Below are 44,062 nucleotides of genomic sequence, written 5' to 3' on the forward strand. Positions count from 1 at the left end.
GACTTGCCCCTCGAGTGCTCGGCAGTGGCGCCCGCGGCTCGTCGACACCCGCTGCAGTGCGGGACGCGTCGTCGCCGGCGCTGTTCGGTGTGCGATGTGCATGTGCGAGAGCGCTCCCACGCAACTCTCGGACGAGAGCATAGCCGCCCGAGTCGCGTGGCGGAACGGACGAAGCGATTCCTGCGCCGACCCCGGTCGGGCCCGCCCGAACGTGCAGGTCCGCAGGAACGAAACTTTTCGCAGACCGGCAAGCCCCTACGGTGCTCACCATCTGACACGTGGGGAGCTCGACGATGAGACGGACCCGGCTCGGCCTGACCCTGGCGACGGCACTGGCCGCCGTCCTGCTGCTCGCAGCCCCGGCGTCCGCGGGCGACGTCCACCGCGAGGAGTTCGGCCGGGCGCTGGGCCCCGGGTGGGAGGTCCTCGGGTTCAGCAGCGACCCCGTCGCGTCGACCCGCGGTGGCACGATCACCATCGGCGAGGAGACCCTCGTCATGCTGCGGGAGTACGCCGCCCCGTCGGAGTGGACCGGCGCGGCGGGCCGGCTGACCGGCTGGGACGTCGACTTCCGCATGCGGCTCGGCGCCGACTCGACGCGACCGTGCCTCGACGAGACCGGAACCGCGCCCGCGACGACGCTCTGGGTGGGCGACACCCTGGACCTCGTGCAGATCGGGTTCGGCCCCGGCGAGCTCTGCCTCGCCTACCCGTACGAGGACCGCGAGGTGATCGCACTCGACACCCACCGGTGGCACCGGTACCACCTCGAGGCCCGCGGGCAGCACCTGCGGCTGACCGTGGACGGTCGGACGGTGCTCGACCGGACCCTCACGGGACGCGGCGCCGGCACGATCGCGCTCGGCTTCGAGACGCACCAGGGCAGCTCGAGCTGGGACTACGTCCGCTACGACACCTCGCCGGGGCACGCCTGCACGATCCGGGGCACCGACGGCCCCGACGTCCTCGTCGGCACGCGTCGCGCCGACGTGATCTGCGCCGGGGCCGGCGACGACCGGGTCTCGGGACTCGGCGGTGACGACGTGCTCGTCGGCGGCGACGGCGACGACACCCTGCTCGGCGGGGACGGCCACGACCTGCTCCAGGGCGGCTGGGGCTCCGACGTGCTCGACGGCGGTGCCGGCAGCGGTCGTGCCGAGGGTGGCCAGGGGGCGGACCGGTTCGTCACCGGGGCGTCGCCGGACGGCGCCCACCAGCTCGTCGGGGGACCCGGGCACGACGTCGTCGACTACAGCGCGCGCACCGGCCCCGTGACCGTGACCCTCGACGGGATCGGTGGCGACGGGGAGCCCGGTGAGGGGGACTCGGTCGGGGTGCCCGCCCCGTGGAGCTCCTCGCCGGACATCGAGGAGGTCGTCGGCGGGCACGGGGACGACGTGCTCACCAGCATCAGGTGGCCGGTGACGCTCGAGGGCGGGCCGGGCGCCGACGTGCTGCGCGGCAGCGGCAGCCACGACACGCTGCGCGGCGCGGACGGGGTCGAGGGGAACGACCGTCTCGACGGTGGCGACGGCAGGGACACCTGCACGGCCGACCAGCTCGACACGATGATCTCGTGCAACGACCAGTTCCCGTGGCCACCGCTCCCGACGCCCACGCCGACGCCGAGCACGTCCGCCGGTGCGACCGCACCGTCGCGGGTGCTGCCGACGGTCGCGCCCGCGTCGTCCACCGGCGAGCGGTAGACGGACGCGGGCGCCGACCGGTCAGCGCACCGGGTCGGCGACCGTGGCCCGACGCGGGTCCAGGCCTGCCGCGACCGTCAGGCCGACGACCAGGTGCAGGGCGACCAGGGTGCCGACCGCGGCCGGCGACGTGCCGCCCAGGGCGCCGAGCAGCGAGACGGCCAGCACCACCCCGCAGGTGAGCCACCACGCGACCGGGGTGCGTCGGCGGAGCAGCGTGCGGACGCCCCACGCGGCCAGGGTGACGACGAGGGTCGTGACGACGACGGACACGGCTCCGACGGTCCGGGCGGGGGTGCCGGCCGCCAGGTCGACACCGGCGACCGGGACCGCGAGCACCCAGACGGCGAGGGCGAGGGCCGTCGCGGCGACGGCGACGAGCCAGACGGGGACGGGACGGGACATGAGGTTCTCCTGACGTCGAGGTGGACGACGTCGACACTGGTCGCGGTCGGTGTCCCTGGGCCCCGGCCGGAGGTCCGTCCCGCCCCCTCCTTTGGTCGGTGGTGGGTCTGTGAGAGGCGTTCCTACGCTCACCGCATGAACCCACGCCGCCACACCCCCGTCCTGCTCGGGCTGCTCGTCGGGATGCTCACGCTCACGGCCCTGGCTGCGTGGGCCGCGCGGGTGGACGGTGTCCCGCTCGCGGTCGACCTGGCGCTCGGCGTCGCGGCCGTCGCCGTCCTCCCGTTCCTGCGCAGCCGCCCGCTGCTCGGCGGAATGGTCCTGGGCGTCCTCGCCGCGCTCAGCCCGGCTGCGACCCCCGCGGCGACCGCCGGCACGTACGTCGTCGCACGCCGCGAGCGGCTGGGCATCGCGGTCCCCGTCGCGTGCGCGAGCATCGTCGGGCACGCGGTGCAGGCGCTGTGGCGCTCCGTCGGGCTGCCGCTCGGCTGGTGGCTGCTGTGCGACGTCGCGGTGCACGCCGCGCTGCTGGGCTGGGGGGCCTACGGCCGCACCCGGGACGCCCTGGTCGAGCAGTGGCGGGCGCGCGCCCGGGCCGCCGAACAGGACCAGGTGCGCAAGGTCGAGGAGGCGCGGTCGGCGGAACGCGCCCGGATCGCCCGCGAGATGCACGACACCCTCGCGCACCGGCTGACCCTCCTCGCGACGACCGCGGGAGCGCTGGAGTACCGCACCGACCTGTCGCCGGAGCAGGTCGCAGCAGCGGCCGGGGTGGTGCGAGCGAGCGCGGGCGAGGCGCTGGAGGACCTGCGGACGGTGATCGGGGTGCTGCGGGCCGGCCCCGACGAGCTGCGGCCCGCGCCGGGGCTGCCCGACCTCGCCGCGCTCGCCGACCAGGAGCGCGCCGCGGGGACCGTCGTGACCTGGGACGTCGCCGACCTCGTCCTGCCCTCGACCCTCGGGCTCGCCGTCTACCGGACCTGCCAGGAAGGGCTGACCAACGCGCGACGGCACGCCCCCGGTGCGACGGTCGAGGTGCGGGTGGAGGGGGGCGACGGGTTGCGTGTCCGCGTGGCGAACGGGCCGGGCGGCCGCGGGCTCGGGTCGGGGACCGGCACCGGGCTGGTCGGGCTGCGGGAGCGGGTCGAGCTGCTCGGCGGGACCCTGCGGGCCGGACCGGCGGACGGCGGGTACGTGCTCGACGCGTGGCTACCGTGGACGCCGTGAGCGTCCGGGTGATCGTCGTCGACGACGACGCGCTCGTGCGGTCCGGGCTGACGCTGCTGCTCGACGGCGCGCAGGGGATCAGCGTCGTCGCGCAGGTGTCCGACGGGTCCGCCGTCCCTGCCGCGCTCGACGCGCACCCCGTCGACGTGGTGCTCATGGACCTGCGGATGCCCGGCACCGACGGCATCGCGGCGACCCGGGCCGTCCGCGCCCGTCGGGACCCGCCCGCGGTGGTCGTGCTCACCACGTTCGACACCGCGGCCGAGGTCGAGGCCGCCCTGCACGCCGGTGCGAGCGGCTACCTGCTGAAGGACACGGAGCCGCGGCGGATCGTCGAGGCGGTCCTGGCGGCGGCCGCCGGGGAGCCGGTGCTGTCGCCGCGGGTGGCCCGTCGGCTCATGGACACGACCGCCCGTGCGGGCGGGAGCCGTGCGGCGGCGCGGGCGTCCCTCGCGCTGCTCACCGACCGGGAGCGGGACGTCGTCGTCGCCCTCGGGCGGGGCGCGAGCAACGCCGAGATCGGTGCCGAGCTCTACCTCACCCTGGCGACCGTCAAGGCGCACGTGTCCAGCGTCCTGCTCAAGCTCGGCCTGGAGAACAGGACGCAGGTGGCCCTCCTGGTCCACGAGGCGGACCTGCCCTGAGCCGACCGGCAACCGGACTACCGTGGCCCCGTGCTGCTCTCCGACCGTGACATCAGGGCCGAGCTCGAGTCGGGCCGCGTGGCCCTCGACCCCTATGAGCCCGCCATGCTCCAGCCGTCGAGCATCGACGTGCGGCTCGACCGGTACTTCCGGCTGTTCGACAACCACAAGTACCCGTTCATCGACCCCGCGGCCGACCAGCCCGACCTGACGCGGCTGGTCGAGGCGTCCCCGGGGGAGCCGTTCGTGCTGCACCCCGGCGAGTTCGTCCTCGGGTCCACGTACGAGGCCGTGACGCTGCCCGACGACATCGCCGCGCGGCTGGAGGGCAAGTCGTCGCTCGGGCGGCTCGGGCTCCTCACGCACTCCACGGCCGGGTTCATCGACCCCGGGTTCTCCGGGCACGTGACCCTCGAGCTGTCCAACGTCGCGACGCTGCCGATCCTGCTGTGGCCCGGCATGAAGATCGGGCAGATGTGCTTCTTCCGGCTGTCGTCCGCGTCCGAGCACCCGTACGGGTCCTCCGAGTACGGCTCGCGATACCAGGGGCAGCGCGGCCCGACCGCATCGCGCTCCTTCCAGAACTTCCACCGGACGGACGTCTGAGGCGATGGCGAAGCTCACCCGCCTCCCCGCCGACGACCCCGGTCTCCGCGACCGCCACATCCTCGCGCTCCCGCCGGACGTCGCGGCCGACGAGGTCGAGGTGCTCGCCATCAGCCGGTTCGCCAACGCCCGGTGGGAGGAGGCGCCCCAGGACACGCTGCAGCCGCGCGGGATCATCGGTCCGATGACCGCCGCGCTCGGCATCCGATCCGTCGGCTCCGCGACCATCCCGACCCGCACGCTCCGGCTCGCGCGCCTCTCGACGCTGAACGGCCCGTTCCGCATGGAGACCGGCGACGCCGTCAGCCTCGGGCTGCCGGCGGCGTCCACCCTCGCGTACGTGCTGGTCTGCCCGCGGGAGCGCGGCGAGAAGCCCTACCCGGGCGGTGACCGCGACGGGCTCAAGCGCGCGTTCCCCGACGGCATGCCGATCCGCGAGGAGGAGCGCGTCCTGCAGTGGATGGTCGCCGCCGCCCGCCGCCTCGGCGGCTCCGTGCGCACCGGCGAGAACGGCACCGTGCTCACGCCCGACGTCGACAGCGCCATCGACCTCACCGTCCTGTCCGACTCCTGGCTCGAACCGGCCGAGGCGCTCGCCGTCGTCCAGCAGGTGCAGCCCCGCGCGCGGCTCAGCGAGGCCACGAGCACCTGGACCGGACCCACCCCCGGCGTCGGCCGGGACGCCCGTGGCCGCCCCGGCTGGGTGGCCGAGGCGGGCGGGCGCGGGCTGTCCGCAGCCCTGGAGCGCCACGGGGTCGACGACGAGGCCGAGCGGCAGCGGCTCATGGACGAGGCGTCCGCGTACGACGAGCTCATGCTCGCGGTGCCGCCCGTCCCCGAGGCGTACGGCGTGCTCGTCGACCTCGGGCACGACGGGACCCTGTCCGTCGAGGCCGGCGTCGAGACCGCGCTGCCGCCCCTCATGCGCGACCTGCCATGGACCCAGGGCGGCGTCGTCGCCTACCGCGTGCACTGGGAGCCCCCGTTCATCGAGGAGCTCGAGGCCGAGCGGCCGTCGTTCGAGCACCGCGTCGCCCGGTCCCGCGCCGCGCCGCTGGTGCAGGCTGTCGCGCGCGTGGTGCACGCCGCGATCGGAGGCGAGATCGCCGACGAGGCGGACTTTCTGGTGGACCCCGAGGACGTCTGACGACGGTTAGGCCGGACAGGTGATCCCACCCCGCCCGGTTGCCGCGGTGAACAGGTCTTCATACGGTCGACGGAAGCGCAGAGCTATGGGGGCTCGACGATGACGTCGCTGAAGCAGGAGACCGCTGGAGCGGGAACGTGGCTCCTCCGCGGCCTGCTCGCGCTCGCGGCCCTCGTGCTGCTCGTCCTCGTGCAGGCCGTCCTCGCCGCCCCGCCCGCGCGTGCCGACGACTCGCCGCCGCGCACCGACGTCGTCGCCGAGCTGCTGTCGCCGGTGGTCGACGCGGTGGTCGCTCCGGTGGAGCCGGTCGTGTCCGGGGTGGTCGCGCCGGTGGAGCCCCTCGTGTCCGGCGTCGTCGCGCCGGTGGTGTTCGCGGTGCTCGCGCCCGTGACGCCGGTGGTGTCCGCGGTGGCTGCGCCGGTGGCTCCCGTCGTCGAGGCGGTCGCCGCACCCGTCGCGCCCGTGGTCGAAGGCGTCGTCGCGCCGGTGGTTCCCGTCGTCGCACCCGTCGTCGACCTCGCCTCCCCGGTGCTCGACAGCGCGGCCCCGGTCGTCTCCGCCGTCGCACCCGTCGTCGACGCGCTCGACCCCGTCGTCGCACCGCTCGGCCCCGTGCTGGCGCCCCTCGGCGGGGCGCTCGCTCCGGTGCTCGACGCGCTGGGACCGCTCGTCGGGGTGCTGCAGCCCGTGGTCGACGTCCTGGAGCCGGTCGTCGAGCCCGTCACCGGGATCCTCCTGCCCGTGCCTGGGACCAGCGACCCGCACCCGGCCCTGGACGTCGCGGACACGGTCGTGCCGGCGTCCGCCACGGCCGCCGTCCGCGTGCCGGACCTCGGCGCCGCCGTCGTGCGCCACGTGCCGCAGGCGGGCGTGCCGGCTGTCGACCACCGGGCGCCCGTCCCCGTCCCCGCCCCCTCCCAGCCTGCGCCGACCGACCCCGCGCCGGGCGTTCCCGCCGTTCCCGTACCCCCGGGCTCCGCCACCAACGGTGGCCGCACCGTCGTGGACGCGGCCGTCGTCGGCGGCCCCGCCCACGCCGCAGCACCCCTGGGCCGATGCCTGCTCGGTGTAGTCCCCGTGACGTCCGCCGCCCCGCCCGCCGCCGAGGTCCCCAGCTCCCCTGCCTGACCGGAGGCCGGTCGCACCCGTGCGACACGCGTCCAGGCCCGTCCGGGCCATCCGATCAGCAGGAGGAGCTCCGCCATGCACACCTACGTCCGGCGAGCGCTGCAGACAGCACTCGTGACAGGCGGCCTCGTCGCCGCCGGGGCCTCGATGGCCCACGCAGAAGAACCCGCTCACGACCACGCCGTCGTGGCCGTCGACCTCCGCCTCGGCAGCACCGAGGGCATCCTCGACCTGGCACCCGACCAGGTCGTGCACGCACCCGTCCACGTCCCGGTCGACGTGTCGGGGGTCGCGCTCGCGGTCGGCGGGGACAGCCTCGTCCGGTCCGCGCCCGCGGCCGATGCGGCTCCCGCGGCTCCGGCTCCGGCGGCTCCGGCCCCCGACCGCGCCGCTCTCGTGGAGGCGCCGATCAGCGTCCCCGTGACCGTGTCGGGGGTCGCCGTCGGCGTCCTCGGTGACGCGGCCGTGGTCGGGGGCGGTGGTGCCTCCGGCGGGACGGCGGCACCCGCGACGGCGGACGACGCGGTCGTGGCGGCGCCCGTCACGGTGCCGGTGGACGTGTCGGGGGTCGCCGTCGGCATCCTCGGTGACGCGGCCGTCGTTCGGCCGGCGTCCGGGGCGTCCGGTGGTGCGGCGGTGGGGAACAGCCTGGTGGCTGCTCCGGTCGTGGTGCCTGTGGACGTGTCCGGGGTCGCCCTCGGGGTGCTCGGGGACGCGGCTGTGGTCGGGTCGTCGGGGTCGTCGTCGTCCGGAGGAGCGTCCGTCGGGGATGCGCTGGTGGCGGCTCCCGTGACGGTTCCCGTGGACGTGTCCGGGGTCGCGCTGGGGGTGCTCGGGGACGCGATCGTCACCGGCGGATCCGGTTCGTCCGGGGGCTCGTCCGGGGGTGACGCGCCCGGTCGTTCCGACGGTGCGCTCGTCGCGGTGCCGGTGACCGCTCCGGTCACCGTCACGGACGTCGCCGTCGGCGTCGTCGGCGAGGCGGTCGTGACGCCGGTGAGGACGACGCCCGGCACGACGCCGGGCACGACGCCCGGCACGACGCCGGGCACCTCGCCCGGCTCGACGCCTGGTTCGTCGGTCGGTCGGACGCCGGGCGGGTCGCCTGGTACGGGGCCGGCGGTCGGGGTCGTCGGTGCCGGTGTCGTGGGTGCGTCGGTGGTGTCCGCCGACGGAACCGTGCTCGGCGCGGGCGCGACGACGGCGGCGGGCGGTGCGGGGCTCGCGGACACGGGCTGGACGCCGTGGGCCGCGTTCGCCGGGCTGTTCCTGGTCGCGCTGGGCGTGACGTTGCGCCGGACGGCGACCACGCGTCGGTCGACGACGAGCCCGTTCACGCACCCGGCGCTCCTGGACCGCGTGCCGACCCAGCGGGGGGAGACACAGGCCCGGTGACCGGTACGCCGCCGTCGGGTCCGTGGGGAGGTCGCGGGGGATCGCTCCGCGGGCCCGGGCGGCGGTGACCGGACTAGGGTCGCCTGCGTGACCCCCGCAGCGCGCAGGAGTGCCGGACTGCTGGTGTTCCGACGGTCGGCCGGGCTCGAGGTGCTGCTCGGGCACATGGGCGGTCCGTTCTGGGCGCGCAAGGACGCAGGCGCGTGGACGATCCCGAAGGGCGAGCCGTCGCCGGGCGAGGACCCGTACGCGACCGCGCTCCGGGAGTTCGCGGAGGAGATCGGGGTGCCCGCGCCGTCGTCGGACCCGATCCCGCTCGGTGACGTCCGGCAGAGCGGCGGCAAGGTCGTCACCGCGTGGGCGCTGGAGGGAGACCTCGACGCGTCCGCGATCGCCAGCAACCTCATCGAGATCGCCTGGCCGCCGCGGTCGGGGCGGACGCTGATGGTGCCCGAGCTCGACCGGGCCGGGTGGTTCGTGCCCGACGAGGCGCGACGGCTCGTCGTGACCGCGCAGGCGGCGTTCGTGGACCGGCTGGAGGACCTGCTCAGGTGAGGTGGTCGAAGTCGCCGTTCGCCCAGCCGATGTGCCGGTCGGCGGAGCGGCGGACGACCTCCTTCGCGTCGGCCGCGATGACGTTGGCGAAGTTGCCGTAGAGGCGGTCGAACTCCAGCCGGTCGACGTGGTCGGCGACGCGACGCGCGACCGCACCGGACAGCGGCAGGTGGTTCGGGTAGCTGCGCATGAAGGCGACGGACCGCCGGTCCGGGTTGGCGAAGATCGTGTCGCCGCTCAGCAGCACGCCCTTGCCCGCCGCCCCGGCCGTCCAGTGTGCGATCGCGCTGCCGGGGAAGTGGCCGCCCGGCTGGGACAGCGTGACGCCCGGCAGGACCTCCAGCTCACCGGACCACGTCCGGATGACCGGGTCGGGCCGGTTGATCCAGTGCGCGTCGGCCTCGGCGACGAGGACCGGCGGGTTGCCCAGCGCACGGCTCCACTCCACCTGCACGCCGTACATGTGGGGGTGGCTCGCGGTGATCGCCCGGACGGGACCGAGGGCTCGGACGCGCTCGACCACGTCGTCGTCGAGGAACCCGATCGGGTCCCACAGCAGGCTGCCCTCCGGGGTGACGAGCAGCTTCGACTGCTGGCCGATCCCGGCGCTCGGCGAGCTGGTGATCGCGAACAGGTCCGGCTCGAGCTCCTCCAGCTGCGCGCGGTACCCCTGCGCGGCGAGCTCCTCCAGGGTGGTCCAGCGCTGGCCCGACGCGGGCACCCACTGGCGTTCGTCGGCACAGATCGGGCAGACGTCGAGCTGCTCGGCACTCTCCACGGCGCACGTGGCGCAGATCCAGAAGGTCATGCCCGTCACGCTAGCCGGAGGTACAGGTCCCGGAGGAGGGCAATCTCGGCGCCGTGGTGGACGACCTCCTGGTTGACCCACCAGACGATGTCGAGGAACACGTCCTCCGCGTCGGAGCCGTCGGGGTAGGTGCTGTGGCCGACGGTGTCGAGGGCGTCGTCGTCGGCGCGCAGGAGGGTCGCGCGCCAGGCGGCGGATGCGGCGGTCAGCCCCGTGATCGCACCCGTCGCGGTGCCCTGCGGCTCGTCGGACTCGTCGGTCAGGGAGTGGGTGCCGTCGGTGTGGTCGGCGCGGCCCGCCAGCATCGTCGTCAGGTGGTTGATGCGCCACGCGATCGTCGTGACGGGCGGCGGCCACGGGTGCGGGCGGCCGCCGTCGCGGCCCCACTCGCCCGCACCGACGAGGACCGTCGCGCCGACCCCCGGCCCGTCCGCGTGCCGGCGGACCGACCAGCTGCCCGGCACCGGCTCCCACAGCAGCTCCGTGTCGGTCAGCGGCGGGACCTCCACCTGCTCGCCGTCGCCGCTGTCCATCGTCGGACCGGTGAGGCGGTGCAGGAGACGCTCGCACGCGAAGTCGTACTCGGCGAGGAGCGGGGCGAGGCGGGCGGGTACGGGCATCCCCCGACAGTCGTCCTGGGCGGCGCCGACCGCAACAGGATTCAGGACAGGCCGAGCGCCGCCAGCGTCTCCGGGCCGAGGGGGACCGGGTTGTCCGGGTGGGCGACCGCGTGGCCGTCGACGACCGTGTAGAAGCCCTGGTCGACGTTCACCGGGGTCGGCGGCCAGTCGCCCTCCAGGTCCGCGAGGTCGTCGAGCAGGATCACGTACGTACCCCCGGGGACGAGGTCGTCGCGCCCTTCGGCGCCCCCGCTCGAGTACGCGATCTCGAGCGTGGTCCCGGGTTGCACCGGCCCCTTCGCCGACGCGGTGACGTCGACCGACGCGATCGTGCGCCCGAAGCCCTCGGAGTCGTCGCGGGCCGTCGACGTGAACGTGCCGCGGACGATGAGGTCGGCTTCCCCCTCCAGCTCCGCCGTGGTCGCGTAGTAGGGGTAGTCGGCGCTGCCGCCGGACTGCGGCTCGGGCAGCAGCGGGGCGACGACCACCACGGCGACCACCGCGGCCGCGACCGCTCCGGCGATGCCGGCGACCCACCGCACCGTGCGGGTGCGGCGCGGCGCGAGCGGCACCGTGCGCGCCGTGCTCGGCACCAGCGCGCGCAGCTCGGCGCGGCCCCGTGGGCTCAGCCGCGCGGAGCGGTCCTCCGGGACCGGGTTGGCGTCGCGGAGCAGGGTGCGGGTGCTCGTCATGACCGGTCCTCCCGGTAGGCCGTACGGAACGCGCGGCGGGCGCGGTGGAGGCGGACCCAGACGGCCGACGTCGAGATGCCGAGCACGTGCGCGAGCTCCGCGCCGCTGAGCTCGTCCCAGTAGCGCAGCCTCAGCAGGTCCCGCGTGGCGTCGTCGAGGCGGTCGAGCGCGTCGAGGACGTCGTCGTCGGGAGGGTCCTGCACTGTCGCAGGCTGCGTCCGCCGCGCACGCATCTCCGACCGCACGTGGTTGCGCACGACGTTCTCGGCGGTGACGAACAGCCAGCCCGTGCCGACGTCGACGCCCTCGCAGGTGCGGGTCCACGCGATGCGGAACACCTCGGCGGCGACGTCCTCCGCGTCGTGAGGCCCGATGCGTCGCGCCGCGTACCGCACGATGCGGCCGTGCGTGGCCTCGTAGAGCGCAGCGAACTCCGCCTCGACGCGGGGGTCGTCGGTCTCGATGACGTTCACACCCCTAGATGTCCGCCGGAGCCCGGAACCTTACGCGGGCCTCACCACGCACCACTCGTTGCCCTCCGGGTCGAGCAGCACCTGGAACGAGCCGGCCGTGTCGACGTGGATCTCGCCGACCCTCGCCGCCCCCAGCGCCTCCGCCTGGACGGTGGCCTCGGCGATGTCGTCGACCACGACGTCGAGGTGGACACGGTTCTTCACCACCTTGCCCTCGGGCACCCGTTGGAACGCGACACGCGTCCAGCCCGGCGGGTCGACGTAGTGCCAGCCGTCGTTCCGGCCCACCGGGGTGCCGCCGAGCACGTCGGCCCAGAAGCGCACGAGCACCGCCGGCTCGGCACAGTCGAAGACGACCTCGTCGATGCGTCCGATCATGCGGCGACGGTAGCGCTGCCCGCTCCTTCTGCGAACTGCGTCCGGTAGAGCTCCGCGTACACGCCGCCGCGCGCGAGCAGCTGGGCGTGCGTGCCCTGGTCGACGACGCGCCCGTGGTCCAGCACGACGATCGAGTCGGCCTGGCGCACCGTGGAGAGCCGATGGGCGATGACGATGCTCGTGCGTCCCGTCAGTGCTTCGTCGAGCGCGGCCTGGACGGCGGCCTCGGACCCGGAGTCGAGGTGCGCGGTGGCCTCGTCGAGGATGACGACGTCGGGCGCCTTGAGCAGCATCCGCGCGATCGCGAGACGCTGGCGCTCGCCGCCGGACAGCCGGTAGCCGCGGTCGCCGACCACGGTCCGGATCCCGTCGGGCAGGGTCGCGACGAGGTCGGCGATGTGCGCCTGCTCGAGCGCCCGCTCGATGTCGGCGTCCGTCGCCTCCGGGCGGGCGTAGCGCAGGTTCTCCGCGATCGTGTCGTGGAACAGGTGGGCCTCCTGGCTGACCACGCCGACCGTCGCGCGCAGCGAGGCCTGCGTGACGTCCCGCAGGTCCGTCCCCGCGATCCGGACGGCGCCGGCCGTCGGGTCGTACATGCGGGTGACCAGCTGGGAGATCGTCGTCTTGCCGGCGCCCGAGTGGCCGACGAGCGCGACCATGTGCCCGGCCGGGACGGTGAACGACACGTCGCGCAGGGTGTCCTCGACGGGTTCTCGGCTCAGGGTAGCGACGGACTCCAGCGAGGCCAACGAGACCTCGTCGGCCCCCGGGTACCGGAACGTGACGGCATCGAGCTCGACCGTCGCGCCGTGCGTCGCCCTCTCGGTCCGCAGGTCGATCGCGTCGGGCTTCTCGGCGACCGTCGGCTCCAGGTCCAGCACCTCGAGCACGCGCTCGAAGCTGACCAGGGCGGTCATGACGTCGACCTGCACGTTCGACATCGCCGTCAGCGGGCCGTAGAGGCGGCCGAGGTAGGCGGTGAGCGCGACGACGACACCGACGGTCAGCTGGCCGCGGATCGCCATGACCCCGCCGAGGCCGTAGACGATGGCGACGGCGACGCTGGCCAGCGTCGTCAGACCCACGCGGAACCACGTGGAGTACAGGGCGCGCTTGACCCCGATGTCACGGACACGGTCCACCTGCTCGGCGTAGCCCGTCGACTCGCGCTGCGGGTCGCCGAAGATCTTCACCAGGTGCGCGCCCGCGACGTTGAAGCGCTCGTTCATGATCTGCGCGGCGTCCGCGTTCAGCGCGTAGCTCTCGCGGGTGATGGCGGCGATCTTCTTGCCGAACCAGCGGGCCGGGAAGATGAACGCGGGCAGCAGGACCAGGCTCAGCAGGGTCAGCTGCCAGGACATGCTGAGCATCGCCGCGAGCACGAACACGATGGTCAGCGAGTTGCTCACGACGTTCTGCAGCGTGGACGTGAACGCCTGCTGCGCGCCGAGCACGTCCCCGTTCAGCCGCTGCACCAGCGCGCCGGTCTTGGCGCGGCTGAAGAACGCGAGCGGCATGCGCTGCACGTGGTCGAAGACCTCCGTGCGCAGGTCGCGGATCAGGCCCTCGCCGACCTGGGAGGACACCCAGCGGTCGGCGACGGACAGGCCGGCCGTCACGATCGCGAGCACCGCGACGACGGCCGCCATGGTGAGGACCACCTGCGTGTCGCCGGCCGTGATGCCGTCGTCGATGAGCGTCTTGAACAGCAGGGGGGTGACCGCGCCGGCCGCGGCCTCGACGGCGATGAGCGCGACGAAGACCGCGAGCTTGCCCTTGTAGGGGCGCGCGAACTGCAGGATCCGCTTCAGGGTGTCGCGCGTGAGCTTGTGGTCCGCGACCGTGCGGTCCTTGGCGAAGCTGCGCATGTTGGGGCTGCCGGTCATCGACACGGGCGCCACCTCCTCGGTTCTGGTGCGTCCCGTCCCTTGGGGCGCGCGGCCTCGTGAGCCGATGCTGAGGTTAACTCACTATGTGCCTAGGTCACAAGTTGCGATAGTCTCGCCGCCGTGACCTCCTCCGACGGCTCGGGCGAGCTCCTCGAGCTCCTGTACGGCGTGCTCCGCGGCGTCCGTCGCGACGCCGCCGCCCGGCTCGAGCTCCAGGGCACCACACCCGGACAGCTGCGGCTGCTGCGCACCCTCGAACGGTGCGACGGGCCACGCCGGCTCGGCGAGCTCGCCGCCGCGCTCGACGTCGCGCCGCGTTCGGTCACCTCCAAGGTGGATCTTGCCGAGGAGGACGGGTTGGTCCGACGCCTGCCCGATCCGAGCGACCGGCGCGCGACCCTGCTGGAGCTGACGCCCGCCGGGCACAAGATGCTCGCGGCCATCTCCGCGCAGCGGCACGAGGGGGCGGCCGAGCGGCTGGGACGGCTGTCCGCCGACGAGCAGGCGGAGCTGCTGCGGCTGCTGCGGATCGTGGGCGACGGAGGCTGACGCTCGACGGTCGTCCGCCCGCAGCGCATTCGATCCAGCCGCACTGGGTACTCGCAGGGGTCGGTGGGGCGGTGCACGGGCCCCATCCGTCACACCCGTACCAGGTGCGGCTGGTTCTGACGCGCACGCGTCGTCCCGCCGACCGCCCGGGGCAGACCATCATGGGTGGGTGCCCACCGACCCGGATGACGACGAGCTCGAGCTGATCCGCCGGTCCGGCGTCGTGCTGCGGGTCGGACGGCTGAGCCTGTCGGCCGGGACCGGGTCGTACCGCGTCAAGGCGTCGATGGCGCGGATCGCGCACGCGCTGGGGATCGACAGGCACGAGGCGCACGTCACGCTCACCGAGATCACCACGACCTCGCACCGCGGACCGAGCTTCCGCACCGAGGTGACCGAGGTGCGCACGATCGGTGTGAACGTCGACCGGCTCACGGAGCTGGAGCACCTGGCGGGACGCGTCGACGACGCCGGTCGCGTGACACCCGACGAGGTCACCGCAGAGCTGGACCGCATCGCCGACAAGCCGCCGCTGTACCCGGTGCTGCTCAATGCGTTGTGGGCGGCGATCGCCTGTGCGGCGTTCTCGTTCCTGAACAGCGGGGGGATCGTCGAGATCGTCGGCGTCGTCGTGGGCGCGTTCCTCGGCCAGGCGCTGCGCCGCACCCTGCTGCACCGCGGGTTCAACCAGTTCGGCGTCACCATGCTGAGCGCCACGGTGGCGTGCCTGGGCTACCTCGGCTTCGTCTGGCTGCTCCAGGCCGCCGGTGTCGGCGGTGTCGGCCACGAGGCCGGGTACGTGTCCGCCGTGCTGTTCCTGGTGCCCGGGTTCCCCCTGGTCACCGGGTTCCTCGACCTGGCGAAGCTGGACTTCTCGGCCGGGATCGCTCGCCTCGTGCACGCGCTGATGATCCTGACCTCGGCGGCGCTCGCGCTGTGGGCCGTGTCGCTGGTCGTCGGGCTCAGCCCCGACCCACCCTCCGCGCCGGCGCTGGACCCCGGGCTGCTGCTCGTGCTGCGCCTCGTCGCCAGCTTCCTCGGCGTGCTCGGCTTCGCGCTGATGTTCAACAGTCCCTGGCGTATCGCGGTCGCGGCGGCTGGCGTCGGGATGGTGGCGAACGTGCTGCGCATCCAGCTGGTCGAGGGGTCCGTGCCGCCGCAGGCAGCCGCGGCGGTCGCGGCCCTGGTGGTCGGGCTGCTCGCCGCCGTCATCGCCCCGCGGCTCGACGTCCCGCGGATCACGGTCTACGTCCCGGCGGTGACGATCATGGTGCCGGGGGTGCTCGCTTACCGCGCGGTCTTCCACATCTCCAACGGCAACACGGTGGAGGCGCTCGCGTTCGGGGTCGAGGCTGCCCTCATCGTCGCGGCGCTCGCCATCGGTCTGGCGATCGCCCGGATGCTCACCGACCGCACGTGGGCCTACGAACGCTGAGCGGTCAGACCTGCTGGGCGCGCTGGAGACGGGCGTACCGGCCGTCGGCGGCGAGCAGGTCGTCGTGCGTGCCGACCTCGACCATGCGGGCGTCGTCGAGGACGACGATCCGGTCGGCGGAGCGGATGGTCGACAGCCGGTGCGCGACGACGAGCGTGGTGCGGCCCTTCATGAGTCGCGCCAGGGCCTCCTTGACGGCGGCCTCGGACTCGGGGTCCAGGGCGGAGGTCGCCTCGTCGAGCAGCAGGATGCGCGGGTCGCGGACGAGGGCGCGGGCGATGGCGATGCGTTGGCGCTGGCCGCCGGACAGGCGCGCGCCCCGTTCGCCGACGACGGTGTCCCACCCGTCGGGGAGGGCGTCGACGATCTCGGCGGCGTTCGCGTCGACGAGGGCCCGCCGGACGCGTTCGTCGGACACCTTCGGCAGTCCGTAGGCGACGTTGTCGCGGATCGATCCCTCGAAGAGGACGGACTCCTGGGGGACGACGGACACGTGCGTGCGGACGGAGCGCAGGTCGAGCAGGGCGGTGTCGACGTCGTCGAGCAGGAGCCGGCCGCCGGTGGGCCGCAGGAAGCCGAGCGCCAGGTTGAGGACGGTGGACTTGCCGGAGCCGGACGGGCCGACGAACGCGACGGTCTGCCCGGCCTCGATGGTCAGGTCGATGCCGTCGAGGGCGTCGCTGTCGGCGTCGGGGTAGCGGAAGTGCACGTTCTCGAGGGTCAGCCGGCCCTCGACGTGGTCGACGCGGCGCTTGCCGGCGTTGACCTCGAGGTCGGGTTCCTGCATGACCTCGGCGATGGACCGGACGGACTCGAGGCCCTTGGCGCCGATGGGCAGGAGCATGAGCAGGCCGGTGACGGACCCGGTGATGAGCGCGAAGTAGGAGCTCAGCAGCACGACCTGACCGGCGGTGATGGTGATGATCCCGGTGATCGACACCCAGGCGGCGAGGACGAGGCAGAGCACCCCGAGGAGCTGCAGGCTCACCCAGCTGAGCGACGCGAACCGACCGTTGAGGACGTCGAGCCGGTACCCGGCGGACCGCACTCCTTCGGCGCCGACGGCGACGCGCTCCTCCGCGGTCGCCTCCAGCCCGTGCGCGCGGGTGATCGGCATGAGGGTGGCCATCTCGCCGACGCGCGCGGAGAAGTGCTCGACCTCCTTGCGGAACGACTCGTTGCGCTCCCGGGACCGCCGGGCGAGGAGGAAGCGCAGCAGGACGGCGAGCGGGATGGTCAGCGCGTAGACGGGCAGGAACTCGGGGACGGCGATGGCGGTCATGACGATCGCGCCGATGACGACCATCGTCGCCGACAGCAGCGGGTGGGTGATCTGCTGGAGCATCACCTCGACGTTCTCGACGTCGCGGACGACCTTGGTCTGCACGATCGAGGCGCTGACGCGGGAGTGGAAGCCGATGGACAGGCTCTGCAGCCGGGCGGTCAGGCCGTTGCGCAGGTCGGCGCCGATCTGCCGGACGGCGCCCATGTAGAGCTTCGTGTACTGCACGTGGTTGGGGTAGTTCTGCACGAGCGCTGCGACGGCGATCGCGGCCCACAGCCAGAGCTCGCTCAGGGGGCCTCCGTCGACGACGACGTCGATCACCCGGGACGTGATCACCGGCATGAGCCAGAGGGGGATGTCCTTCAGCGTGAAGAACGCGACGGCCGACAGGACGCGGCGTCGGTGGGCGCCGAGGAGGCGGAGCACCGAGCGGACCGGGTGCTCCCCGTCGATGTCGACGACGGCGAGCTGGGGTCGGGAGTGGTCCGTCACGGGTTCAATCCTCACATCCGGGAGCGTCCACGGACAGCGCATACCCGGGTGAGGTCATATCGATTCGATGGCGGGCTCGCCAGGACGCCCGGTGTCACGTCCTCCGGTCGAGGTCTCGCGACCCGCAGCCCGGTTGACGCTGACTCGCGAGAATACGTTAGGGTCCACTTACTTAGGTTGCCCTCATCAGCGCGACCCGCGTGATCTCGTCAGGGAGACCCATGAGCAGCATCACCATCACGCACGCCCCGAGCGGACTGGTGCACGCGAGCGTCGCCCGCACGGAACGCGTCACCCCGCACATGGTCCGCGTGACCCTCACCGGTGAGGACCTGCGGCGGTTCGACTACCGCGGGTTCGACCAGTGGTTCCGGCTCGCGGTCCCGGTCGACGACCACGCGCGCTTCGACAACCTCCCGGACAAGTTCGACACCCGGGCGTACCTGCGGTACCTGGTGCTGCCGAAGTCGACGCGGCCGGTCATCCGCAACTACACGGTGCGGGCGTTCCGGCGCGACGAGCTGGAGCTCGACATCGACTTCGTGTGCCACGGCACGGCCGGGATCGCCGGTCCGTGGGCGGAGTCCGTCGAGCCGGGCACGGAGGTGGCGTTCATCGACCAGGGCTGCGGCTGGGCGCCCGTGCCTGCGGACTGGTCGCTGCTGGTCGCGGACGAGTCCGGGCTGCCGGCGGTCCTCGGGATCCTGCGGGACATGCCGCGCGACGCCGTCGGTCACGCGATCGTCGAGCTCATCGACGCCGAGGACGCCCAGGAGGTCGACGCGCCCGCGGGGATGACCCTGCACTGGGTCTCCCGCGCCGAGGGCGGCACCGCCCTGGACCGTCTCCGGTTGCTGGAGTGGCCCGCGGGCACCCCGTACGCGTTCGCCGTCGGCGAGTCGAAGATCGCCACGGGCGCTCGGCGGTATCTGGTCGGCGAACGCGACGTACCCAAGGGCAACGTCACGTTCTGCGGCTACTGGAAGGCCGGCAAGGCGTAGCGGTCCAGGTCCCGGGACTAGCGCCACTCCCCGTCGCGCATGACCCACCGGTCCGCCAGCTCCTCCTCCTCGCGCCAGACCTGGATCGTGCGCGGGGTGAGGCGGAAGTACAGGTAGGCGGTCGACAGGGTCCGCGGGTCGAACCCGGTCTTGAGCGCGAACGCGTCGCCGAGCTCGTCGGAGACCGCCGGGAGCACGTCGACCGTCGCCTGGACGAGGACGACGTCGCGGGTCAGCCCGACGCCGACCTGCACGGACGGGTTCGACGCGAGGTTGCGTCCCGTGGGGCCCGCTGCCGGTGTCGCGAACAGCAGCGCGTCGTCGTGCCACAGGAACGACAGGGGTGTCAGGCGGGGCGCGCCGGTGTCGGTGTCGGTCGTCGCCACCCAGGCGTCGACGTCGTGGCCGAGCCGGTAGAGGGCGTCCTGGCGGCGCTGGTCGGTGGTGCGGGAGCTGGTCATTCGCGCACCCGGTCGAGCAGCAGCAGGGCGATGTCGGTGACTTCAGGCACTCCCACAGTCTGCGACGCGGCCACCCCGTCCGACAGCATCACGGTGCAGAACGGGCAGGCGGTCGCGACGACGGACGCACCCGTGGCGATGGCCTCCTCCGCGCGCGCGGTGCCGATGCGGGTGCCGATCGTCTCCTCCATCCACACGCGTGCCCCGCCGCCACCGCAGCAGAACGACTGCTCGCGGTTGCGCGGCATCTCCGTCACCTCGACGCCAGGGATCGCGCCGAGCAGGTCGCGCGGCGGGGAGTAGACCTGGTTGTGCCGGCCCAGGTAGCAGGGGTCGTGGTAGGTCACCGTGCGCTCGTCGGTCGACGGCAGCAGGGTCAGCCGCCCGTCCGCGACGAGGGTGTTCAGCAGCTCGGTGTGGTGGACGACCTCGTACCGGCCGCCCAGCTGCGGGTACTCGCGGGCGATCGTGTTGAAGCAGTGCGCGCAGGTGACGACGATCCGCTGCGCGCCGACCTCGTTGAGCATCTCGACGTTGCCGCTCGCGAGCATCTGGAAGAGCAGCTCGTTGCCGGCCCGTCGGGCGGGGTCACCGGTGCAGGACTCGCCGTCGCCGAGGACCGCGAAGCTGACCCCGGCGGTGTGCAGCAGCTCCGCGACGGCCTTCGTCGTGCGGATCGCGCGGTCCTCGTAGGCGCCCGCGCAGCCGACCCAGAACAGGTAGTCGACCTCGGCGGCCGACTCCACGTCGACGCCGACGACCGGGACCTCGAAGTCCAGGCCCTTCGCCCAGTTCAGGCGGTTGCGCGCCGGAAGCCCCCACGGGTTGCCCTGCCGCTCCAGCTTGGTGAACGTGCCGCCCAGCTCCTTGGGGAACGCCGACTCCATGAGCACCTGGTAGCGGCGCATGTCCACGATCGCGTCGACGTGCTCGATGTCCACGGGGCACTGCTGCACGCACGCGCCGCAGCTGGTGCAGGCCCACAGGGCGTCGGGGTCGATGACGCCGGTGCCGAGCAGGTCGAGGCCGGAGTGGTCGGCCGAGCCCGCCTGCAGGTAGGGGGCCGTCGCCGCCGCGTGGTCGCGCAGCGCGAGCGTGACCAGCTTCGGCGAGAGCGGCTTGCCCGTCGCCCACGCCGGGCACTGGTCCTGGCAGCGACCGCACTCGGTGCACGTGGAGAAGTCGAGCAGGCCTTTCCACGTGAAGTCCTCGATGGCACCGACGCCGAGGCGGGCGTCGTCGGGAAGGTCCTCCAGCGCTGCGAGGTCGACGGGTGCTCCGCCGATCGTCAAGGGCTGGAGGGGACCGAGAGCGACCCCACCGCGCGGGTCGCGGCGTGCGTACACGTTGACGACGGCCAGGAACCGGTGCCACGCGACGCCCATCGTCGGTTGCAGTCCGACGACCACGAACCAGGACATCGAGACGACGATCTTCACGGTCGCGACGACGACGACCGCGTTCTCCAGCGTCGCCGGCGCCACCCCGACCCAGGACGCCCCGAACCAGGCGGTCAGCGGGAAGTGCCACGCGTCCCCGGAGTACAGCGCGTACTCCAGCCCGCGCAGGAGGATCACGCACAGCACGACGGCGAGCACGGTCGCCTCGACGAAGAACGCCTGCCCCATGTCGGAGCCGAAGAACCGGGAGCCCCGGTCCCGGGAGCCCAGCCGGACCCGCAGGGTGATCAGCGCCAGGATGCCGACCAGCGACAGCCACGCGATCGCCTCGATGGCCCACTCCAACGGCGGGAAGTGCCCGATCAGGGGGAGCGCGAACGCCGGGTCGACCACCTGCCCGTACCCCGTGACCAGGGTGAGGAACAGGAGCGCGAACGAGACCATCACGACCCAGTGCGCGACCTTGACCACCGGCCGGTGCTGGAACCGCCCGTGCCCGAGCACCTCCCGGGTCAGGGTCGCCAGCCGTGGCCCGACGGGCGTCCAGCGGCCACCGGTCGCCCGTCCGACCCGCACGGTCCGCACGATCTCGCGCGCACCGCGCGCGAACACCGCGACCCCCACGACGGTTGCGACGACCACGATCACCAGGCACACCACCTGCAGCGCATTCACGCCGCCACGCTAGCGGCGTCGGGCACCCACACCCGCCGAACGCGTCCCGGGCTGCCGAACTCGTCGCTCACCGCCGAACTCGTCGGTTGCAACAGACGAGCTGGGCCCGGAGTGACGAGTTCGGCGGCGAAGTGCCGTGGGTGGGCCGATCCCAGCCGGTCCGTGCGGCTCAGCGCATTCCCCATGGGGACGTGAGATGGCCGACGCCCGTCGACCGGCCCCGTGGGAAGAGGCGTGGGAATTCGGTTGGTACAGTCTTGACCAAATCTTCAGTGCATCGCGGGGGCGCCTCTCACGGCCCCCGACGCGTGCCCGCACCTGCGCCTCACCATCCAGAAACCTGACGACCACCCGACCGACCACCCGCCCTACAGGACGGAGCCGGACGTGCTGCTGCTGCTCGCCGTTCACCTGGCCGCAGCCGTCGTCGCGCCCGTGCTGGTCCGCTGGATGGGCCGCAAGGCGTTCTGGGTCCTGGCTCTCGCGCCCGCCGCCGCCGCCGCGTGGGCGCTGAGCTGGACCTCGCGCGTGCAGGCCGGGAACGGTCCGGTCGAGAGCGTCGAGTGGATCCCCGTGCTGGGGCTCGACCTCACGTTCCGGCTCGACACGCTGTCGTGGCTGATGACGCTCATCGTCGGCGGCGTCGGCGCCCTCGTGCTCATCTACTGCTCGGCGTACTTCAAGACGAGCGCGGCCGGTCTGGGCCGGTTCGGTGGCGTGTTCGTGGCGTTCAGCGGGGCGATGCTCGGTCTGGTCACCGCCGACGACCTGCTGCTGCTGTTCACGTTCTGGGAGCTGACGACGGTCACGTCGTACCTGCTCATCGGCCACTACGCCGAGCGCAAGGCGAGCCGCCGGGCGGCCATGCAGGCCATCGTCATCACCACGGCGGGCGGCCTGGCGATGCTCGTCGGGCTGGTGCTGCTGGGCGAGGCGGCGGGGACGTACCTGCTGTCGGAGGTCATCGCGGACCCGCCGCAGGGCACCACCGCGGTCACGGTCGCGATCGTCTGCCTGCTGGCCGGTGCGGTGACGAAGTCGGCCCTCATCCCGTTCCACTTCTGGCTGCCCGCGGCGATGGCGGCGCCGACGCCGGTGAGCGCGTACCTGCACGCCGCGGCGATGGTGAAGGCCGGTGTCTACCTGGTCGCCCGGTTCGCCCCCGCGTACTCGACGGACCCGACCTGGGTCTGGATCATCGTGGTGCTCGGCTGCGGGACCATGCTCCTGGGCGGCTACCGGGCGCTGCGGCAGCACGACCTCAAGCTCATCCTCGCGTTCGGCACGGTCAGTCAGCTGGGCCTCATCGTGCTGCTGGTCGGACTGGGCACGAAGGCGACCGCGCTCGCGGGGCTGGCGATGCTCGGTGCGCACGCGATGTTCAAGGCGGCGCTGTTCCTCGTCGTCGGCGTCGTCGACGCGGCCACCGGGACCCGTGACCTGCGGCGGCTGTCGGGCGTCGGTCGTGAGCTCAAGCTGACCGCGCTCGCGGGTGCGCTGGCGACGGCGTCGATGATCGGGCTGCCCCCGTTCGCCGGGTACGTGGCCAAGGAGGCGGGGCTCGAGGCGCTCGGGCACCTGGACGACACGACGGCCGGGATGATCGTGCTGGTGGCGGTGTCCGTCGGCTCCGTCCTGACGGTCGCGTACGGCCTGCGGCTGTGGTGGGGTGCGTTCTCGACCAAGCCCGCCGTGGTGCCGGAAGAGGTGAGCGACTCGACCGCGCCGGGCACGTCGATCCACGAGGCCTCGCACGACGAGGCGAAGCCCGCGCCGATCACGCACCCGTCGCTGCTGCTGGTGTGGCCGGCGATGATCCTCGCAGTCCTCGGCCTGGGGGTCGCGCTCCTGCCGCAGCTCGGCGAGCACCTGCTGGCGCCGTACGCCGACACGTACCCCGAGGGCGAGCCCGGGCACCTGGTCCTGTGGGCCGGGTTCACGCCGACGTTCGTCCTGACGCTCGCGATCCTGCTGGCCGGTGCGCTGCTGTTCGTGATCCGCGAGCGCGTCGAGCGCTGGCAGACCGCGGCGTACCACGGGCCTGAGGCGGACAAGGTGTACCGGCGGTTCATGCGGCGGCTCGACGACGTGGCAGCCGACGTCACCGCGGTCACGCAGCGCGGTTCGCTGCCGTTGTACCTCGGCCTGATCCTCGTCGTGTTCGTCGTGGCGGTGGGCGGGACCGCGCTGGCCAGCACGGTCTTCCCGACGCAGGTCCGGTGGTGGGACACCCCCGCGCAGCTCGTGTTCGCGGCCGGCACGATCGCGTCCGCGCTGCTGGTCACCCGCGCCCGACGCCGGCTCAAGGCCGTCATCCTGCTGGGCATCGGCGGCTACTCGGTGGCCGGCCTGTTCCTGCTGCACGGCGCACCGGACCTGGCCCTCACGCAGGTGCTGGTGGAGACCGTGACGCTGGTCGTCTTCGTGCTGGTCCTGCGCCGGCTGCCCCCGTACTTCTCCGACCGTCCTCTCGCCGCCAGCCGGTGGGTGCGCCTCGCGCTCGGGCTCGCCGTCGGGCTGACGGTCGCCGGGATCGCGCTGGTCGCACCCGGCGCGCGTGTGCACCTGCCGGTCTCGAAGGACTTCGCCGAGGAGGCGTACAGCTTCGGCGGCGGCAAGAACATCGTGAACGTGACGCTGGTCGACATCCGCGCGTGGGACACGATGGGCGAGATCTCGGTGCTGCTGGTGGCGGCGACGGGCGTCGCGTCGCTGGTCTTCCTCTCGCGCCGTGGGGGTGCGATCTACCGGGCCGACGAGGCCAGCACCGAGCGAGCCGTCTGGGGCGGGGTCGCGGACCCCATGGCGGCGCTCCGGCGGCCGGGTGGCGACCGAGCGGCCGTCGACGCCGGCGGGATGGTCGCCGACCGCGACGAGTCCTCGGTGCCGTCGAGCGCGTCGCGCGGCCGGGAGTGGTTGCAGGCCGGACGGACCCTGGCGCCGCAGCGGCGCTCGGTGATCTTCGAGGTCGTCGTCCGGCTGCTGTTCCACACGATGATCGTCTACTCGGTGTACCTGCTGTTCAGCGGGCACAACGCCCCCGGCGGGGGGTTCGCCGCGGGCCTCGTCACGGGGATCGCGCTCATCGTGCGGTACCTCGCGGGCGGCCGGTACGAGCTCGGTGAGGCGGCACCTGTGCAACCCGGTCTGCTGCTCGGCCTCGGGCTGTTCCTGTCCGCCGGCGTCGGCCTGCTCGCGCTGCTGGCCGGGGGCGAGGTGCTGCAGTCCTGGATCATCGACATCCACCTGCCGGTCATCGGGGACATCCACCTGGTGACGTCCCTCTTCTTCGACCTCGGGGTCTACCTGGTGGTCGTCGGCCTGGTGCTCGACATCCTGCGCAGCCTCGGCGCGGAGATCGACCGCCGCGCCGAGACGGGCGAGGACCCGGTCGGGGGCGACGCGGTGGGCGGTGACGCCGAGGGCGACGTACCCGCACAGGTCGGCGTCAACGCGAAGCCGGCCGGCTGGGACGGGAGCGTCCCGTGATCGACATGAGCCCGAACATCGTCCTCGTCGTCACCATCGGCGTGCTGTTCGCCGCGGGTGTCTACCTGCTGCTCGAGCGCAGCCTGTCGCGGGTGCTCATCGGCGTCATCCTCATCGGCAACGGCGCGAACCTGCTGTTCCTGGTGGCGGGCGGCGCGGCCGGACGCCCTCCGATCGTCGGGAACGAGCCCGAGGGTCAGATGAGCGACCCGCTGCCGCAGGCCATGGTCCTGACGGCGATCGTCATCACGCTCGGCATGACCGCGTTCCTGCTGGCCATGGCCTACCGGTCGTGGCAGCTGCACCGGCACGACGAGGTGCAGGACGACGTCGAGGACCGTCGTATCGCGCGCCTCGCGGCGGTCGACGAGCGCGCGTTCGCCGACCTGGACACCGAGGTCGCCGCCGGGACCCTGGACGAGGAAGCAGCCGAGGCCCGCGACGAGACCGACGAGGGCGCGCCAGCGCGAGAGAGTACGGCCGCACCGGCGACGGCACGGGAGGTGCAGCCGTGACCGACTACACCTGGCTCGTCCCGCTCCCCGTCGTCATCCCGCTGTCCGCCGCGGGCCTCGCGCTCGCGCTCTACCGTCGGCCGAACGTGCAGCGGTTCGTCACGGTGGTGGCCCTCGCACTCGTCCTCGTCGCCAGCCTGGCACTGCTCGTGCTCGCCGACGAGGGCCCGCTCGTCGTGGACGTCGGCGGCTGGGCGGCCCCTGTCGGCATCGACCTGGTGGCGGACCGGCTGTCGGCGCTCATGCTCACGATCTCCAGCGCGGTCACCCTCTGCGTCCTGCTGTACTCGCTGGCGCAGGGCAACGAGGACGACGAGGAGTCCGCGCCGGTCTCGATCTACCACCCGACGTACCTGGTGCTGACGGCGGGCGTGGCCAACGCGTTCCTGTCCGGGGACCTGTTCAACCTGTACGTCGGCTTCGAGATCCTGCTGGCCGCCAGCTACGTGCTCATCACCCTCGGCGGCACCGGCGAGCGCATCCGAGCGGGGACCATCTACATCGTCGTCGCGCTGCTGTCGTCGGTGCTGTTCCTCGTGGCGATCGCGATGATCTACGCCGCGACCGGCACCGTGAACCTGGCCCAGCTCGCCATCCGGCTGCCCGAGATCGACCCGGGCGTCAGCCTCGTCCTGCAGGTGCTGCTCCTGCTCGCGTTCTCCATCAAGGCGGCCGTCTTCCCGCTGTCCGCGTGGCTCCCGGACTCCTACCCGACCGCCCCCGCGCCCGTGACCGCGGTGTTCGCCGGCCTGCTCACCAAGGTGGGCGTGTACGCGATCATCCGCACGCAGACGCTGCTGTTCCCCGACGGCAGGCTGGACGACGCCCTCATGTGGGCTGCGCTGGCGACGATGGTCATCGGCATCCTCGGCGCCGTCGCGCAGGACGACATCAAGCGACTGCTCTCGTTCACCCTGGTCAGCCACATCGGCTTCATGGTGTTCGGCATCGCGATGGCCACCGACCTGGGCTACACCGCGGCCATCTACTACGTCGCCCACCACATCACCGTGCAGACGGCGCTGTTCCTGGTCGTGGGCCTCGTCGAGCGTGCGGGCGGGTCCACGTCCCTGACCAAGCTGGGTGGCCTGGCGAAGCTGACCCCGGTGCTCGCGATCCTCTTCTTCATCCCTGCGATGAACCTGGGCGGCATCCCTCCGTTGTCCGGGTTCCTGGGCAAGATCGGTCTCATCGAGGCCGGTGTCCAGCTGGGGACCCCGCTGGCGTACGTCCTCGTGGTCGGTTCCGTGCTGACCTCGTTGCTGACCCTCTACGCGCTGGTCAAGGCGTGGAACAAGGCGTTCTGGCAGACGCCCGAGGAGCCGCGCCCGCCGGTCCGCCTGCCCTTCGGGATGGTCGCCCCGACCGGCGCGCTCATCGTCGTCGGTCTCCTGCTCACGGTCGCGGCCGGCCCCCTGTACGCCTACACCGAGCGCGCCGCTGTCTCCCTGACCGAGCGCACCCCGTACGTCGAGGCCGTGCTGCCCGACGGGGAGCGCGGCCAGGGCGTCTCCGACGACGTGGCGGAGGACCAGCCATGAGCCTGCACCCGCGCCGGCACAGGTGGCGCACCCAGTGGGCGACCGTCGTCTGGCTGACCGTCGTGTGGGTGTTCCTCTGGGGCGACCTGTCCGTCGGCAACGTGCTGTCCGGCCTGGTCATCGCGCTCGCGGTGACCACCGGGCTGCGGATGGCGCCCATCGACTTCCACGGACGGTTCCGTCCGCTGGGCTTCCTGCGGCTGTCCGCACGCTTCGCCGTCGACCTGGTGAAAGCGTCGTTCGAGGTCAGCCTCATCGCGATCCGACCCCGGTACGTGCCGCGCGGTGCGGTCATCGGCGTCCAGCTGCGCAGCCACTCCGACCTCTACCTGACCCTGACCGCGGAGCTGTCGTCGCTGGTCCCCGGCTCGCTGGTGGTCGAGGCGCACCGCCTCACCGGCATGCTCTACCTGCACGTCCTCGACGTGCGGCAGAGCGGCGGGATCGAGGCGGCGCGGCAGGCGGTGCTGGACCAGGAGGAGCGGGTGCTGCGGGCGTTCGCGTCGGACGAGGAGCTGGTCGCGGCCGGTCTGGGGGTGCGCGCATGACCGCCGTCATCTGGGTCTGCGGGATCCTCATCACCGTCGGGGCGGTGCTCGCCGTCATCCGGGCGGAGAAGGGTCCGTCGATGCTCGACCGGACCGTCGCCCTCGACATCGTGGTGACGGCGATGATCGTGGCGGTCGCCCTGTACGGCGCGGTCGAGCGCCGCACGGACGTCGTCCCGGTCCTCGTGGTCCTCTCGCTCGTCGGCTTCGTCGGGTCCGTGACCATCGCGCGGTTCGCGTCCGTGGAGCCCGAGGGCGAGGGCCGCGTGCGCACCCGCGAGGAGATCGCCGCCCAGGAGGCCGAGCGGATGGACGCCGAGGACGAGGCCGAGGGGACGCGCCGGACAGACCGCCGTGAGGGGTTCGACGAGCACCACGGCGGCGGCGCCGAGGGGGAGGTCCGAGGATGACCCAGGACCAGTGGACGACCGTCGCCGACGTCGCCTCCGCGGTGTGCCTGCTCGGCGGGGCGTTCCTCGCGTTCGCCGCCGGCGTCGGCGTCCTGCGCTTCCCCGACCTGCTGGCGCGCATGCACGCGGGCACCAAGCCCCAGGTGCTCGGCCTCGCTCTCGTGCTCATCGGGCTCGCGCTGCGGCTGCGCTCCGGCGGGGCCGTGTGGGCGCTCGTGCTCGTGGCGGTGTTCCAGATGCTCACCGCCCCCGTCGCCGCGCACATGGTCGGTCGGGCCGGCTACCGGACGGGCAAGGTCCGCAGCGACCTGCTGGTGGTCGACGAGCTGACCAACGACCAGGAGCTCGCGCAGGTGCGCGACCAGGGTCGCCCCGACGACGACGACCCCCGAGACTGAGCTCCAGGAGGTACGTGATGACGCGACCGGACGTGGTGGTCGTCGGCTCGGGCCCCAACGGGCTCGCCGCCGCCGTCACCCTCGCGCGCTCGGGCCTGCGGGTCACGGTCCTGGAGTCGCAGTCGACGGTCGGCGGCGGCGCGCGGACCCTCGACCTCGGCCTGGCCGACGGGATCACGCACGACATCTGCTCCGCCGTCCACCCGATGGCGTGGGCCTCCCCGTTCTTCCAGGCGTTCGACCTGTCGCGACGCGGGGTCGAGCTCTTGGTGCCCGAGGTCTCCTACGCGCACCCGCTCCCCGACGGGCGCGCCGGGGTCGCGTACCGGGACCTGGACCGGACGGTCGAGGAGCTCGGCGTCGACGGGGCGGTGTGGCGGTCGCTGGTCGGCGGCGACCCGGCCGCCGTGGTGCGGCTGGGTCTGTTCGACAAGCGGTCGGTGCCCCTGGTCGACCCGCGGGCGGCGCTGCGGTTCGGGCTCGGTGTCCTGGAGCAGGGCACGCGCGCGTGGGACCGCCGGTTCGTCGGCGACGTCGCACCGGCGCTGCTGACCGGTATCGGGGCCCACGCGATCTCGCCGCTGCCGTCGATCGCGGCGGCGGGCACCGCGCTCCTGCTGGGCACCCTCGCGCACGCCGAGGGCGGCTGGCCCATCCCACGCGGCGGCTCCGGGGCGATCGTCGCCGCGCTGGTCGCGGACCTCGAGGCGCACGGCGGGACCATCCGGACCGACCACCGGGTCCGCAGCGACGCCGACCTGCCGATCGCGCACTGCTACGTGTTCGACACCACCCCACGCACCCTGGTCCAGGTGCTCGGCCACCGCCTGCCGCCGCGCGCGCGGGATGCGCTGGCCGCGTTCGAGTACGGCGACGCGGCGGCCAAGGTCGACTTCGTGCTCGACGGGCCGGTCCCGTGGACCGTGCCCGAGGTCGGGCGGGCAGGGACCGTCCACGTCGGCGGCACGCGCGCGGAGATGGCCCGCGCCGAGAACACGGTCGCGCGCGGCCAGCACGCGGACCTGCCGATGACGCTGGTCAGCGACCCGACCGTCGTCGACGACACCCGCCAGGTCCATGGCCGTCGGCCCCTGTGGACCTACACGCACGTGCCGGCGGGATCCGACGTGGACGTGACCGAGGCCATCACCCGGCACATCGAGCGGTACGCCCCCGGGTTCCGGGACGTCGTCGTCACGTCGCGGTGCGTGCCGGCCGCCCGCATGAGCGACCACAACGAGAACTACGTCGACGGCGACATCTCCGCGGGTCGCGCCAGCATCGGCCAGCTGTTCGCGCGCCCCACCCGCCGGTTCGACCCGTACTTCTCGGGTCGGGCGGGCGTCTACCTGTGCTCGGCGTCCACCCCGCCCGGACCCGGCGTGCACGGCCTCGGTGGCTGGTACGCGGCGAAGCGGGTGCTGCGCGAGTTCGGGATCATGGCGCCGCCGAGCCTGGCGCCGTAGGTCCGACCCCCTGCGACGGGGGCGACCAAGCCATGAGTGTCGCGGCGGGCAGGTTCCACGGCACCCATGGCTCGGTCGCCGCAGGTGCGGGTGGTCAGTCCAGCGGGTTCTTCGAGTCGACCCGCTTGACGAAGCGTGCGGTCGACTTCGTGGCCAGCACCCGCGACACCGCGACGAGCGCGCCGGTCAGTGCCGCAGCCGCGATCAGCTCGGCCGTGCCCGCGTCGCCCGGGTCCTCGGCCTTCGGCGGCTTGTGGCCCGTCTTGGCCTTCCACGCCTGGCTGAGGACCTGGTTCACGACGAATGCCGCGGCGAGCGCCACGCCCGCGCCGATGAGCTTGGCGACGATCGACTGCTTCTGCTGGTCGTCCGACATGGGGATCCTCCGGGAGTGCGGGACGGGGTCTGGGACGACCGTAGCCCGGCGAGCGCGTCCGCGCCGCTCAGCGCGGCGTAGGATCTGCGGCGAACGACAGGGGAGCGTCGGACCGCAGGGTCTGGACGCTGAGAGTGCGGACCACCGCAGACCCTCGAACCTGATCCGGTTGATACCGGCGTAGGGAGTCGGGCTTCTCAGTCCTTCCCATGTGGTCGCTGCGGCTGCATGGGAGGGTCCCCTCCTTTCCGACCGAGGAGGAGCATCACCCATGGCGAGGACCCACTCGCTTCTTGCCGGTCTCGGCATCCTGGCCCTGGCCGGGTGCTCGGCGATCGGCACCGGCGACGCCGCCCCCAGCGCGTCGGCCGGGACCGTCACCCTCGTCACGCACGACTCGTTCGGGCTGTCCGACGGCCTCCTCGAGTCGTTCGAGGAGGAGTCCGGTCTCACGGTCGAGGTCGTCCAGCCGGGCGACGGCGGCGCGCTGGTGAACCAGCTCGTGCTCACCAAGGACGCCCCGCTGGGGGACCTGGTGTTCGGCATCGACAACTCGTTCGCGTCGCGGGCGGTCGACGAGGGGGTCGTCGCGCCGACCGAGGCGCCCGACGCGTTCGAGGGTGCCCTGGTCCCCGTCGACTACGGGGACGTCTGCATCAACGTCGACCACACGTGGTTCGCGCAGCAGGGTCTGGCCGAGCCGGTCACCCTCGAGGACCTGACCGAGCCGGAGTACAAGGACCTGCTCGTCGTGCCCAACGCGGTGACGTCGTCGCCGGGGCTCTCGTTCCTGCTGGCGACCATCGGGGCGTTCGGCGAGGACGGCTGGCAGGACTACTGGTCGGCGCTGAAGGCCAACGGCGTCAAGGTGGCCGACGGCTGGTCCGACGCGTACTTCACGGACTTCTCCGGTGGAGGCGGCGGCGGCCCGCGCCCGATCGTCCTGTCCTACGCGTCGTCGCCCCCGTCCACGATCCCCGAGGGTGGCACGGAGCCGACGACCGGCGCCCTGCTGGACACCTGCTTCCGGCAGACGGAGTACGCGGGCGTGCTGGAGGGGGCGGCCAACCCCGAGGGTGCGCAGCAGCTGCTCGACTTCCTGCTGTCCGACGAGGTCCAGGAGGACATCCCGGGGTCCATGTACATGTACCCCGTGAGCACCACCGCCGCGCTCCCCGAGGAGTGGACCGCGTTCGCCCCCCTGGCGACCGACCCGTTCGAGGTCGCACCGCAGGACATCAGCGCGAACCGTGAGGCGTGGCTGGCCGTGTGGTCGGAGACGGTGATCGGCTGACCATGTCCGTCTCGACGCTCACCCGACCCGGCGCTGCCGCAGCGTCGGGTCGGGGACGTGTCGTCGCGTTCTGGTCGGTGGCGGTCGTGGTGCCGCTGCTCTTCCTCGGCATCTTCTTCGCGTGGCCCGTGGCCGTGATGATCGCGAAGGGGTTCGTCGTCGACGGGCAGCTGGACCTCGGCGGGTTCGCCGACGTGTTCTCGCGGCCCCGGACGTGGCGGATCGTCGGGCTGACGCTCGCGCAGGCGACCCTCGGGACGGTCCTGAGCGTGCTGCTCGGCATCCCCGGGGCGTACGTGCTGTACCGGCACGCCTTCCGAGGGCGGGCGTTCCTCCGGGCGTTCGTCACCGTGCCGTTCGTCCTGCCGACCGTCGTCGTCGGCGTCGCGTTCCGCTCGCTGCTCGTCGACGGGGGCCCGCTCGGGTTCCTGCACCTGGACGGGACGTTCGCGGCCATCGTCGCCGCGCTCGTGTTCTTCAACTACGCGGTCGTCGTCCGCGCGGTCGGGGGTCTCTGGGAGCGGCTCGACCCCCGCGCCGAGCAGGCCGCTCGGGCGCTCGGCGCGTCACCGTGGCGGGCGTTCGTCACGGTGACGCTGCCCGCGCTGACACCCGCGATCGCGTCGGCCGCGTCCCTCGCGTTCCTGTTCTGTGCGACCGCGTTCGGGACGGTCCTCGTCCTCGGAGGCCTGCAGTTCGGCACCATCGAGACCGAGATCTGGATCCAGACGACGCAGTTCCTCGACCTGCGCGCAGCCGCCGTCCTGTCGGTGGTGCAGCTCGTCGTCGTCGCGGGGACCCTCGTCGTCGCCGGGCGCGCACGCTCCCGCCGCGAGCGGGCGCTCGGGCTCACGCTCCCGTCGTCCTCCGTCCGTCCGCTGCTGCTGCGCCGGCCCGCAGGCATGCCGCCCGGCGACGGGCACGCGCTCACCCTCGCCGCCACGGCGGTCACCGCGCTCGTGGTCCTGCTGCTCGCCCTGCCCCTGGTCAACCTCGTCATGCGGTCGCTGCGGACCGACGACGGCTGGGGGCTCGACCACTACACGGCTCTCGGCACCACCGGCGGGTCGCTCACCGTCACGGTCTGGCAGGCCACCCTGAACTCCCTGCGGGTCGCGCTCGACGCCACGGTGATCGCGCTGGTCGTCGGCGGCCTCGTCGCGCTCGTCGTGTCCCGACGGCCGCGCCGCGCGGTCGGCCGCCGTGCCGTCGCCGGTCTCGACGCCCTCTTCATGCTCCCGCTCGGGGTGTCCGCCGTGACCGTCGGGTTCGGGTTCCTGCTGTCCATGCACCACCCGTTCGGCCTGCCCGTCGACCTGCGGACCAGCCCGCTGCTCCTGCCGATCGCGCAGGCGGTCGTCGCCGTACCCCTCGTCGTCCGGGTGGTGCTGCCGGTGCTGCGCGCGATCGACCCGCGGCTGCGGGAGGCGGCCGCCACGCTCGGCGCGACCCCCGGTCGCGTGCTGCGGACCGTGGACCTGTCGATCGCGGCCCGGTCCCTGGGTCTCGCGGTCGGGTTCGCGTTCGCCGCGTCGCTGGGGGAGTTCGGCGCCACGTCGTTCCTCGCCCGCCCCGACCGGCCGACGCTGCCCGTGGTGATCTTCCGGCTCATCGGCCGACCCGGTCCCGAGTCCTACGGCATGGCGCTGGCCGCGTCCGTCGTCCTCGCGGTGCTCACCGCGGGGATCGTCGCCGCCTGCGAACGACTGCGCGCCCCCGGCGCGGGAGGTGAATGGTGAACGGTCTGTCCGTCCAGGACGTCGTCGTCAGGTACGGCCCGGTGCCGGCGGTCGACGGGGTGTCGCTCGACGTCGCGCCCGGCGAGGTCGTCGCGCTGCTCGGCCCGTCCGGCTGCGGCAAGTCCTCGCTCCTGCGCGCGGTCGCGGGACTGGAGCCGCTGGCGGGCGGGACCGTGTCCTGGGACGGGTCATCCCTGGCCGGCGTGCCCGTGCACCGGCGCGGGTTCGGGCTGATGTTCCAGGACGGGCAGCTCTTCGCGCACCGGACCGTCGGCGGGAACGTCGCCTACGGCCTGCCGGCCCGCTCCGGCGCGCGCGTCGCGTCTCTCCTGGAGCTGGTCGGGCTCGCCGGCTACGAGGACCGCGGCATCGCGACCCTGTCCGGCGGCGAGCGGCAACGCGTCGCCCTCGCCCGGGCGCTCGCCCCCGCGCCCCGGCTCCTGCTTCTCGACGAGCCCCTGTCCGCCCTCGACCGGGCCCTGCGCGAGCGCCTCGCCGTCGACCTGCGCGCCGCGCTCGTCGCCACCGGCACGACCGCCGTGTTCGTCACCCACGACCAGGACGAGGCCTTCGCCGTCGCCGACCGCGTCGCCGTCATGTCCACCGGCCGGCTCCTCCAGGTCGACGCACCCGCCGACCTCTGGGTCCGGCCCGCCACGCGCGAGGTCGCGTCGTTCCTCGGCTACGAGGCGTTCGTCCCCCTCGACAGCCCGGCCGCCGCACCCCTGCGCGACGCCCTCGGGGTCCCGCCGTCCTCCGCGACGCTCGCGCTCGCCGAGGGAGCGTTCGTCGTGGGGCGCACCGGCGTCGCGAAGGGCACCGTGCGCGGGGTCTCGTCGCGACGAGGACGGTCCGAGGTGCGCGTCGACGTCGACGGGATCGGTGTGGTCACCGCCCTCGGGCCCGTCGGTGGGCGGTGGTCGGCGGGGGACGTCGTCGAGCTCGGCGTGGAGCCGGACGCGCTCGCGGTCCTCGACGCCTGATCGCCTTCCGCGGCCGAGCGGACTACGGTCGGAAGCATCCGGGCGAGCAGGTTCGAGCACCGAGGTGATGGCGATGACGCTGGAGCTCCGTGAGGTCGTGTCGGTCGACATCCCCGCACCGCTGTCGACGGTGTGGACGTACCTGCGGGACCCGGCACTGGTGCGCCGCTGGTACGGGTGGGACCACGACGGCCTCGACGCCCAGGCCCGGGCGTTCGTCGACACCGCCGTCGAGGCGCAGGACGTCGTCGGCGACGCGAGCATCCACACCCTGAGCTGGCCCCACCACGACCGGCTCACGCTGCGGTCCGCCGCGCACGAGCCGCACCGGACACGCCTGACCGTCACCCGGCGCAGCCACGAGGGCATGGCCACGTTCGACGGGGTGCGCGACGAGGCCGACGAGAGCTGGACCGCCGACGCCCACCAGCTGCAGTTCGCGCTCGCCGTCCATCCCGACCAGGAGCGCCGGACGCTGTCCATGTTCGGGCTGCCGTCCGGTGACCGGAAGGACAGGCTCCTCGACCGCGCCGGACTCGTCGGCGTCCGCGGGGTGCCGGTGGGTGGGCACGTCCAGGCGCGCCGGCCCGACGGGACCCTGCTCGGCGGGACGCTCGTCTACGAGACGCCCCTCCAGCTCGGGCTGCGCCTGCACGGCATCTCCGAGATGTTCCTGGTCCTCCAGGAGACCCCCGCTGCCCACACGCCGCCGCACGGCACCGTCGACGCGGTCCTGTCCACCTACGGGCTCGACGACGAGACGTTCGAGCAGATCCGCGAGCGGTGGACCCGCTGGTGGGCGATGGCGGTGCCCAGCGGGTCGTCGCGCGTCAGCTCAGCCTGAGCTGCCACTCCCCGGAACCACCGGCGGGACGGAACCCCAGGGCCACGTTGATGGAGAGCATGTAGGAGTTCTCCTCGGCGTTCCACGTGCCGACGCGCCGGACCGTCGGCCGCTCCGCCGCGAGTCGCTGCAGGTTCGCCGTCTTGACCAGCATCCCGAGGCGCTTGCCACGGTGCTCCTTGATCACGAGCGTGTCGTCCTGGTGCACGAACTCGTCCGAGTTGGGGACCGCCATGAAGCACGTGAACGCGGCGAGCGTGTGCGTCGGGACGTGCTCCGCAGCCAGCACCAGCAGCTCGAGCTCCCGGTCCTCGTACTGCCGCTCCGTCACCCGGATCCGCTCCGCGTCCCAGACGTCCTCCTCCAGGTCGAGACCACCCAGCGGCGCGTCCGTGCTCATCCGGGTGTTGAGCAGCGCGTACTGGTCGATCCACTCCGCGGGCACGTGGCTCAACCAGCTCACGAGGCGGTAGTCGGGTCCGGCGTGCGCCTCGGCCTCGGCGCGGTGCTTGGCGACGAGGTCCGCGTCGAACGGCAGGTCGAACACCGAGTAGCGCTCGACCTGCTCCAGCGCGAAGCCCCGCTTCAGCAGGAAGCGTGGACCGTCCGCGTCGGCCTCCACACGGCCGACGCCGGTCGTCGCCGCGAGCGAGCCAGGGCCCTCGGCGGGCTCGACCTGCTGGTCGGTGGCGGCCGTCACGGTGGTCCTGCCGGCGTCGCGGACGAGTGCGATGCTCGCGTCGTAGAGCGATGCGCCGACGCCGCGACGGCGATACGCCGGGCGCACGCCGACCTCGACCTGCGCCGTGTGGGTGTTGTCCTGCAACGGCAGGTTCACCATCGCGTAGCCGAGCACCCGGTCCGGGTCCGGGGCGTCGAGCTCGTCGTCGGCGAGCGCGACCAGACGCGCCTTGCGGATGTAGTGCTGGTCGCGCATCGAGCCGAGGATCTCCGTGGCCGTGCGCTCGAAGTCGCGGTTGCCCCACGCGTCGAGCAGCACCTCGTTCATCGCCGCGGTGTAGCCGTGCAGGAGCCACGCCCCCTCGGGCGTCTCCGTCACTGGCACCTCACGGATCGACCACGTCGTCATGACGACCACGATCCGCCTGTCGTCCTTCCGTGGCGAGCCCTTTTCCGGGCCGTCGCTACTCTCACCAGATGGTGTGGTTGGAGATCGTCGGCTGGGCCGGCTCGCTGCTGGTCATCGTCTCGCTCACGCAGGCGAGGGTGCTGCGCTTCCGGTGGCTGAACCTGGCCGGGGCCGTGATAGCCACGGTCTACAACGCGATCGTCGGTATCTGGCCGTTCGCCGTGATGAACGGGGTCATCGCCGTCATCGACGTGTACTGGCTGTTCCGGCTGCACCGCGAGCGGCACGACGCGCAGGTCTACGGCGTCCTCGAGGTCCCCGCCGACGACTCCGTCCTGCGCCACCTGCTCGACACCCACGCCCCGGACATCGCCCGGTTCCACCCCGCGTTCGTCGCTGCCGACCCCGCCCCCTCCGCCGCCTTCGTCGTCGTGCGGGGCGACGAGCTGGTCGGCGCGGTCGTCGTGCGGTCCGCCGGCGACGGGGTCGGTCGCGTGGACCTCGACTACGTGACGCCGCGGTACCGGGACTTCACGCCCGGTGAGTTCGTGTACCAGGACAGCGGGGTGTTCGCCGCGCACGGGTTCCGCCGGCTCGTCGTCGGGTCGCCGTCGCTCGAGGCGCACGCGTACCTCGAGCGGGTGGGGTTCCGGTCGACCGCCGACGGGTGGGAGCGCGAGGTCCCCGCGGCCGCCTGACGGGGAACGGCCCGGGGTCGCGACTCGACGCGGCCCGTCCGTCGCGCGTCGATGTCTTCCGACAGTCCGCTAGCATGAGTTCGGACGACCGAACTTTCTCCTGAGGTGGACCATGACGAGCAGCGCGACCGACGACACCGTCCAGGTCACCACCCCGCGCCGCCCTCGTCGCGCCCCGCTGCTGCTCGGTCCTGCGTTCGTCGCGGCCATCGCATACGTCGACCCGGGCAACGTCGCCGCCAACCTCACCGCGGGCGCCCGGTACGGCTACCTGCTGCTGTGGGTCCTCGTCGCGGCGAACGCGATGGCCGTCCTGGTCCAGTACCAGTCGGCGAAGCTCGGCCTGGTCACCGGCGACTCCCTGCCCGGAGTGCTCGGCCAGCGGATGCGCCGCACCCCGCGGCTGGCGTTCTGGATGCAGGCCGAGGTCGTCGCGGCCGCCACCGACATCGCCGAGGTGGTCGGCGGCGCCATCGCCCTCAACCTGCTGTTCGGTGTCCCGCTCCCGCTCGGTGGCCTGATCGTCGGGGTCGTGTCCCTGCTCCTGCTGGCCACCCAGAACCGGTACGGGCAGCGGCGGTTCGAGCACGTCATCATCGCCCTGCTCGCCGTCATCACCGTCGGGTTCCTCGCCGGTCTGTTCGTGTCACCGCCCGACGCCCGCGGCGTCCTGTCCGGCCTGGTCCCGCGCTTCGACGGCACCGACTCCGTCCTGCTGGCCGCCTCGATGCTGGGCGCGACCGTCATGCCCCACGCGATCTACGTGCACTCCGCCCTCGCCCGCGACCGGCACGGCCGCCCGACCGGCGCGAGCCTGCGGGAGATCCTGCGGTCGACCCGCTGGGACGTCGGCATCGCGCTGGCCGTCGCGGGCGCCGTGAACATCGGCCTCCTGCTGCTCGCCGCGTCGGGCCTGCGCGGCGTCCCCGGCACCGACTCGATCCCCGGCGCGTACGACGCCATCGCCGACGCGCTCGGCATGGGCATCGCCGTCGCGTTCGCCATCGGCCTGCTCGCGTCGGGCCTGGCGTCCACCTCCGTCGGCGCCTACGCGGGCGCGACGATCATGGAGGGGCTGATCCACAAGCGGATCCCCCTGCTGGTCCGCCGCGTCGTGACCCTGATCCCGGCGATCATCCTGCTGGCCGTCGGCGCCGACGCCACCTGGACCCTCGTCCTCTCGCAGGTGGTGCTCAGCTTCGGCATCCCGTTCGCGGTCATCCCGCTGGTCGCCCTGACGCGCAACCGCACCGTCATGGGCACCCACCGCAACGGCCCCTGGCTCCACGCCACCCTGCTCCTGGTGGTGACCCTGGTGGTCGCGCTGAACGTGACCCTGCTGGTCCTCCTGCTCCTGGGCTGACCCGTCCCGCCGAACTCGGGCCCGCGCCGCTCGGGCCCGCGCGGTCGGGCCCGCGCCGCTCGGGCCCGCGCCGAACTCGTCGGTCCGCGCCGAACTCGTCAGGTGCAACGGTCGAGTTCGACTGCAACGGACGAGTTCGACCGCAACGGACGAGTTCGACCGCAACGGTTGAGTTCGGCTGCGACCGACGAGTTCTGCTGCTCATCCGCGCAGGCTGCGGAGCGGGCGGAGCCGGGTGCTCGACCCCGCGGGGACCAGCGGCAGGATGCGATGGAGGAGGGTGGTGCCCCGCAGGTCCTCCTTCGTCGCGCGCAGGACCCGCCAGTCGGCGTCGACGAGTGCGTCGTGGCGTCGCTTCTCCCGGATGAACTCCTCGGTGACGCGGCCCTCGTACTTGCCGCGGCCGTCGTACTCCAGCGCCAGCCGCCACGCCTCCCACCCCAGGTCGCACCAGAACGTCCCCAGCCGGGTCGCGACAGGGACCTGCGTCTGCGGGCTCGGCAGCCCGTCACGAACGACCACGAAGCGCGCGGCTGACTCGCCCGGCGACTCGGCACCCTCGTCGGCGATGGCAAGCACGGCACGGGCGCGAGTCACGCCGCGCTGACCGGCCCGACTCCGCAGGAGGTCGTCGATCACCCTTCGATCCGCTCCTGCGCGGAGCGCGGCGTCGGCGACCACCAGACCCTGCATCGCGGGCAGGGTCGACGCACAGTCGACGACGGTGCGCTCCAACGACGTCGCCGGCAGTCCGCCGACCACCGTGAGCTGGTCCGGGGCAGGGGTGACCGGATGGTGCCTGACGGACGGATCTCGGCTCGAGCCGGCGGTCTGTCCCTGCATGAGGTGCGTGTGCGTGGGCGCGACCCACAGCGGCAGACCCCAGAGCAGGGCCGCGGACTCGTGGCTGAACCAGTGCGGGGATCGGAGGCGCGCGTGGATGCCCTGGATCCGGCCGAGGGCGATCGTCCGAGGTCGGTCCTGCGTCGGGCCGTCCTCGGCCGGGAGGTAGATGCCGCGGGCGATCCGCTCCCACGCGCCCGACACGTTCCGCCTCCGGACCACCTCGGGTGGGTTGTCGCGCGCGAGATGCACCGTGGGCAGCACCACGATCGGGGGTGTCGTGCGATCCGTCGGTCGTCGAGGCATCTGCGCACCCTCGTCGCCGCACCGGTCGACCGCGGACCGATCCGAGCCCTCTGTGGACGAACCCGCGGGATCGCGCACCGGTGGGCGGGTCGACGGGATCGCCGAACTCGTCCCTCCGCACCGATCTCGTTCGTTCCAACCGACGAGTTGGGCCGCAACCGACGAGCTGGGCCGCAACCGACGAGCTGGGCCGCAACCGACGAGCTGGGCGGCAGCTGACGAGTTGGGCGGCAGCTGACGCGTCCCGTTCGCGGCGCTAGTGACGCGAGGGCCACTCCGACGGGTCCTCCGGGGCGTCCTCCAGGTCGGCCAGGCGGGACTCCAGGTGGGTGCGCTCGGTCGGGTTGGTCACCAGGTTCAGGGCCGTGCGGTAGGCCGCGGCCGCGGCTGTCGGGTGGCCTGCGCGGCGGAGGAGCTCGGCGCGGACGGCGGGGACCCGGTGGTGGCGGGGGAGGGCGTCGTCGAGGCCGTCGAGCAGCTGGAGGCCGGCGTCGGGACCGTCCGCCTCGGCCACGGCGACCGCGCGCGCCAGCCGGACGACCGGTGAGCCCGTGAGCGCCTCGAGCTGCGCGTAGAGGTCGGCGATGACGGACCAGCGGGTGTCCGCCGCCGTCGGTGCCGTCGCGTGCTCGGCCGCGATGAGCGCCTGCAGCCGGTACTCCGTCGCGAGGCGCGACTGGTGACCGGCCGGACCGGGGGCCGGAGCCGGACCCGATGCGAGGGACTCCAGCAGCCCCACGCCCTCGGTGATCTCGTCGCGGTGCCAGCGGCTGCGGTCCTGGTCCGGGAGCAGGACCAGCGCGCCGGACTCGTCCAGTCGGGTGTCGCGGCGGGAGTGCTGCAGCAGCAGGAGCGCGAGCAGGGAGCGGACGACGGAGCGGTCGGGCAGCAGCGAGTCGAGCACGCGCAGCAGGCGGACGGCCTCGTCGCCGAGGTCCACGCGCAACGGCTCGGCGCCGACCCCCGGGTGATAGCCGGAGGTGAAGGCGAGGTAGACCACGGTCGCGACGACGTCCAGGCGCTCGTCCAGCCGTTCCGCGGCGGGCGTCGCGAAGGGGATGCCGGAGGACGCCAGCCGCTTCTTCGCGCGGGTCAGCCGGGCCGCCATGGTCGACTCCTGCACGAGCAGGAGCCGGCCGATCTCGGTGGTGGTGAGGCCGACGACGAACCGCAGGGTCAGGGCGACGCGGTCGTCGGGTGCGATCGCGGGGTGGCAGCAGGCGAAGATCAGCCGGAGGCGCTCGTCGGCAACGTGGGCGCCGGGGTCGACGACGGCCGCCGCGGCGGCGCGCATCTCGTCGTCGACCACCATCAACGGTTCCTTCCGTCGGGCGACCGCCTCGGAACGGAGACGGTCGAGGACTCGGCGACGCGCGGCGGTGAGGAGCCACGCGCCGGTGTTCGTCGGGACGCCGTCGACGGGCCAGTGCCGGGCGGCCGACTCGAAGGCGTCGGACACGGCGTCCTCGGCCAGGTCGGGGCGTGCGAACTGACCGATCAGCAGGCCGATCAGGCGGGACCAGTGGGCCCGCCAGGCCTCGGCGAGGGCGTCGTCGGAGGGCGTCACCGGTCGTGCCGCACCCAGGACGTGAGGACGCCGGACGTCATGAAACCGGCGCCGGGGCGCGTGGACGGTCGTCGTCGCGCAGGGTCAGGGCCGACATGTCCTCTCCTCACGGGGACGGAGGACGCCTCGTGCGTCCTGCTGCCCCGATGACGCGCGAGCCGCCCGCGGATCGACACGTCCGTGCGCGTCACGACCGGGAGTCGCCGGGGACGGGCAGGCGCGTCGGCACCCAGTCCGGGCCCTCGGCGTCCCGGCGTTCCTGCACCTCGAGCAGCTGGCCGTCGTAGACCTTGGCCAGCACCTGGCCCGTCCGGCGGCTGAGCAGCGCCGTCAGGAGGTTGTAGGGCGAGATGGGGAACGGCTCGATCGTGTCCAGGGTGACCACGGGCAGTCCGCTGAACACGCTGTCGGGATCGCTGTCGACGTGCCAGCCACCGCCCCCGATGCGCAGGTACGCCTCGCCGACGTAGCGGACCGCGCCGTCGACCCAGTCCGGGTCGCCGGCGTCGTCGAACGAGCCACGGTCCGGCCAGCGCTCGAGCGCGTCCTGCTCGAGCTCCTCCAGGGACGCCCGCGAGAAGTCACCGGTCCAGCCGGTCGGCATGAGGACGTCCTCGAACCGCGCGAGGCGAGGATGCATCGCGTCCAGCCAGTCCTCGAGCTGTTCGACTCTCACGCCACCCCTTCATCTCGTCCGTGGCGACGAACGTAGCGGACGCGGCCTCACGCGAGGGGTCGCACCTCGAACGTGCCGACGGCGGGCAGCCCGTCCAGCACGGCGTCGAGGTCGGGCTCGTCGAGCACCTGGATGCCGGTCAGCGCCGACGCGGGCCCGTCGAACGGCCCGTCCCGCAGTGCGCGGTCATGCACCGACGTCGCGGTGTCCACGGAGCCGAGGGTGAGACCGGCGGGAAGGGTCGTGGACCCGAACGCCAGGACGACGAACCTCACGACGTCGTCAGCGCGTCGTCGCCGTCGACGGGGAGGCCGTCGACGAACCGCACGGTGCGTCGGATCTCGACGGACTCGCCGTTGAGCACGAGCGCGGACACCGCCTCGGTCAGCGCCTCCAGCGTGGTGCGGGCGACCAGGTAGAACCCGGCCACCTGCTCGGCCGTCTCGGCGTACGGCCCGTCGGTGACGACGACGCCCGCGCGCCCGTCGGACCGCAGCGACCGCGCGCGGTCGGCCACACCGAGCGCCCGGGTGGTGACGATCTCCCACCCCTGGTCGGCGCAGTGCTGCTGGAAGGCGCTGTGGGCGGCGTGGGCGCGCTCGCGCTCCTCGTCGGTCAGCGCGGCGTCACGCGCGTCGTCGCGGTAGAGCACGACGGTGAACTCGGCCATGTCAGCTCCTGCTGGTCGGAGGACGCCTGGTGCGTCCCGCTGCCCCGATGACGTGCGGGCCGGGCGGTGATCGACAGTTCCCGGGAGTCAGCCTGCGTCGTCCCCGGGGTCCTGCTCGCTGCAGTAGCCGGCGATGGGGACGCGCGTCGGGCCGTGGACGTCGGGTCAGCCTGCGTAGGCGTGGAGGACCTTGGCGAAGAGGCCGGGTTCGTGCTGGTCGGCGAGGCGTTCGACGGCGGAGTGGACCAGGCCGGCGCGCCAGAGGCCGTTCTCGTCGAGACGTTTGACGAACGGGTGTCCGACGAAGGGGTCGGTGCCGGGCTCGCCGGGTCGCAGGATCCACCGTCCTGGTGCCTGCTGCAGGAGGACCGCACCGAGGTAGCTGGCGTACCGGGCGACCACCTCGGCTCCGTCGGCGGACCGGACGTCGATGGTCGCGGCGGTCAGGTCGAGCTGGGAGAGGCGTTCGAGGACGGTCAGGGACTGGGGGCTGAGGTCGAGCTGGGTGCCGTGCTCACCGGCGTGGGTGCGCAGGGCGGCGATGCGTTCGTCGACCCGCGCGGCCCAGGCGTCGCGTTCGGGGGTGTCCCCGGGGTCCTGCTCGCTGTAGTAGCCGGGGATGGGCAGGCGCTTGGGCTCCCAGTCCGGCCCTTCGACGTCCCGACGACGCTGCACCTGGCGCAGCTGGCCGTCGTAGACCTTGGCGAGCTCGTGTCCGGTGCGGCGCTTGAGCAGGACGCCCAGGAAGTTGGCGGGTGCGATCGGGAACCCGTCGATGGTGTCGGGCCGGATCACGGGTTGACCGCGGAACGCGACGTCGGGCCGGTTGTCCAGGTACCAGCCGCCACCGGCGATCCGCAGGTAGGCCTCACCGATGTACCGCATCGCGCCGTCGATCCAGTCGGAGTCGCCGTCGTTCTGGAAGGACTCACGGTCGGGCCAGCGCTCGAGCATGTACTGCTCGAGCTCTTCGAGCGACTCGCGGGTGAAGCCCTTGGTCCAGCTGGTCGGCATGAGGAAGTCCTCGAACCGCGCCAGCCGGGGGTCCATGGCCTCCAGCCAGTTCTGGAACTGCTCGTCCCTCACAACGCCTCCCGTCGACCGGCGCTCTCGCGCCGTCAGGCAAACTATCTGACCACGGCTTCGCTGTGGACCACCTTCCACTCGATGCCCGCGTCCTCGAGCTTGCGGATCGTCGCGGCGGAGGGCTGGCTGCCGAACACGTACTGGATCGTCCAACCGGAGTCGACGAGGGTCTGGTCCTTGGTCAGCTGCCCTGAGTCGATGGTGTTCCCGGACTTGATCTCGACACCGATCTGATCGTCGAGGTTGACGACGTCGTAGTTGCGGTCGACGCCGGTGACGTCCTCCACCGACGCGTTCCGGGACCAGTCGTCGGCCGAGTACTCGTCGAGCTCGTAGACGACGTCCTCGAACGCATCCCCGCGCGGCTTGTTGCCCTGGTTGCGGATGTACTGGTCCCGCCACTGCTCCCACGAGAGCCGGTTGGAGCCGTTCGTCTGGTACAGGTGCCAGCGCGCGAGCATGTGCTCCTCGGTGCCGGCCGGGTAGTCGGTGTGCGGCCCGAGCTCGTCCAGCTCCGTCGACGTCGGCTGGCTCCGGTCTCGGAACGCCGCGGCGGGGTTGCTGTACTCGAACACCACGGGGTCGTCGGCGGTCCCGGTGCCGCGCCAGGTGCGGTTGTCCTTGGGCTTGTTGTCGAGGAGCTCGTCGAGCTTCTTGCGCCACGACGCGGGCAGGTGCGTGAAGGTTTTCTGCAGGATCTTGCCGACGACGCCGACGCCGATCAGGGACGTGATGGCCAGGGCGAGCTCGAGGGTGCCTTGCTTGACGAGGTCCTGGCCGTCGATCTTGCCCTCGCCCCAGTCGGCGACGACGTCGAGGAAGTCTCCGACGGAGACCAGGGTGAAGCCGACGCCGAGGATCTTGAGCCCGAACGTGGCGCCGGCCAGGGCGCCGGCCGCGCCGGCGGGTACGGCTCCGACGCCGAACCCGAACACCGCCCCGATCGCGGCCCCGCCCATCGCGCCGATGATCGTCAGCGCGACGGTCAGGATCAGGCCGACGACGACCAGGACCCAGCCGACGACCCGGCACGCGGTGGCCAGGAACCGGAACAGCCCGACGTGCTCGCCGATCCAGTCGCGCAGGCCGGCGAGGTTCTCGTCGATCCAGCCGCCCAGGTCGGCAGTGGTGGACTCCCACCAGTCGCTGATCGCGGCGCCGGCGTCGGTGACCGAGTCCCAGGCGTCGG

43 protein-coding genes and 1 riboswitch are annotated in these 44,062 nt (G+C 73.0%); of the genes, 24 read left to right on the plus strand and 19 right to left on the minus strand.

Translation table 11 applies throughout. The annotated features are described in order from the left end of the window. Positions 1–293: 293 nt before the first annotated feature. Positions 294–1,706 (plus strand): calcium-binding protein, encoded by a 1,413-nt coding sequence (locus tag ASF78_RS10230; RefSeq protein ID WP_056587660.1) that lies wholly within the window; start codon positions 294–296, stop codon positions 1,704–1,706. Positions 1,707–1,727: 21 nt separating this feature from the next. On the opposite strand, the gene ASF78_RS10235 is transcribed toward ASF78_RS10230, so the two are convergent. After that, on the minus strand, positions 1,728–2,111 hold the full coding sequence (locus ASF78_RS10235) for a DUF6069 family protein (protein WP_056587662.1): 384 nt from the start codon (positions 2,109–2,111) through the stop codon (positions 1,728–1,730). A gap of 135 nt (positions 2,112–2,246) precedes the next feature. On the opposite strand from ASF78_RS10235, the gene ASF78_RS10240 reads away from it, so the two are divergent. From ASF78_RS10240 to ASF78_RS10270, 7 genes are all read left to right on the plus strand, one after another. Continuing rightward, the gene (locus tag ASF78_RS10240; RefSeq protein ID WP_056587665.1) at positions 2,247–3,338 is read left to right on the plus strand and encodes a sensor histidine kinase; all 1,092 of its coding nucleotides are present in this window, start codon (positions 2,247–2,249) and stop codon (positions 3,336–3,338) included. Then, on the plus strand, positions 3,335–3,982 hold the full coding sequence (locus ASF78_RS10245) for a response regulator transcription factor (RefSeq protein WP_200940541.1): 648 nt from the start codon (positions 3,335–3,337) through the stop codon (positions 3,980–3,982). The genes ASF78_RS10240 and ASF78_RS10245 overlap by 4 nt, the downstream gene beginning before the upstream one ends. A 30-nt stretch (positions 3,983–4,012) precedes the next feature. Beyond that, positions 4,013–4,588, plus strand: coding sequence for a dCTP deaminase (gene dcd, locus ASF78_RS10250; protein ID WP_056587671.1), 576 nt, complete (start codon positions 4,013–4,015; stop codon positions 4,586–4,588). A gap of 4 nt (positions 4,589–4,592) precedes the next feature. Continuing rightward, complete coding sequence (locus tag ASF78_RS10255) at positions 4,593–5,735, plus strand: hypothetical protein (RefSeq protein WP_056587673.1); 1,143 nt, start codon at positions 4,593–4,595, stop codon at positions 5,733–5,735. Positions 5,736–5,834: 99 nt separating this feature from the next. Further along, positions 5,835–6,863: a hypothetical protein gene (locus ASF78_RS10260; RefSeq protein WP_056587676.1), complete on the plus strand. Its 1,029-nt coding sequence runs from the start codon at positions 5,835–5,837 to the stop codon at positions 6,861–6,863. Positions 6,864–6,938: 75 nt separating this feature from the next. After that, positions 6,939–8,258, plus strand: a complete 1,320-nt coding sequence (locus ASF78_RS10265) for a hypothetical protein (protein WP_056587679.1) — start codon at positions 6,939–6,941, stop codon at positions 8,256–8,258. Between the two features lie 87 nt (positions 8,259–8,345). Further along, positions 8,346–8,813, plus strand: coding sequence for an NUDIX domain-containing protein (locus ASF78_RS10270; RefSeq protein ID WP_082494904.1), 468 nt, complete (start codon positions 8,346–8,348; stop codon positions 8,811–8,813). Here the strand turns inward: ASF78_RS10270 and ASF78_RS10275 are convergent. Genes ASF78_RS10275 through ASF78_RS10300 form a run of 6 tightly spaced genes read right to left on the minus strand, consistent with a single transcriptional unit; the run spans position 8,806 to position 13,670 of the window. Next, positions 8,806–9,621: an MBL fold metallo-hydrolase gene (locus tag ASF78_RS10275; RefSeq protein WP_056588499.1), complete on the minus strand. Its 816-nt coding sequence runs from the start codon at positions 9,619–9,621 to the stop codon at positions 8,806–8,808. The two genes, ASF78_RS10270 and ASF78_RS10275, sit on opposite strands and share 8 nt — an antisense overlap. A gap of 5 nt (positions 9,622–9,626) precedes the next feature. Next, complete coding sequence (locus ASF78_RS10280; protein ID WP_056587685.1) at positions 9,627–10,241, minus strand: DinB family protein; 615 nt, start codon at positions 10,239–10,241, stop codon at positions 9,627–9,629. 41 nt (positions 10,242–10,282) lie between these two features. Then, positions 10,283–10,933, minus strand: a complete 651-nt coding sequence (locus ASF78_RS10285) for a hypothetical protein (protein ID WP_056587687.1) — start codon at positions 10,931–10,933, stop codon at positions 10,283–10,285. Further along, positions 10,930–11,406, minus strand: coding sequence for an RNA polymerase sigma factor (locus ASF78_RS10290; RefSeq protein ID WP_056587690.1), 477 nt, complete (start codon positions 11,404–11,406; stop codon positions 10,930–10,932). The genes ASF78_RS10285 and ASF78_RS10290 overlap by 4 nt, the downstream gene beginning before the upstream one ends. Before the next feature lie 30 nt (positions 11,407–11,436). After that, positions 11,437–11,784 (minus strand): VOC family protein, encoded by a 348-nt coding sequence (locus ASF78_RS10295; RefSeq protein ID WP_056587694.1) that lies wholly within the window; start codon positions 11,782–11,784, stop codon positions 11,437–11,439. Further along, complete coding sequence (locus ASF78_RS10300; protein WP_056587697.1) at positions 11,781–13,670, minus strand: ABC transporter ATP-binding protein; 1,890 nt, start codon at positions 13,668–13,670, stop codon at positions 11,781–11,783. Before ASF78_RS10300 ends, ASF78_RS10295 begins: the two co-directional genes overlap by 4 nt. A gap of 123 nt (positions 13,671–13,793) precedes the next feature. Here ASF78_RS10300 and ASF78_RS10305 point away from each other — a divergent pair, with 123 nt between their 5' ends. Both ASF78_RS10305 and ASF78_RS10310 read left to right on the plus strand, forming a co-directional pair. Beyond that, the gene (locus ASF78_RS10305; RefSeq protein ID WP_056587700.1) at positions 13,794–14,222 is read left to right on the plus strand and encodes a MarR family winged helix-turn-helix transcriptional regulator; all 429 of its coding nucleotides are present in this window, start codon (positions 13,794–13,796) and stop codon (positions 14,220–14,222) included. A 169-nt stretch (positions 14,223–14,391) separates the two neighbouring features. Beyond that, positions 14,392–15,657, plus strand: coding sequence for a threonine/serine exporter ThrE family protein (locus tag ASF78_RS10310; protein ID WP_056587702.1), 1,266 nt, complete (start codon positions 14,392–14,394; stop codon positions 15,655–15,657). Positions 15,658–15,661: 4 nt separating this feature from the next. Here the strand turns inward: ASF78_RS10310 and ASF78_RS10315 are convergent, their stop codons facing one another. After that, on the minus strand, positions 15,662–17,434 hold the full coding sequence (locus ASF78_RS10315) for an ABC transporter ATP-binding protein (protein WP_235518469.1): 1,773 nt from the start codon (positions 17,432–17,434) through the stop codon (positions 15,662–15,664). 221 nt (positions 17,435–17,655) lie between these two features. Between ASF78_RS10315 and ASF78_RS10320 the strand changes: the two genes are divergently transcribed. Beyond that, complete coding sequence (locus ASF78_RS10320; protein WP_056587707.1) at positions 17,656–18,435, plus strand: siderophore-interacting protein; 780 nt, start codon at positions 17,656–17,658, stop codon at positions 18,433–18,435. Between the two features lie 17 nt (positions 18,436–18,452). Here ASF78_RS10320 and ASF78_RS10325 read toward each other — a convergent pair whose 3' ends face one another. Together ASF78_RS10325 and ASF78_RS10330 are read right to left on the minus strand one after the other, a co-directional pair. Then, positions 18,453–18,896, minus strand: coding sequence for a pyridoxamine 5'-phosphate oxidase family protein (locus ASF78_RS10325; protein WP_056587709.1), 444 nt, complete (start codon positions 18,894–18,896; stop codon positions 18,453–18,455). Beyond that, a complete protein-coding gene (locus ASF78_RS10330; protein ID WP_056587713.1) occupies positions 18,893–20,971 on the minus strand; it encodes a (Fe-S)-binding protein in 2,079 nt (692 codons plus the stop codon). The genes ASF78_RS10325 and ASF78_RS10330 overlap by 4 nt, the downstream gene beginning before the upstream one ends. A 387-nt stretch (positions 20,972–21,358) precedes the next feature. Between ASF78_RS10330 and ASF78_RS10335 the strand changes: the two genes are divergently transcribed. The 7 genes from ASF78_RS10335 to ASF78_RS10365 are packed head-to-tail and all read left to right on the plus strand — an operon-like array spanning position 21,359 to position 29,338. Next, a complete protein-coding gene (locus ASF78_RS10335; protein ID WP_056587715.1) occupies positions 21,359–24,460 on the plus strand; it encodes a Na+/H+ antiporter subunit A in 3,102 nt (1,033 codons plus the stop codon). Positions 24,461–24,465: 5 nt separating this feature from the next. Then, the gene (locus ASF78_RS10340; protein ID WP_056588500.1) at positions 24,466–24,975 is read left to right on the plus strand and encodes a Na(+)/H(+) antiporter subunit C; all 510 of its coding nucleotides are present in this window, start codon (positions 24,466–24,468) and stop codon (positions 24,973–24,975) included. After that, the gene (locus ASF78_RS10345; RefSeq protein WP_056587717.1) at positions 24,972–26,516 is read left to right on the plus strand and encodes a Na+/H+ antiporter subunit D; all 1,545 of its coding nucleotides are present in this window, start codon (positions 24,972–24,974) and stop codon (positions 26,514–26,516) included. Before ASF78_RS10340 ends, ASF78_RS10345 begins: the two co-directional genes overlap by 4 nt. Continuing rightward, a complete protein-coding gene (locus tag ASF78_RS10350; RefSeq protein ID WP_056587720.1) occupies positions 26,513–27,064 on the plus strand; it encodes a Na+/H+ antiporter subunit E in 552 nt (183 codons plus the stop codon). The genes ASF78_RS10345 and ASF78_RS10350 overlap by 4 nt, the downstream gene beginning before the upstream one ends. Beyond that, positions 27,061–27,474, plus strand: a complete 414-nt coding sequence (locus ASF78_RS10355) for a monovalent cation/H+ antiporter complex subunit F (protein ID WP_056587723.1) — start codon at positions 27,061–27,063, stop codon at positions 27,472–27,474. Before ASF78_RS10350 ends, ASF78_RS10355 begins: the two co-directional genes overlap by 4 nt. After that, positions 27,471–27,872 (plus strand): monovalent cation/H(+) antiporter subunit G, encoded by a 402-nt coding sequence (gene mnhG, locus ASF78_RS10360; RefSeq protein WP_056587726.1) that lies wholly within the window; start codon positions 27,471–27,473, stop codon positions 27,870–27,872. The genes ASF78_RS10355 and mnhG overlap by 4 nt, the downstream gene beginning before the upstream one ends. 17 nt (positions 27,873–27,889) lie before the next feature. Further along, a complete protein-coding gene (locus ASF78_RS10365; RefSeq protein ID WP_056587729.1) occupies positions 27,890–29,338 on the plus strand; it encodes an NAD(P)/FAD-dependent oxidoreductase in 1,449 nt (482 codons plus the stop codon). Positions 29,339–29,432: 94 nt separating this feature from the next. Here ASF78_RS10365 and ASF78_RS10370 read toward each other — a convergent pair whose 3' ends face one another. Next, a complete protein-coding gene (locus tag ASF78_RS10370; protein ID WP_056587732.1) occupies positions 29,433–29,714 on the minus strand; it encodes a DUF4235 domain-containing protein in 282 nt (93 codons plus the stop codon). A gap of 88 nt (positions 29,715–29,802) precedes the next feature. Continuing rightward, a riboswitch (TPP riboswitch) is annotated at positions 29,803–29,918 on the plus strand. A 67-nt stretch (positions 29,919–29,985) separates the two neighbouring features. Here ASF78_RS10370 and ASF78_RS10375 point away from each other — a divergent pair. The 4 genes from ASF78_RS10375 (at position 29,986) to ASF78_RS10390 (ending at position 34,574) form a co-directional block, all read left to right on the plus strand. Further along, entirely contained in the window at positions 29,986–31,008 is a 1,023-nt protein-coding gene (locus tag ASF78_RS10375; RefSeq protein WP_056587735.1) for a thiamine ABC transporter substrate binding subunit, read from the plus strand. A gap of 2 nt (positions 31,009–31,010) precedes the next feature. Beyond that, on the plus strand, positions 31,011–32,747 hold the full coding sequence (locus ASF78_RS10380) for an iron ABC transporter permease (protein WP_056588501.1): 1,737 nt from the start codon (positions 31,011–31,013) through the stop codon (positions 32,745–32,747). After that, the gene (locus ASF78_RS10385; RefSeq protein WP_056587738.1) at positions 32,741–33,730 is read left to right on the plus strand and encodes an ABC transporter ATP-binding protein; all 990 of its coding nucleotides are present in this window, start codon (positions 32,741–32,743) and stop codon (positions 33,728–33,730) included. The genes ASF78_RS10380 and ASF78_RS10385 overlap by 7 nt, the downstream gene beginning before the upstream one ends. Positions 33,731–33,803: 73 nt before the next feature. Further along, positions 33,804–34,574 carry a hypothetical protein gene (locus tag ASF78_RS10390; RefSeq protein ID WP_056588502.1) on the plus strand — a complete coding sequence of 257 codons (771 nt, stop codon included), beginning with the start codon at positions 33,804–33,806 and terminating at the stop codon, positions 34,572–34,574. Here the strand turns inward: ASF78_RS10390 and ASF78_RS10395 are convergent. Next, on the minus strand, positions 34,561–35,664 hold the full coding sequence (locus tag ASF78_RS10395; RefSeq protein ID WP_056588503.1) for a GNAT family N-acetyltransferase: 1,104 nt from the start codon (positions 35,662–35,664) through the stop codon (positions 34,561–34,563). The two genes, ASF78_RS10390 and ASF78_RS10395, sit on opposite strands and share 14 nt — an antisense overlap. 68 nt (positions 35,665–35,732) lie before the next feature. Between ASF78_RS10395 and ASF78_RS10400 the strand changes: the two genes are divergently transcribed. Both ASF78_RS10400 and ASF78_RS10405 read left to right on the plus strand, forming a co-directional pair. Then, entirely contained in the window at positions 35,733–36,362 is a 630-nt protein-coding gene (locus ASF78_RS10400) for a YgjV family protein (RefSeq protein ID WP_056587741.1), read from the plus strand. 112 nt (positions 36,363–36,474) lie between these two features. Continuing rightward, positions 36,475–37,725 carry an Nramp family divalent metal transporter gene (locus ASF78_RS10405; protein WP_056587743.1) on the plus strand — a complete coding sequence of 417 codons (1,251 nt, stop codon included), beginning with the start codon at positions 36,475–36,477 and terminating at the stop codon, positions 37,723–37,725. 201 nt (positions 37,726–37,926) lie between these two features. On the opposite strand, the gene ASF78_RS10410 is transcribed toward ASF78_RS10405, so the two are convergent. The 7 genes from ASF78_RS10410 to ASF78_RS22605 all read right to left on the minus strand — a co-directional run. Then, positions 37,927–38,874, minus strand: coding sequence for a hypothetical protein (locus ASF78_RS10410; protein ID WP_156374099.1), 948 nt, complete (start codon positions 38,872–38,874; stop codon positions 37,927–37,929). Between the two features lie 256 nt (positions 38,875–39,130). Then, a complete protein-coding gene (locus ASF78_RS10415; protein WP_056587750.1) occupies positions 39,131–40,441 on the minus strand; it encodes an RNA polymerase sigma factor in 1,311 nt (436 codons plus the stop codon). A 187-nt stretch (positions 40,442–40,628) separates the two neighbouring features. Next, positions 40,629–41,117, minus strand: coding sequence for a hypothetical protein (locus ASF78_RS10420; RefSeq protein ID WP_056587753.1), 489 nt, complete (start codon positions 41,115–41,117; stop codon positions 40,629–40,631). 47 nt (positions 41,118–41,164) lie between these two features. Continuing rightward, positions 41,165–41,392, minus strand: coding sequence for a hypothetical protein (locus tag ASF78_RS10425; protein ID WP_056587755.1), 228 nt, complete (start codon positions 41,390–41,392; stop codon positions 41,165–41,167). Next, entirely contained in the window at positions 41,389–41,787 is a 399-nt protein-coding gene (locus ASF78_RS10430) for a YciI family protein (RefSeq protein WP_056587759.1), read from the minus strand. Before ASF78_RS10430 ends, ASF78_RS10425 begins: the two co-directional genes overlap by 4 nt. 165 nt (positions 41,788–41,952) lie before the next feature. Then, positions 41,953–42,873: a hypothetical protein gene (locus ASF78_RS10435; protein ID WP_056587762.1), complete on the minus strand. Its 921-nt coding sequence runs from the start codon at positions 42,871–42,873 to the stop codon at positions 41,953–41,955. Between the two features lie 41 nt (positions 42,874–42,914). Continuing rightward, positions 42,915–44,062: hypothetical protein (locus tag ASF78_RS22605; protein WP_056587765.1), on the minus strand; the 1,148-nt coding region annotated here is incomplete at its 5' end.

This window comes from Cellulomonas sp. Leaf334, from assembly GCF_001424195.1.
Taxonomy (GTDB): Bacteria; Actinomycetota; Actinomycetes; order Actinomycetales; family Cellulomonadaceae; genus Cellulomonas.

Coding starts and splice junctions, on each gene's coding strand:
- mnhG (WP_056587726.1), top strand. CDS start 27,471: ATGACCCAGGACCAGTGGACGACCGTCGCCGACGTCGCCTCCGCGGTG.
- ASF78_RS10255 (WP_056587673.1), top strand. CDS start 4,593: ATGGCGAAGCTCACCCGCCTCCCCGCCGACGACCCCGGTCTCCGCGAC.
- ASF78_RS10285 (WP_056587687.1), bottom strand. CDS start 10,933: ATGACGAGCACCCGCACCCTGCTCCGCGACGCCAACCCGGTCCCGGAG.
- ASF78_RS10230 (WP_056587660.1), top strand. CDS start 294: ATGAGACGGACCCGGCTCGGCCTGACCCTGGCGACGGCACTGGCCGCC.
- ASF78_RS10260 (WP_056587676.1), top strand. CDS start 5,835: ATGACGTCGCTGAAGCAGGAGACCGCTGGAGCGGGAACGTGGCTCCTC.
- ASF78_RS10340 (WP_056588500.1), top strand. CDS start 24,466: ATGAGCCCGAACATCGTCCTCGTCGTCACCATCGGCGTGCTGTTCGCC.
- ASF78_RS10370 (WP_056587732.1), bottom strand. CDS start 29,714: ATGTCGGACGACCAGCAGAAGCAGTCGATCGTCGCCAAGCTCATCGGC.
- ASF78_RS10350 (WP_056587720.1), top strand. CDS start 26,513: ATGAGCCTGCACCCGCGCCGGCACAGGTGGCGCACCCAGTGGGCGACC.
- ASF78_RS10300 (WP_056587697.1), bottom strand. CDS start 13,670: ATGACCGGCAGCCCCAACATGCGCAGCTTCGCCAAGGACCGCACGGTC.
- ASF78_RS10240 (WP_056587665.1), top strand. CDS start 2,247: ATGAACCCACGCCGCCACACCCCCGTCCTGCTCGGGCTGCTCGTCGGG.
- ASF78_RS10395 (WP_056588503.1), bottom strand. CDS start 35,664: ATGACGACGTGGTCGATCCGTGAGGTGCCAGTGACGGAGACGCCCGAG.
- ASF78_RS10295 (WP_056587694.1), bottom strand. CDS start 11,784: ATGATCGGACGCATCGACGAGGTCGTCTTCGACTGTGCCGAGCCGGCG.
- ASF78_RS10320 (WP_056587707.1), top strand. CDS start 17,656: ATGAGCAGCATCACCATCACGCACGCCCCGAGCGGACTGGTGCACGCG.
- ASF78_RS10275 (WP_056588499.1), bottom strand. CDS start 9,621: ATGACCTTCTGGATCTGCGCCACGTGCGCCGTGGAGAGTGCCGAGCAG.
- ASF78_RS10380 (WP_056588501.1), top strand. CDS start 31,011: ATGTCCGTCTCGACGCTCACCCGACCCGGCGCTGCCGCAGCGTCGGGT.
- ASF78_RS10410 (WP_156374099.1), bottom strand. CDS start 38,874: ATGCCTCGACGACCGACGGATCGCACGACACCCCCGATCGTGGTGCTG.
- ASF78_RS10365 (WP_056587729.1), top strand. CDS start 27,890: ATGACGCGACCGGACGTGGTGGTCGTCGGCTCGGGCCCCAACGGGCTC.
- ASF78_RS10400 (WP_056587741.1), top strand. CDS start 35,733: ATGGTGTGGTTGGAGATCGTCGGCTGGGCCGGCTCGCTGCTGGTCATC.
- ASF78_RS10325 (WP_056587709.1), bottom strand. CDS start 18,896: ATGACCAGCTCCCGCACCACCGACCAGCGCCGCCAGGACGCCCTCTAC.
- ASF78_RS10390 (WP_056588502.1), top strand. CDS start 33,804: ATGACGCTGGAGCTCCGTGAGGTCGTGTCGGTCGACATCCCCGCACCG.
- ASF78_RS10430 (WP_056587759.1), bottom strand. CDS start 41,787: ATGGCCGAGTTCACCGTCGTGCTCTACCGCGACGACGCGCGTGACGCC.
- ASF78_RS10385 (WP_056587738.1), top strand. CDS start 32,741: ATGGTGAACGGTCTGTCCGTCCAGGACGTCGTCGTCAGGTACGGCCCG.
- ASF78_RS10355 (WP_056587723.1), top strand. CDS start 27,061: ATGACCGCCGTCATCTGGGTCTGCGGGATCCTCATCACCGTCGGGGCG.
- ASF78_RS10235 (WP_056587662.1), bottom strand. CDS start 2,111: ATGTCCCGTCCCGTCCCCGTCTGGCTCGTCGCCGTCGCCGCGACGGCC.
- ASF78_RS10375 (WP_056587735.1), top strand. CDS start 29,986: ATGGCGAGGACCCACTCGCTTCTTGCCGGTCTCGGCATCCTGGCCCTG.
- ASF78_RS10280 (WP_056587685.1), bottom strand. CDS start 10,241: ATGCCCGTACCCGCCCGCCTCGCCCCGCTCCTCGCCGAGTACGACTTC.
- ASF78_RS10405 (WP_056587743.1), top strand. CDS start 36,475: ATGACGAGCAGCGCGACCGACGACACCGTCCAGGTCACCACCCCGCGC.
- ASF78_RS10265 (WP_056587679.1), top strand. CDS start 6,939: ATGCACACCTACGTCCGGCGAGCGCTGCAGACAGCACTCGTGACAGGC.